Source organism: Janthinobacterium sp. 344, assembly GCF_900112025.1.
Classification (GTDB): Bacteria; Pseudomonadota; Gammaproteobacteria; order Burkholderiales; family Burkholderiaceae_D; genus Janthinobacterium.
Window position 1 is genome coordinate 169,993 of sequence record NZ_FOKL01000006.1, and the last position, 56,239, is coordinate 226,231.

The 56,239-nt window shown below is 64.1% G+C and carries 54 protein-coding genes (1 of these 54 cut by a window edge); 30 read left to right on the forward strand and 24 right to left on the reverse strand.

Annotated elements, in window-relative coordinates:
- Both BM193_RS17260 and ybaL read left to right on the forward strand, forming a co-directional pair.
- A protein-coding gene (locus BM193_RS17260; RefSeq protein ID WP_092798738.1) for a beta-ketoacyl-ACP synthase III crosses the window boundary here: on the forward strand, positions 1 to 945 show its 3' portion. Its footprint begins 177 nt before the window's first position; only the last 945 of its 1,122 coding nucleotides appear in the window; its start codon lies beyond the left edge, outside the window; its stop codon occupies positions 943 to 945.
- A 211-nt stretch (positions 946 to 1,156) separates the two neighbouring features.
- On the forward strand, positions 1,157 to 2,866 hold the full coding sequence (ybaL, locus tag BM193_RS17265; protein WP_092798739.1) for a cation:proton antiporter domain-containing protein: 1,710 nt from the start codon (positions 1,157 to 1,159) through the stop codon (positions 2,864 to 2,866).
- 68 nt (positions 2,867 to 2,934) lie between these two features.
- Here ybaL and BM193_RS17270 read toward each other — a convergent pair whose 3' ends face one another.
- A complete protein-coding gene (locus BM193_RS17270) occupies positions 2,935 to 4,980 on the reverse strand; it encodes an NADPH-dependent 2,4-dienoyl-CoA reductase (RefSeq protein WP_092798740.1) in 2,046 nt (681 codons plus the stop codon).
- Between the two features lie 173 nt (positions 4,981 to 5,153).
- Between BM193_RS17270 and BM193_RS17275 the strand changes: the two genes are divergently transcribed.
- Entirely contained in the window at positions 5,154 to 5,741 is a 588-nt protein-coding gene (locus BM193_RS17275) for an SRPBCC family protein (RefSeq protein WP_368087091.1), read from the forward strand.
- A gap of 1 nt (position 5,742) precedes the next feature.
- On the opposite strand, the gene BM193_RS17280 is transcribed toward BM193_RS17275, so the two are convergent.
- The 4 genes from BM193_RS17280 to BM193_RS17295 all read right to left on the reverse strand — a co-directional run bounded on the left by BM193_RS17280 (position 5,743) and on the right by BM193_RS17295 (position 8,314).
- Entirely contained in the window at positions 5,743 to 6,198 is a 456-nt protein-coding gene (locus tag BM193_RS17280; RefSeq protein WP_092798744.1) for a hypothetical protein, read from the reverse strand.
- Positions 6,199 to 6,243: 45 nt separating this feature from the next.
- Positions 6,244 to 6,684, reverse strand: coding sequence for a DUF2721 domain-containing protein (locus BM193_RS17285; protein WP_092713338.1), 441 nt, complete (start codon positions 6,682 to 6,684; stop codon positions 6,244 to 6,246).
- A 112-nt stretch (positions 6,685 to 6,796) separates the two neighbouring features.
- Positions 6,797 to 7,753 (reverse strand): prolyl aminopeptidase, encoded by a 957-nt coding sequence (gene pip, locus BM193_RS17290; protein ID WP_092798751.1) that lies wholly within the window; start codon positions 7,751 to 7,753, stop codon positions 6,797 to 6,799.
- 78 nt (positions 7,754 to 7,831) lie between these two features.
- A complete protein-coding gene (locus tag BM193_RS17295; RefSeq protein ID WP_034752896.1) occupies positions 7,832 to 8,314 on the reverse strand; it encodes an Lrp/AsnC family transcriptional regulator in 483 nt (160 codons plus the stop codon).
- A 153-nt stretch (positions 8,315 to 8,467) separates the two neighbouring features.
- On the opposite strand from BM193_RS17295, the gene BM193_RS17300 reads away from it, so the two are divergent.
- The gene (locus BM193_RS17300; protein WP_254786299.1) at positions 8,468 to 9,088 is read left to right on the forward strand and encodes a LysE family translocator; all 621 of its coding nucleotides are present in this window, start codon (positions 8,468 to 8,470) and stop codon (positions 9,086 to 9,088) included.
- Here BM193_RS17300 and BM193_RS17305 read toward each other — a convergent pair.
- The 5 genes from BM193_RS17305 to BM193_RS17325 all read right to left on the reverse strand — a co-directional run bounded on the left by BM193_RS17305 (position 9,025) and on the right by BM193_RS17325 (position 14,453).
- Entirely contained in the window at positions 9,025 to 10,461 is a 1,437-nt protein-coding gene (locus BM193_RS17305; RefSeq protein WP_092798755.1) for a tetratricopeptide repeat protein, read from the reverse strand. The two genes, BM193_RS17300 and BM193_RS17305, sit on opposite strands and share 64 nt — an antisense overlap.
- A gap of 119 nt (positions 10,462 to 10,580) precedes the next feature.
- A complete protein-coding gene (gene phbB, locus BM193_RS17310) occupies positions 10,581 to 11,321 on the reverse strand; it encodes an acetoacetyl-CoA reductase (protein ID WP_035823615.1) in 741 nt (246 codons plus the stop codon).
- 211 nt (positions 11,322 to 11,532) lie between these two features.
- Positions 11,533 to 12,711 (reverse strand): acetyl-CoA C-acetyltransferase, encoded by a 1,179-nt coding sequence (locus tag BM193_RS17315; protein WP_092798756.1) that lies wholly within the window; start codon positions 12,709 to 12,711, stop codon positions 11,533 to 11,535.
- A 218-nt stretch (positions 12,712 to 12,929) separates the two neighbouring features.
- Positions 12,930 to 13,415, reverse strand: a complete 486-nt coding sequence (locus BM193_RS17320) for a phasin family protein (protein ID WP_092798757.1) — start codon at positions 13,413 to 13,415, stop codon at positions 12,930 to 12,932.
- A gap of 129 nt (positions 13,416 to 13,544) precedes the next feature.
- On the reverse strand, positions 13,545 to 14,453 hold the full coding sequence (locus tag BM193_RS17325; RefSeq protein ID WP_092798758.1) for a LysR family transcriptional regulator: 909 nt from the start codon (positions 14,451 to 14,453) through the stop codon (positions 13,545 to 13,547).
- Positions 14,454 to 14,571: 118 nt separating this feature from the next.
- On the opposite strand from BM193_RS17325, the gene metE reads away from it, so the two are divergent.
- From metE to minE, 4 genes are all read left to right on the forward strand, one after another.
- Positions 14,572 to 16,893, forward strand: coding sequence for a 5-methyltetrahydropteroyltriglutamate--homocysteine S-methyltransferase (gene metE, locus BM193_RS17330; RefSeq protein WP_092798759.1), 2,322 nt, complete (start codon positions 14,572 to 14,574; stop codon positions 16,891 to 16,893).
- A gap of 228 nt (positions 16,894 to 17,121) precedes the next feature.
- Positions 17,122 to 17,871, forward strand: coding sequence for a septum site-determining protein MinC (minC, locus tag BM193_RS17335; protein ID WP_092799191.1), 750 nt, complete (start codon positions 17,122 to 17,124; stop codon positions 17,869 to 17,871).
- A 37-nt stretch (positions 17,872 to 17,908) separates the two neighbouring features.
- On the forward strand, positions 17,909 to 18,724 hold the full coding sequence (gene minD / locus BM193_RS17340) for a septum site-determining protein MinD (RefSeq protein WP_071325832.1): 816 nt from the start codon (positions 17,909 to 17,911) through the stop codon (positions 18,722 to 18,724).
- A gap of 1 nt (position 18,725) precedes the next feature.
- Positions 18,726 to 18,977 (forward strand): cell division topological specificity factor MinE, encoded by a 252-nt coding sequence (gene minE, locus BM193_RS17345; RefSeq protein ID WP_034752886.1) that lies wholly within the window; start codon positions 18,726 to 18,728, stop codon positions 18,975 to 18,977.
- A gap of 44 nt (positions 18,978 to 19,021) precedes the next feature.
- Here minE and BM193_RS17350 read toward each other — a convergent pair whose 3' ends face one another.
- Complete coding sequence (locus tag BM193_RS17350; protein ID WP_092798760.1) at positions 19,022 to 19,525, reverse strand: hypothetical protein; 504 nt, start codon at positions 19,523 to 19,525, stop codon at positions 19,022 to 19,024.
- A 168-nt stretch (positions 19,526 to 19,693) separates the two neighbouring features.
- Here BM193_RS17350 and BM193_RS17355 point away from each other — a divergent pair, with 168 nt between their 5' ends.
- The 7 genes from BM193_RS17355 (at position 19,694) to BM193_RS17385 (ending at position 27,253) form a co-directional block, all read left to right on the forward strand.
- Positions 19,694 to 20,383 carry a response regulator transcription factor gene (locus BM193_RS17355; RefSeq protein WP_092798761.1) on the forward strand — a complete coding sequence of 230 codons (690 nt, stop codon included), beginning with the start codon at positions 19,694 to 19,696 and terminating at the stop codon, positions 20,381 to 20,383.
- 92 nt (positions 20,384 to 20,475) lie between these two features.
- Positions 20,476 to 21,750, forward strand: coding sequence for a glutamyl-tRNA reductase (gene hemA / locus BM193_RS17360; protein ID WP_092798762.1), 1,275 nt, complete (start codon positions 20,476 to 20,478; stop codon positions 21,748 to 21,750).
- An 87-nt stretch (positions 21,751 to 21,837) separates the two neighbouring features.
- Positions 21,838 to 22,914, forward strand: coding sequence for a peptide chain release factor 1 (prfA, locus tag BM193_RS17365; protein ID WP_092798763.1), 1,077 nt, complete (start codon positions 21,838 to 21,840; stop codon positions 22,912 to 22,914).
- A gap of 142 nt (positions 22,915 to 23,056) precedes the next feature.
- Positions 23,057 to 23,530, forward strand: a complete 474-nt coding sequence (locus tag BM193_RS17370) for a disulfide bond formation protein B (RefSeq protein ID WP_092799193.1) — start codon at positions 23,057 to 23,059, stop codon at positions 23,528 to 23,530.
- 6 nt (positions 23,531 to 23,536) lie between these two features.
- Positions 23,537 to 24,367 (forward strand): peptide chain release factor N(5)-glutamine methyltransferase, encoded by an 831-nt coding sequence (gene prmC, locus BM193_RS17375; RefSeq protein WP_092798765.1) that lies wholly within the window; start codon positions 23,537 to 23,539, stop codon positions 24,365 to 24,367.
- Positions 24,368 to 24,582: 215 nt separating this feature from the next.
- Entirely contained in the window at positions 24,583 to 26,184 is a 1,602-nt protein-coding gene (gene gshA / locus BM193_RS17380) for a glutamate--cysteine ligase (protein ID WP_092798766.1), read from the forward strand.
- Positions 26,185 to 26,209: 25 nt separating this feature from the next.
- Positions 26,210 to 27,253, forward strand: coding sequence for a histone deacetylase family protein (locus BM193_RS17385; protein ID WP_092798767.1), 1,044 nt, complete (start codon positions 26,210 to 26,212; stop codon positions 27,251 to 27,253).
- An 85-nt stretch (positions 27,254 to 27,338) separates the two neighbouring features.
- Here BM193_RS17385 and BM193_RS17390 read toward each other — a convergent pair whose 3' ends face one another.
- Positions 27,339 to 28,121 carry a LytR/AlgR family response regulator transcription factor gene (locus BM193_RS17390; RefSeq protein WP_092798768.1) on the reverse strand — a complete coding sequence of 261 codons (783 nt, stop codon included), beginning with the start codon at positions 28,119 to 28,121 and terminating at the stop codon, positions 27,339 to 27,341.
- Positions 28,108 to 29,373: a histidine kinase gene (locus tag BM193_RS17395; protein WP_092798769.1), complete on the reverse strand. Its 1,266-nt coding sequence runs from the start codon at positions 29,371 to 29,373 to the stop codon at positions 28,108 to 28,110. The genes BM193_RS17390 and BM193_RS17395 overlap by 14 nt, the downstream gene beginning before the upstream one ends.
- A gap of 389 nt (positions 29,374 to 29,762) precedes the next feature.
- On the opposite strand from BM193_RS17395, the gene BM193_RS17400 reads away from it, so the two are divergent.
- Complete coding sequence (locus BM193_RS17400; protein WP_092798770.1) at positions 29,763 to 30,188, forward strand: organic hydroperoxide resistance protein; 426 nt, start codon at positions 29,763 to 29,765, stop codon at positions 30,186 to 30,188.
- 71 nt (positions 30,189 to 30,259) lie between these two features.
- Here the strand turns inward: BM193_RS17400 and BM193_RS17405 are convergent, their stop codons facing one another.
- A complete protein-coding gene (locus BM193_RS17405) occupies positions 30,260 to 31,093 on the reverse strand; it encodes a type 1 glutamine amidotransferase domain-containing protein (RefSeq protein WP_092798771.1) in 834 nt (277 codons plus the stop codon).
- Between the two features lie 120 nt (positions 31,094 to 31,213).
- On the opposite strand from BM193_RS17405, the gene BM193_RS17410 reads away from it, so the two are divergent.
- Genes BM193_RS17410 through BM193_RS17420 form a run of 3 tightly spaced genes read left to right on the forward strand, consistent with a single transcriptional unit; the run spans position 31,214 to position 33,298 of the window.
- Complete coding sequence (locus BM193_RS17410) at positions 31,214 to 32,122, forward strand: LysR family transcriptional regulator (RefSeq protein WP_175533328.1); 909 nt, start codon at positions 31,214 to 31,216, stop codon at positions 32,120 to 32,122.
- 40 nt (positions 32,123 to 32,162) lie between these two features.
- The gene (locus BM193_RS17415; protein ID WP_092798773.1) at positions 32,163 to 32,630 is read left to right on the forward strand and encodes a GNAT family N-acetyltransferase; all 468 of its coding nucleotides are present in this window, start codon (positions 32,163 to 32,165) and stop codon (positions 32,628 to 32,630) included.
- Positions 32,627 to 33,298, forward strand: coding sequence for a Dph6-related ATP pyrophosphatase (locus BM193_RS17420; RefSeq protein ID WP_092798783.1), 672 nt, complete (start codon positions 32,627 to 32,629; stop codon positions 33,296 to 33,298). The genes BM193_RS17415 and BM193_RS17420 overlap by 4 nt, the downstream gene beginning before the upstream one ends.
- A 64-nt stretch (positions 33,299 to 33,362) precedes the next feature.
- Here BM193_RS17420 and BM193_RS17425 read toward each other — a convergent pair whose 3' ends face one another.
- Both BM193_RS17425 and BM193_RS17430 read right to left on the reverse strand, forming a co-directional pair.
- Positions 33,363 to 33,824: an FKBP-type peptidyl-prolyl cis-trans isomerase gene (locus BM193_RS17425; protein ID WP_092798784.1), complete on the reverse strand. Its 462-nt coding sequence runs from the start codon at positions 33,822 to 33,824 to the stop codon at positions 33,363 to 33,365.
- A gap of 156 nt (positions 33,825 to 33,980) precedes the next feature.
- Positions 33,981 to 35,858: a potassium transporter Kup gene (locus tag BM193_RS17430; protein ID WP_092798785.1), complete on the reverse strand. Its 1,878-nt coding sequence runs from the start codon at positions 35,856 to 35,858 to the stop codon at positions 33,981 to 33,983.
- A gap of 238 nt (positions 35,859 to 36,096) precedes the next feature.
- Between BM193_RS17430 and rarD the strand changes: the two genes are divergently transcribed.
- Both rarD and ettA read left to right on the forward strand, forming a co-directional pair.
- Positions 36,097 to 36,981: an EamA family transporter RarD gene (gene rarD, locus BM193_RS17435; RefSeq protein WP_092798786.1), complete on the forward strand. Its 885-nt coding sequence runs from the start codon at positions 36,097 to 36,099 to the stop codon at positions 36,979 to 36,981.
- Positions 36,982 to 37,075: 94 nt separating this feature from the next.
- A complete protein-coding gene (gene ettA, locus BM193_RS17440) occupies positions 37,076 to 38,743 on the forward strand; it encodes an energy-dependent translational throttle protein EttA (protein ID WP_092798787.1) in 1,668 nt (555 codons plus the stop codon).
- Between the two features lie 186 nt (positions 38,744 to 38,929).
- On the opposite strand, the gene BM193_RS17445 is transcribed toward ettA, so the two are convergent.
- Entirely contained in the window at positions 38,930 to 39,511 is a 582-nt protein-coding gene (locus tag BM193_RS17445; protein ID WP_092798821.1) for a porin family protein, read from the reverse strand.
- A 226-nt stretch (positions 39,512 to 39,737) separates the two neighbouring features.
- Between BM193_RS17445 and BM193_RS17450 the strand changes: the two genes are divergently transcribed.
- Complete coding sequence (locus BM193_RS17450; RefSeq protein ID WP_092798823.1) at positions 39,738 to 40,319, forward strand: putative pterin-binding protein; 582 nt, start codon at positions 39,738 to 39,740, stop codon at positions 40,317 to 40,319.
- 102 nt (positions 40,320 to 40,421) lie between these two features.
- Here the strand turns inward: BM193_RS17450 and BM193_RS17455 are convergent, their stop codons facing one another.
- Complete coding sequence (locus tag BM193_RS17455) at positions 40,422 to 40,784, reverse strand: hypothetical protein (RefSeq protein ID WP_092798825.1); 363 nt, start codon at positions 40,782 to 40,784, stop codon at positions 40,422 to 40,424.
- A gap of 233 nt (positions 40,785 to 41,017) precedes the next feature.
- Between BM193_RS17455 and BM193_RS17460 the strand changes: the two genes are divergently transcribed.
- Positions 41,018 to 42,502 carry a sensor domain-containing diguanylate cyclase gene (locus tag BM193_RS17460; RefSeq protein WP_254786300.1) on the forward strand — a complete coding sequence of 495 codons (1,485 nt, stop codon included), beginning with the start codon at positions 41,018 to 41,020 and terminating at the stop codon, positions 42,500 to 42,502.
- Between the two features lies 1 nt (position 42,503).
- On the opposite strand, the gene BM193_RS17465 is transcribed toward BM193_RS17460, so the two are convergent.
- The 6 genes from BM193_RS17465 to BM193_RS17490 all read right to left on the reverse strand — a co-directional run bounded on the left by BM193_RS17465 (position 42,504) and on the right by BM193_RS17490 (position 47,540).
- Entirely contained in the window at positions 42,504 to 43,331 is an 828-nt protein-coding gene (locus BM193_RS17465) for a Rossmann-like and DUF2520 domain-containing protein (protein ID WP_092798827.1), read from the reverse strand.
- A gap of 9 nt (positions 43,332 to 43,340) precedes the next feature.
- Positions 43,341 to 43,922: a DUF924 family protein gene (locus BM193_RS17470; RefSeq protein ID WP_175533329.1), complete on the reverse strand. Its 582-nt coding sequence runs from the start codon at positions 43,920 to 43,922 to the stop codon at positions 43,341 to 43,343.
- Positions 43,923 to 43,957: 35 nt separating this feature from the next.
- Entirely contained in the window at positions 43,958 to 44,698 is a 741-nt protein-coding gene (locus BM193_RS17475) for an MgtC/SapB family protein (RefSeq protein ID WP_092798829.1), read from the reverse strand.
- Positions 44,699 to 44,947, reverse strand: coding sequence for a hypothetical protein (locus BM193_RS17480; protein ID WP_034752831.1), 249 nt, complete (start codon positions 44,945 to 44,947; stop codon positions 44,699 to 44,701).
- A complete protein-coding gene (locus tag BM193_RS17485) occupies positions 44,947 to 46,758 on the reverse strand; it encodes an aminopeptidase P family protein (RefSeq protein ID WP_092798831.1) in 1,812 nt (603 codons plus the stop codon). The genes BM193_RS17480 and BM193_RS17485 overlap by 1 nt, the downstream gene beginning before the upstream one ends.
- An 83-nt stretch (positions 46,759 to 46,841) precedes the next feature.
- Positions 46,842 to 47,540: a Crp/Fnr family transcriptional regulator gene (locus BM193_RS17490; RefSeq protein WP_092798833.1), complete on the reverse strand. Its 699-nt coding sequence runs from the start codon at positions 47,538 to 47,540 to the stop codon at positions 46,842 to 46,844.
- A 180-nt stretch (positions 47,541 to 47,720) separates the two neighbouring features.
- On the opposite strand from BM193_RS17490, the gene BM193_RS17495 reads away from it, so the two are divergent.
- The 7 genes from BM193_RS17495 to BM193_RS17525 all read left to right on the forward strand — a co-directional run bounded on the left by BM193_RS17495 (position 47,721) and on the right by BM193_RS17525 (position 56,211).
- Entirely contained in the window at positions 47,721 to 49,652 is a 1,932-nt protein-coding gene (locus BM193_RS17495; protein WP_092798835.1) for an AMP-binding protein, read from the forward strand.
- A gap of 14 nt (positions 49,653 to 49,666) precedes the next feature.
- The gene (locus BM193_RS17500; RefSeq protein WP_254786301.1) at positions 49,667 to 50,482 is read left to right on the forward strand and encodes an ABC transporter ATP-binding protein; all 816 of its coding nucleotides are present in this window, start codon (positions 49,667 to 49,669) and stop codon (positions 50,480 to 50,482) included.
- A gap of 20 nt (positions 50,483 to 50,502) precedes the next feature.
- Complete coding sequence (locus tag BM193_RS17505; RefSeq protein ID WP_175533342.1) at positions 50,503 to 51,399, forward strand: branched-chain amino acid ABC transporter permease; 897 nt, start codon at positions 50,503 to 50,505, stop codon at positions 51,397 to 51,399.
- 112 nt (positions 51,400 to 51,511) lie between these two features.
- A complete protein-coding gene (locus tag BM193_RS17510) occupies positions 51,512 to 52,570 on the forward strand; it encodes a branched-chain amino acid ABC transporter permease (RefSeq protein ID WP_092798841.1) in 1,059 nt (352 codons plus the stop codon).
- A 65-nt stretch (positions 52,571 to 52,635) separates the two neighbouring features.
- Positions 52,636 to 53,955, forward strand: a complete 1,320-nt coding sequence (locus BM193_RS17515) for an ABC transporter substrate-binding protein (RefSeq protein ID WP_092798843.1) — start codon at positions 52,636 to 52,638, stop codon at positions 53,953 to 53,955.
- Positions 53,956 to 54,018: 63 nt separating this feature from the next.
- Positions 54,019 to 54,864 carry an ABC transporter ATP-binding protein gene (locus BM193_RS17520; RefSeq protein ID WP_092798845.1) on the forward strand — a complete coding sequence of 282 codons (846 nt, stop codon included), beginning with the start codon at positions 54,019 to 54,021 and terminating at the stop codon, positions 54,862 to 54,864.
- Positions 54,865 to 54,954: 90 nt separating this feature from the next.
- Entirely contained in the window at positions 54,955 to 56,211 is a 1,257-nt protein-coding gene (locus BM193_RS17525) for a phenylacetate--CoA ligase family protein (protein ID WP_092798847.1), read from the forward strand.
- Positions 56,212 to 56,239 lie beyond the last annotated feature (28 nt).

Consider the following 56,239-nt stretch of genomic DNA (forward strand, 5'->3'; position numbering starts at 1 on the left):
AAGGCCTCCGGCATCAAGTCGCGCTTCGTGATGGAAAAGGAAGGCATCCTCGATCCGGCGCGCATGGTGTCGCGCATTCCGGAACGGGGCGATGACGAACTGTCGCTGCAGGCTGAAATGGCCGTGGCCGCCGCGCGCGATGCGCTGGCACGCGCCGGCCGCACGCCAGCCGATATCGACATGGTGCTGGTGGCCTGCAGCAACATGCAGCGCGCCTACCCGGCCATGGCCGTGGAAGTGCAGGATGCGCTGGGCATCGACGGTTATGGCTTCGACATGAACGTGGCGTGCTCGTCGGCCACCTTCGGCATCCAGCAAGCCGTCGCCGCCGTGCAAAGCGGCCAGGCGCGCGCCGTGCTGGTCTTGAATCCCGAAATCACCAGCGGCCACCTGAACTGGCGCGACCGCGACAGCCATTTTATTTTCGGCGACGCCTGCACCGCCATCATCGTCGAAGCGAAGGACACGGCCGTTTCCAGCCACCAGTTCGAGATCATCGGCACGGAACTCAAGACGCGCTTCTCGAACGCCATCCGCAACAATTTCGGCTTCCTCAACCGTTTTGACGAGTCCGGCGTGGGCAAGGCCGACAAACTGTTCCGCCAGCAAGGCCGCAAGGTCTTCAAGGAAGTGTGCCCGATGGCCGCCGAGATGATCAAGGCGACCCTGGCCAAGGCCGGCGTGGAAGTGGCGCAAGTCTCCCGCTACTGGCTGCACCAGGCCAACCTGAACATGAATTTGCTGATCGCGCGCCTGATCCTGGGCCGCGACGCGGAAGCGAACGAGGCGCCCGTGATCCTCGATACCTATGCCAACACCTCGTCGGCCGGTTCCATCATCGCCTTCCACAAATATCAGGATGACATGGCGGCAGGGGCCATGGGCGTGATCTGCTCGTTCGGCGCCGGCTATTCCATCGGCTGCGTAGTCGTGCGCAAGGTGTGAGCGCATCGGAGTAACATCGCCTGATTCCTTGAATTAGGCGCAGTTCATGGCGGATTGCAGTGCGTTCGCAGCCACCTGCACGAAGATGGCGCGCAAGTTTTTTACAAAAAAGCGGCAGGAAAAATTCCAGCCGCAGCTTTGTTGCGTTTATACTTAGCCCCTGAGCAACATCTTTTTCCATCCGCACGCCGCCATAAGGAACCCACCCCGCATGCCCCATGACATCAGTCTGATCACCACCATCGCCGCCGCCCTCGGGTTCGGCCTCATCTTCGGCTTTATCGCCGCGCGCCTGAAATTGCCGGCCTTGGTCGGCTATCTGGCTGCCGGCATCATCATCGGACCGGCCACGCCCGGTTTTGTGGCGGATGCGGAAATAGCCGGGCAATTGGCGGAAATCGGGGTGATGCTGATGATGTTCGGCGTCGGTCTGCACTTTTCCATCGAGGATTTATGGGATGTGCGCAAGATCGCGCTGCCTGGCGCCATCCTGCAGATCGCCGTCGCCACGGCGATGGGCATGGGCTTGGCGCACTGGTGGGGCTGGACCCTCGGCGGCGGACTGATCTTCGGCCTGGCCCTGTCGGTGGCCAGCACCGTGGTGCTGCTGCGCGCCCTGGAGGAACGGGGCATCCTCGATTCCCTGAATGGCCGCATCGCCGTCGGCTGGCTGGTGGTGGAAGATCTCGTCACCGTGCTGGTGCTGGTGCTGCTGCCGGCCTTCGCCAGTGTGCTGGGCGGCAAGGCCGCGCCCGATGCCGAGGCCGTCAGCCTGTGGCACACCCTGGCCGTGACCCTGGGACAAGTGGCCGGTTTCATCATCTTCATGCTGGTCGTCGGGCGCAAGCTGTTCCCGTGGATCCTGTGGCAAGTGGCGCGCACCGGTTCGCGCGAACTGTTTACCCTGTGCGTGATCGCCGCCGCCGTCGGCATCGCCTATGCGTCGACCAAGCTGTTCGGCGTGTCCTTCGCGCTGGGCGCCTTCTTTGCCGGCATGGTGCTGCGCGAATCCGAGCTGAGCCACCGCGCCGCGGAAGAGTCGCTGCCCCTGCGCGACGCGTTCGCCGTGCTGTTCTTCGTTTCCGTCGGCATGCTGTTCGAACCCAACATCCTCATCGACAAGCCCCTGCAAGTGCTGGCCGTGTGCGCCATCATTATCTTCGGCAAGTCGATCGCCGCCTTCTTGCTGGTGATGGCCCTGCGCTATCCACCGAAAACAGCCATCATCGTCTCGGCCAGCCTGGCGCAGATCGGTGAATTCTCGTTCATTTTGGCCGCGCTGGGCCTGTCGCTGGGCCTGATGCCGCAGGAAGGGCAAAGCCTGATCCTGGCCGGCGCCATCCTGTCGATCGCCCTCAACCCGCTCGTGTTCAGCATGGCCAAGCCGCTGCTGCGCGTGATCGGCAACAGCGATTTCGCGCGCAAGTTCGAGCGCACCACCGACCCGCTGGCCGAACTGCCGATGACGGTGCCGCAGGAAAAACTTTCGGGCCAGATCGTGCTGGTCGGCTATGGCCGCGTGGGCCGGCGCATCGCCGCCGCCCTGATGGAGCGGGGCATCCACTTCGTCGTGGCCGAGGAAAACCGCGAAATCGTCGACCAGTTGCGCAAGCAGGGCATTCCCGCCGTGGCCGGCAATGCGGGCGAACCGGCCGTGCTGATCCAGGCGCACATCACGCACGCCACCATGCTCGTCATCGCCACGCCCGATACCTTCCACGTGCGCGCCATGATCGAGACGGCGCGCGCGCTGAATCCGAACATCATGACGGTGGTGCGCACGCACAGCGAGGAAGAGGCGGAATTGCTGCGCGCGGAAAACGCCGGCAAGGTATTCATCGGCGAGCACGAGCTGGCCAATGGCATGGCCGAGCACGTGCTGCAGAGTTTTGATGCGGCGAAGAAGGGGCATGGCCATTAAGGCTCTTTGATGCCGAACCTCTTGCCGGGGTCGGATCCTGAGGGTCCGACCCCCGTTTTTTTTCAGGGTTACAAACGTGCCGCCAGCTCCGCCCCTTCGCGTATCGCCCGCTTGGCATCGAGTTCCGCCGCCAGCGCGGCGCCGCCGATCTTATGGAAGCGCGGGCCGCCCGGCAGCAAAGGCTTGCCCTCCTTGTCCGTTTCCGGCATGAGTTCCGTCAGGCTGTCCTGGCCCGCGCAGATGACCACGTTGTCCACGGCCAGCAGGCGCTGCTCGCCGCCCACCGTGATGTGCAGCCCTTGGTCGTCGATCTTGTCATAGGTGACGCCGGCCAGCATGGCCACGCCGTTGCGCGCCAGCGCCGCGCGATGCACCCAGCCCGAGGTCTTGCCCAGTCCCGCGCCCACCTTCGAGGTCTTGCGCTGCAACAGGAAAATCTGCCGCACGGGATCGGGCGCCACGGGCGCTACCAGGCCGCCGCCGGTGGCCGCATTCAAGTCCACGCCCCACTCGCCCGCCCAGGCAGATACGGGCTGGGGCAGCGGGTGCGCCGGGTCATGCAGCAGATATTCTCCCACGTCGAAACCGATGCCGCCCGCGCCGATGATGGCCACGCGCGCGCCGACAGGCTTCTTCGCTTGCAGCACGTCCAGGTAGGACAGCACCGTCGGGTGGTCGATGCCGGGAATGGCCGGCAGGCGCACCTTGATGCCGGTGGCGACGATGACGTCGTCGTAACCGCCGGCCAGCAATTGCTCGCGCGTCACGCGCTGGCCCAGGCGCAGCTTGACGTCCAGCAGCGCCAGCCGGCGACTGAAGTAGCGGATGGTTTCCGTGAATTCTTCCTTGCCCGGTATCTGCATGGCCACCTTGAACTGGCCGCCCACGCTGTCGCTGCTGTCGAACAGGGTCACGTGGTGCCCGCATTCGGCCGCCACGGTCGCGGCCGACAAGCCGGCCGGCCCGGCGCCGACGACGGCCACGCGGCGCGGCACGGCCTTTTTTGCATAGACCAGTTCCGTTTCATGGCAGGCGCGCGGGTTGACCAGGCAGCTGGCGCGCTTGTTGGCAAACGTGTGGTCCAGGCAGGCCTGGTTGCAGCCGATGCAGGTGTTGATCTCGTCCGTGCGGCCCGATGCGGCCTTGGCGACAAAGTCAGGGTCGGCGAGAAACGGCCGCGCCATTGACACCAGGTCGCAGTCGCCGCGTTCCAGGATGGCGTTCGCTTCGTGCGGCATGTTGATGCGGTTCGAGGCCACCACGGGAATGCTCACCTCGCGGCGCAGCCGGCCCGCCACCGAGGCGAACGCGGCGCGCGGCACCGAGGTGACGATGGTGGGGACTCTTGCCTCATGCCAGCCGAAGCCCGTGTTCAAAATGGTCACGCCCGCCTGTTCCAGCGCCCTGGCCACCGTCACCACATCGTCCCAGGTATTGCCGCCCTCGACCAGGTCGAGCAGCGAGTGGCGGTACATGATGATGAAGTTGGGGCCGACGGCGGCGCGGATGCGGCGCACGATCTCCACGGGCAGGCGCATGCGGTTTTCGATGCTGCCGCCCCAGCGGTCCTGGCGCAGATTGGTGCGCGCGCACAGGAACTGGTTCAGCAAATAGCCTTCGCTGCCCATCACTTCGATGCCGTCGTAGCCGGCCTGTTGCGCCAGGCGCGCGCAGCGCACGTAGTCGCAGATGGTGCGCTCGATACCCCGCTCGCTCAGGGCACGGGGGCGGAACGGCGAGATCGGCGATTTTTTCGCCGAGGCCGAGACGACGAACGGTTGATAGCCGTAGCGGCCCGCATGCAGGATCTGCATGACGATCTTGCCGCCCTCCTCGTGCACGGCGCGCGTCACCTTGCGGTGGTTCGGCACGTCACCGAGGAAATTCAAGGTGCCGCCGAACGGCAGCAGCCAGCCCTGGCGGTTCGGCGAGATGCCGCCCGTGACGATCAGTCCCACGCCGCCGCGCGCGCGTTCGCGGTAAAACGCGGCCAGCTTGCCATAATGATAAAACCTGTCTTCCAGTCCCGTATGCATGGAGCCCATGATGACGCGGTTGCGCAAAGAGGTAAAACCCAGGTCGAGCGGGGCCAGCAGGTGGGGATAGGCAGTCATGGTCGGTCCGATAAAAGGTGGTATGCAGGCCGTACGGTAACAAGCATTGCGGGCCGCCGCAGCGACTTTCTCTAGACCGGGAGTTCTAAATCGGCACTCGCGCGGGGACGCTGGCACACACAGCCGGCGCGCGCAGCTTGTGCCGGGCGCAACTTTCCCGTAGGCTAGGTAACATGACGCGACTCTTCCTCTGCCTGCTGATGCTGTGTGCCGTCCCCGCTACCGCGCCGGCACAGGCGCAAGCGCCACGCCTGGACAAGCTGAAGGTGGACGTCAAGCGCATCGAGGTCGATGGACAGCGCATGTATGAAGTCGATGCCAGCGGCAGCGTGCTGGCGCCGCCGGCGTCCGTGTGGAAGACCCTGACGACCTACGAGCGCATGAGTGAATTCGTGCCCGACCTGACGTCCTGCCGCGTGCTGTCGCGCAACGGCAATGAAGTCATCATCGAACAGCAGGGCATGGCGCGCTTCCTGTTCATGAACCACCCGATCCACCTGGTGGTGCGGGCGCTGGAATCGCCGCCGTCGGCGATCGACATCGCCCTCATTTCCGGCGACATGCGCCACTATGAATCGCGCTGGAACCTGTATCCCGTGCCCGAGACGGGCGGCACGCGCATCGTCTTTTCCAGCCGGCTGATGCCGGGCTTCTATGTGCCAGGCATGCTGGGCACGACCATGATACGCGGCGATATCGAGCGCATGATGGCGGCCGTGCTCACCCGCATCGACAGCCAATACGCGGACAAATCGAGCTGAATTACGCCAGATAGGTATCGCGGTCGCGGATCTCGGCGAAGTTTTCCAGGCTGCCCAGTTTCACGGTGACGGGATTCAGGCTGGCCTGCGGCTGCATCGAGCGCCAGGCGAACAGCCATTCCTGTTCCGCCGCTTCGGCGCGCGTCTTGGTGAAGGCGGCGCCCAGCGCGGCGCGCTGGCCATACTCGACGATGCCGTCGATGCCTGCCCAGCTGGGCAGGGTGCGCTGTACGGCACGGTGCAGGCGCTCGCCGAATTCTTCCGTATTATGGATGATCAGGCAGGCATCGGCCGGCGCGAACAGGTCGAACAGCTGCTTGTCCCATACCTGGGAAAAGCTCAGGGTCAGGCAGTTGCCCGCCGGCGTCAGGCGGAACTGGCCCAGGCTCAGCGCCAGTTCGAGTTCGCTGCGCTGGCCGTAGCGGTGCAGGGTGGGGGGACGTTTGTAATCGTGCATGCGGGACTCGTTCTTCAATAGGAGGTAAGCCGGCGCCACCGCCGCCTAGCGTGGCGGGCGGATATGGCGCCGGATGCGCTGGGCCGTCGCGGCCAGGTAAATTTCGCGCAATAAATAAATAAAACAACCGATCAGGCACAGCACGGCCAGCACAAAGAAGGCGGCGATGTACTTGTCCAGGGTCAGGTTCAGAATATCGCCCAAAAACAGCATGGCGATGATGACGCAGACGAAGAAACCACAGGCCGTGCTGAGCGAAATCGAATAATTGATCAGATGGGTGCGCCGGTACAAGGTATCGAGCTCATCCATATAGAAATCGTTGTAGCCGATGTCGAGCCGGTCTTCCAGCACGCGCGTGCGGTCGATGATGCGGCCCAGGCGATTGGTCAGCACCACCAGCATGGTGCCGATACCGGTCAGCAGGAAAACCGGCGCGATCGCCAGCTGGATGATATGGCCGATGTCGCCGATCTGTATGTTCATGGATAAAAAGTCGTGGGTTCACACCGGCGCCCGACCGTGGCGCCAGCACAGGCCATAGTGTAGCAGGTGGCGCAGGCCGGCTGGCGACTTTGCCGCCAAGCACGTTTCACCATCATGCGAAGCCGCGCCCTGGCACGAAACGCTCGGTGGCACGCACCAGCGCCGAAGCGATGCCGTGTTCCAGCGCGCCATGGCCCGCATCGGGAATCATCTCCAGCTGCGCGCCGGGCCAGGCCTGCTGCAGGCGGTAGGCCGACAGCGGCGGGCAGATGGCGTCGTAGCGGCCCTGCACGATGACGGCCGGCAAATGCGCGATGCGCCCCATGTTGCGGATCAGCTGGTCTTCCTCGAAGAAACCGAGATTGGCCATGTAATGCGATTCGAGCCGGCCCACGCCCAGGTCGAGCGCGTCGTTCGGCGCATCTTCGGGCTGCGGCATCAGGTACACGCGGCGGCCTTCGAAACGGCTCCAGGCGCGCGCGGCCGGCCAGTACACGGCGGGGTCGCTGCTGAGGATGCGTTGCACGTAGGCCGCCAGCAAATCGCCCCGCTCCTCCGCTGGAATCGGCGCGGCAAATTCTTCGTACAACTCCGGATAGAACCAGCGCACGCCCTCGATGAACCAGTCGATTTCCGCCTGCGTGCACAAAAAGATGCCGCGCAAGACGAAACCGAGGCAGGCGGCAGGATGCGCCTGGCCATACGCCAGCGCCAGGGTCGAGCCCCACGAGCCGCCAAACACCAGCCATTGGGCGATGCCGAACTGGGCGCGCAAGCGTTCGATATCGGCGATCAGCAGCTGCGTCGTGTTGTTGCGCCACTCGCCCAGCGGCGTGGACTTGCCGGCGCCGCGCTGGTCGAACAGGATCACGCGGTAGCGCTGCGGATCGAAGAAGCGGCGGTGCTGCGGCGACAGGCCCGCGCCGGGGCCGCCATGCAGGAACAGCACGGGAATGCCGTCGGGGTTGCCGCACTCTTCCCAATAAATGGTGTGGATGTCATCGACCGCCAGCATGCCGTGCCGGTTCGGCGTCAGGGAGGGAAACAGGGGCGACAGGGAATCGGGCATGGCGGTCCTTGTAAACAGTCAGGGGGCCAGGCAGCAGGTGCCGGGCAACTGTTCCAATTATAGTGCGCCCCCGGCGCCTCAGGCCAGCAGCAGGGGCAGGCGGTTCGACGACTTGATTTCGCGCATCGACAGGCTGGACTGGATTTCCGCCACGCCAGGCAGGCGGCGCAGCACGGTCGAGACGAATTCGCCATACGCTTCCAGGTCGCGCGCCACCACTTGCAGGAAATAATCAGCTTCGCCCGCCACGTTGTGGCACGACAGGATTTCGGGAATCGTGGCGATGGCTTGCTCGAACTGCGATGGCTGCTCGCCGCCGTGGTTGGCAAACACCACGCGCACGAACGCGACCAGGCCGATGCCCAGCTTCTTGCGGTTCAGCAAAGCCTGGTAGCCGGTAATAAAACCTTCCTCTTCCAGGCGACGCAGGCGGCGCCAGACGGGGGTTTCACTGAGCTTCAAGCGCTCGGCCAGGCGCGCGTTGGACAGCCGCCCTTCATCCTGCAACAGCCTGAGTATCTGCAAATCGGTGGCGTCGAGGCTGACTTCTGAAATTTTCATCTAATTTTTATTCTTATGCGAGTGGAATCTACCCGAATACTAGGACATACCAGGCAGGAAAAGCAAGCACATTTCATCTCAGCAAGAAGATAATGGGGCCCGGCGAGCAAGCTGCACTGTGCGCTTGCTCCCGCTTTCCTTGGCGACTGGCGCATGTCCGATTCTACCTTCCTGATGTACCTGCTGGCACTGGCCGGCGCCTTTTTATTGCCGGGCCCCGACATGGCGCTGGTGCTGGCGACGGGCGCCGCGCGCGGCGTGGCCACGGCGCTGGTGACGGCGCTGGGCATCGCCGGCGCGCGCGCCGTGCACGTGGCGCTGTCGGGCGCCGGCCTGGCGGCGCTGATGGTGACGCATCCGCAAGCCTTGCGCTGGGTCAAATGGGCGGGCGCCGCCTACCTGCTGTACCTGGCGGCCCGCCTGCTGCAGTCGGCCCTGTCGAAAACCGCCACGCCCGAGGCGCAGGCGCCCGCCACGGCGCACAGCGCGCGCGCCAGCTTCGTGCGCGGCTTCCTGACGAATCTGCTCAATCCGAAGGCACTGCTGTTTTGCAGCATGTTCCTGCCGCAATTCGTCGTCGGCAGCGAGAGCGTCGGCCTGCAATACTTGCGCCTGGGCACCGTCCTGGTGCTGGTGGGCCTGCTGTTCGACGCCGTCTACGCCATCGCCGCAGCGCGCCTGGCGCGCCGCCTGCGCGGCAAGCCTTCCCCTTACGGCAAGTTCGTGCTGCCCACCGTCTTCGTCTTGCTGGCGGGACGGCTGGTGCTGGGCTGAACTTCCGGCGCAAGCGGCGACCCGCCGGCAAAGAAGTCGGGGTAGTCGTTCAACAGGCTGCGCTCCAACTCATTGACCTTGCGAAATTGCCGCAGCGACGGCGCCATGGCCCGGCCCGCATCCCAGCTGCGCCAGGCGTTCGGCGCATCGAATTGCGCGTAGAGCGCGTCGCCCAGGTCCTGGTAGGCGGCCGCCATGTGCGGCTTGGCGTGCAGCACTTGCAGATACAGGGCCATCGCTGCCTGCCGTTGCCCCAGCTGGGCGCGCAGTTGTCCCTCGAACAAAGCCAGTACGGGCTGTGCCAGTCCATATTCCTGGCGCAAGTCCTGCACGGTGGCCAGCGCGGCCTGCATGCCTTCCTTGTCCTTGGCCAGCAGCGCCCGCGTCAAGTCATGGATGGGCTGGCATGCCTGCATGGCCAGCTGCTGCTGCGGCGTGAGCTTTTCCACCAGCGCGCCCGTGGAGAAATGGTCTTCCAGCATGGTCAAAAAAGCCTCGAAGGGCTGGTCTGCGGCAAAAAGCCTTTCCGCTTCGGCCCGCAGCGCCGGATGCGCCCCGGGTTCCAGCGGCGGCAGCAGCGCCGCCTGCGCCAGCACGCGTTCGAGTACGGGCGCATCGGCCGCCAGCGGGCGGGGCCGGTACACGGACAAGGCATACGTGGCCGGTACGCCCGCCGTCATGGCGCTGATGCGGAAATGGCGCGCGACTTTGCCGGCCATCTGCTGATGATGCAAGGTGAATGCGGCGGGAATGCGCTTGCCGTCGGCCAGCATCTTCAGCACCGCCGGGTGGCCGCCCCACGTGTAGCGCAACCACTGGGCAAACGCCGCGGCATCGTCGCCGCTGACGGGGCTTCCAGCAATATCCAGGCGCAGCAGGGGCTGCCCATCGAGCGACCACAGTACGGCGCCGTCGAGCACTTGCGGCAGCAAGGGTCCGCGCCGCTTGTTGTCCAGCACCGACAAAGCTTGCTCCTCATACACGGGCGGCGTCGCGTGCTGGCCAAGGCCGCCCGCCTTCAACATGCCGACGATGCCCTGCCGGTGGCCCAGCTCAGCGGCGCGCGAACCCGCCACGTCGAACAGCGAATACGTGTCGTAGGTGGACGCCGCCGTATCGATCCTGTAGCGGCGGCGCGTGGCAAAGTCAAACACGGACAAGGTGTGGCCGTCGCGGACGCTGATGAAATGTTCGCCCAGCACCACGTCGCTGTCCTGCCTTTCCCGCGCGGGCAGACTGGTTTTCACGCCGGGCTGGTTGACGCGCTCGGTCGTCACCGTGACGTGGAACGCGACGCTGGCCTGGGCCGCGCTGGCGCCCAGGAAAAGGAAGGCAAGCACGCTGGCGCGGCGCAAGGCGGGAACAAGGAACATGGCGGATGATGCGGTGAAGAAATGCTGATTCTAAGGCAAAGCACGCGCTTGTCCCGTTTTGCTGACAAGCATAAAAAAAGACAGCCGCAGCTGTCTTTTCTGGTTTACCGCAACAACGATTACGACATGTGCTGGCCGCCGTTGATCGAGATATTCGCGCCCGTGACGAACGCCGCCTCATCGGAAGCCAGGTAGGCCACCAGGCCCGCCACTTCTTCCGGCTTGCCCAGGCGCGCCATCGGAATTTGCGGAATGATTTTGCTGTCGAGCACTTCCTGCGGAATCGCCATGACCATCTTGGTGCCGATGTAGCCGGGCGAGATGGTGTTGACGGTGACGTTCTTGCGCGCCACTTCCAGCGCCAGCGACTTGGTGAAGCCGTGCATGCCCGCCTTTGCGGCGGAATAGTTGGTCTGGCCGAAGGCGCCCTTCTGGCCGTTCACGGACGAGATATTGATGATGCGGCCCCAGCCGCGTTCCACCATGCCGTCGCAGACGGGCTTGGTCATGTTGAAGACGGAATCGAGGTTGGTGCCCATCACGGCGTCCCAGTTCGGCTTGTCCATCTTCTTGAAGGTCATGTCGCGCGTGATGCCGGCATTGTTCACCAGCACGTCGACGGGACCGATTTCCGCTTCCACGGCCGCCACGCAGGCCGCCGCCGAATCGTAGTCGGCCACGTCGCACGGATACGCCTTGAAATCGTAGCCCATGTCCTTCGTCGTCGCCAGCCATTCCGCGACCTTCGGATTACCCGGGGAATAGGTCGTCACCACGCGATAGCCGAGCGCCGCCAGCTTGAAACACACCGCTTCGCCCAGACCACCCATGCCACCAGTTACCAATGCAACTCTTGCCATTTTCATCCCCTCAGTGTCGTTCTATTGCTAAAAAGTTAATAATCTAATCAAAGCAATCCGTGCCGCCAATCCATCCAGCGGCGGATTACATCGAACCTGACCGTAGCGAGCGGCAGCGAGTTGTGGCTAAGAAGCGCAACCGTGCTCTAGCACGGTGAGCATCGCAGGCCGCAAATCGCGACGCGCAGTAGGTCAGGTTCGATGTTCACCATTAGTCGCGTTCGATGGCCAGGGCCACGCCCATGCCACCGCCGATGCACAGCGCGGCCAGGCCTTTCTTGGCGTCGCGGCGTATCATTTCGTGGATCAGCGTCACCAGGATGCGCGCACCGGAGGCGCCGATCGGGTGGCCGATGGCAATCGCGCCGCCGTTCACGTTGATCTTGCTGGTATCCCAGCCCATTTCCTTGTTGACGGCAATCGCTTGCGCGGCAAACGCTTCGTTGATTTCCATCAGGTCCAGCTCTTCATGCGTCCAGCCGGCTTTTTTCAGGCACAAACGCGACGCGGAGACGGGGCCCATGCCCATGACGGCCGGGTCCAGGCCCGACGAGGCGTAAGCCTTGATGCGTGCCAGCGGTTTCAGGCCCAGTTCCTTCGCTTGCGAGGCGGACATCATGATGACGGCGGCGGCGCCGTCGTTCAGGCCCGAGGCATTGCCGGCCGTGACGGTGCCGTCCTTGGCGAACGCGGGACGCAGGCCGGCCAGCGATTCCAGGGTCGAGCCCGGCTTGATGTATTCGTCGCTGTCGAAGACCACGCTGCCCTTCTTGCTGGTGATTTCCAGCGGCAGGATTTCATCCTTGAACTTGCCGGCCTTGTGCGCCGCTTCCGCCTTCAGCTGCGACTGCAGCGCGAATTCATCCTGCTCGGCGCGCGTCACTTCGTATTTCTTGGCGACGTTTTCCGCCGTGATGCCCATGTGGTACTGGTTGTACACGTCCCACAGGCCGTCGACGATCATGGTGTCGATCATCTTGAAGTCGCCCATGCGGAAACCGTCGCGCGAGCCGTTCATCGCGTGCGGCGAGGCGCTCATGTTTTCCTGGCCGCCGGCGATGATGATGTTGGCGTCGCCGCACTTGATCGCCTGTGCCGCCAGGTGCGTGGCCTTCAGGCCGCTGCCGCAGACTTTATTGATGGTGAAAGCGGGTATGCTGCTCGGCAAGCCGGCCTTGATGACGGCCTGGCGCGCGGCGTTCTGGCCGACGGCGGCCGTCAATACCTGGCCCAGGATGGCTTCGCCGATCAGGTTCGGGTCGATGCCGGTCTGTGCCAGCAAACCCTTGATTACATGCGCGCCCAGTTCGGACGCAGGAATCTTGGCCAGACTGCCACCGAATTTGCCGACTGCGGTACGGCCGGCGGCCACGATTACGACATCATCCATTTATTTCTCCGATATGCAGGCCACGAAGGCCAAGGTCAAGGTGCTAATAGAATCCAATCCAATGAATCCGGGAAGACACAGCAGGCTGTGTTTCATTCTAGCGCGGCATAGGCCACAGTTCCAGCGCCGCACGGCAGGCGGCAACGATGTCTGCCGGCCCGGCGGTGGCGACGGGCGGCCTGGCGCGGCGGATAGCCGCTGCCCGGGCCGCGACGCGCTTACGCCCGACTTGCGGGACGCGTGTTTTTATTTTTATCATACCCTTCATCCGCCCCGCCGAAAGGGGTTTTTAGAAAATTATTGAAGGGAATAATCAGGGGCACGGGGGTTTGCTTTACCACCTGCAACAGCTCGCCAAATTTTTGACGCGATGCAGCAAACTCACCCTTTGTCACGGTATCGAATTTCTCCTGCGTTTCTTGGGCAACATCCTTTGCCTGGCGACCATATGCACCGATGCGCTCGATGGCCAGTTGCGACTGCGTGCGCGACAACTGCAGCAGCGTCTGCGGATCTTTTGCCGACAGCAGCTGATTGCCCGCCACCGCAGCGGCGGCCAGCGCCGTGCGGGCCGCATCGAGTTGCAAGTCGAGCACGCTGGCGCCACTGTCAAAGGCGGCCTGGGCATACGCTTGCGCGCTGATCAATTGCGCTTCCACCACAGCCTTGCCGGCCAGTGTCCATTGCTCGGAAAATGAAAACATAGTGTTCCTCTCCAATGTGAAGGCGGTGCCATGTTGCGCCGCACAGTGCTCAACTGTAAGCGGTGGTTCATTGCTGAACCTTGATATAGCTCAAGCTTTTCTGTTGGTTTGTTTCCAATTCAACGTTGATCAAGACAACAACTTGATACCGTCCAGCGACGCCGCGCACTGCTCGCGTATCACGCTGACGAAGTCGCGCACATACGCCTTGTCCTGCAGCGGCTCCGGCACGGAGACATACAGGTCGCTCCACAAGCCATGTTCGCCCACCGGGCGCGCCACCACATAATCGTAATCGACATAATTCTTGATGGCCCAGTTCGGCAAGGCGGCGATGCCGCGCCGGCTGGCCACCAGCTGCAGCACGGCGACCGTCAATTCCGCCGTGCGGCGTTCAAACTGGATACCGGCGGGCCGCAGCACTTCGCGGATCAGGTCGATGCGCTCTTCCGGCACGGGATAGGTAATCAATGTTTCGCCCGTAAAGTCGCTCGCCGCCAGCCGGCGCTGCGCCTGCAGCCGGTGCTTCTGCGCCATCACCACCAGCATTTCAAAGCGGAACAGGGGAAACACGGTGAAATCGGGGCCGTACGGCGAGCCGATCACCAGATCCGCCTCGCCCGAGCGCAGCAGGTCGGCCGGTTCGCTGTGAAAGCCGGAGACAAGATCGATCTCCACTTCCGGCCAGCGCTGGCGGAACGCATCCATCACCGGCATGAGCCAGTCGAAACAGGTATGGCATTCGAGCGCCACGCGCAGCTGCCCCTTGTCGCCCTGCGACAGGCGCGCCACGTCGCGCTCGGCCAGCTCGATCTCGGGCAGCAGCTTGTCGGCCAGCGCCAGCAAGCGGCTGCCCGTGGCCGTAAACGCGATCGGCATCGACTTGCGCTCGAACAAAGGCGCGTTGTAGCGCTCTTCCAGCAAGCGGATCTGGTGCGACAGCGCCGACTGGGTCAGGTTGAGCAGCTGCGCCGCGCGCACCAGGCTGCCGGATGAACGCAGGGCACTCAGGGTGCGCAGGTGGCGAATTTCTAGCATCGGGAAAATGAATGATCGACGTGAATTATTTTCATGTTATTCGGCAAAATGTTTCGTTTTGATTATAAATCAGATTGCCGCACACTCTAGCGCATCCACATTAAATCTCGATGACATCATGACCGTCCACACGCATATTCTTGGCTTTCCCCGTATCGGCGCCGCGCGCGAACTGAAAGTGGCGCTGGAAAGCCACTGGCGCGGCGAACTCTCCGCGGCGGCCTTGGAAGCCACGGGGCAACAATTGCGCGCGCGCCACTGGGCGCAGCAAAGGGAGGCGGGCCTCGATTACGTCACCGTGGGCGACTTCGCCTGGTATGACCAGATGGCCAACCATATCCAGCTGCTGGGCTGCGAACCGGCGCGTTTCGACTTTGACGCGCAGCAATCGCCGCTGTCGCGCTATTTCACCATGGCGCGCGGCGACGACAGCCAGGCGGATCGCGCCGCATGCGGCCACGGCCACCAGGAACACGGAGCCGGCCGGCACGCGCTGGAAATGCGCAAGTGGTTTGACACGAATTACCATTACCTGGTGCCCGAATTGTCGCCGCTGACGCGCTTTGCGCTGGCCGGTGAGCGCCTGTTCGATGAAGTGGCCGAGGCGCAGGCGCTGGGCCACCAGGTCAAGGCGGCCCTCATCGGCCCCCTCACCTTCCTGTGGCTGGGCAAGGAAAAGACGCCCGCCGGGTCAAGCTTTGACCGCCTGGCCCTACTGGAACAATTGCTGCCCGTCTACGGCGCCCTGCTCGACCGCCTGAAACGGCAAGGCGTGGCCTGGGTGCAGGTCGACGAACCGATCCTGGGCCTGGACTTGCCCCACGCGTGGCGCAGCGCGTTTGAAAGCAGCTACTGGCAACTGAACCAGGTGGGCGTGAATATCCTGCTGGCGACGTATTTCTCGCCGCTGGAAGAAAACCTCAGCCTGGCTTGCCGCCTGCCCGTGGCCGGCCTGCACGTCGATGGCATCCGCGCGCCGCATGAACTGACCAGCATCACGGACTGGCTGCCCGCGCACAAGGTGCTGTCGATCGGCATCGTCGATGGGCGCAATATCTGGCGCACCGACCTCGACGCGGCCCTGGCCGTGCTGCAGCCGCTGGCGGCCAGGCGCAACGGCCAGCTGTGGCTGGCGCCATCGTGCTCCCTGCTGCACGTGCCGTTCAGCCTGGAAGGCGAGACGGAGCTGGAGAGCGACATCCAGCCCTGGCTGGCGTTCGCCACGGAAAAGCTGGCGGAATTGGCCGTGCTCAAAGGTGCGCTGGCAGGCCATCCCGATGACGCCGCGCTGGCAAGGTCCCGTCTGGCCATCGCCAGCCGCCGCGCCAGCGCCCGCGTGCATCGCCCGCCGGTGGCACAGCGGCTGCAGGCGCTCACGCCCACCGTCGACCGGCGCGATTCCAGCTTCCCGCAGCGCCAGGCCATGCAGCGCGCGCGCTTCCAGCTGCCCGACTTCCCCACGACGACCATCGGTTCCTTCCCGCAAACGACGGCCATCCGCGCCGCCCGCGCGCGTTTCAAGCGGGGCGAGCTGGCGGCGGCCGACTATGAACGGCAGATGCGCGCCGAAATCGCCCACGCCGTGCGCCGCCAGGAAGCGCTGGGCCTGGACGTGCTCGTGCATGGCGAAGCGGAACGCAACGACATGGTGGAATACTTCGGCGAGCAGCTCGACGGCTTCGCCTTCACGCGCCACGGCTGGGTGCAGTCCTACGGTTCGCGCTGCGTCAAGCCGCCCATCCTCTATGGCGACGTGCAGCGCCCCGCCGCCATGACGGTGGCCTGGACCGTGCACGCGCAAAGCCTGACGCGCAAACCCATGAAAGGCATGCTGACGGGCCCCGTAACGATGCTGCAATGGTCGTTCGTGCGCGACGACCAGCCGCGCGCGACGACGGCGCTGCAGCTGGCCCTGGCCATCCGCGATGAAGTGCAAGACCTGGAAACGGCCGGCATCGGCATCATCCAGATCGACGAGCCGGCCCTCCGCGAAGGCTTGCCGCTGCGCCGCGGCCAGTGGGACGCCTACCTGGACTGGGCCACGCGCGCCTTCCGCATCGCCGCCTCGGTGGTCGGCGACGCGACGCAGATCCACACGCACATGTGCTACGCGCAGTTCAACGACATCCTGCCGCAGATCGCCGCCATGGATGCGGACGTCGTCACGATCGAGACGAGCCGCTCGGACATGGAACTGCTGGCGGGTTTTGGCCACTTCCAGTACCCGAACGAGATCGGCCCCGGCGTGTACGACATCCACTCGCCGCGCATCCCCAGCACCGTCGACATGGTGACATTGCTGCAAAAAGCCAGCGCCGTCATTCCGCCAGCCCATTTATGGGTGAATCCGGACTGCGGCCTGAAGACGCGGGGCTGGGCGGAAACGGAGGTGGCCTTGAAAAACATGGTCGCGGCGGCGCGGCAGATGCGCGCAGCCTGAGCAGCCTTGGCGCCTGAGGGCGCATGCAGGGCCGCTTCGGGGGCAGCGCAGCGGTTTTCCGGGGCGCCGCCCGTTTTTTTTGCCATGAAGTAGGTGTTGCCCTGCGGAATAGCACGCGCCAGGTCCCTGAGGCCGATTTTTTTGCAGTAGAATGCAAGAAATTTACTGCTCCCTATTGTTGCCGTACAGCACAGTTGGCCTGCCGCAGTTTCACCTTGATAAATGTTTATGTCCAAAAGCCCGTCGCAGAAGCCTATCGAAATCAAGATTTCCACCGTCGTCGCCGTTTCCGCCATCGTGCATAGCGCCGATACGCAGGCACTCGATGCCGCCTTGCACGACATGACGGGAGGCGTGGCGGACTTTTTCGAGGACGACCTGGCCGTGCTGGACGTGGCCGCCCTGCCGCCTGGCAGCGTGCCCGTCGACTGGGCGGCCCTGGTGGCCCTGCTGAAAAAATACCGTTTGAATGCCGTGGCCGTGCGCAATGCGCCAGCCGAGATGCACGCGGCCATCCTGGCGCAGGGCCTGAGCCTGGACAGCGGCAAGACGCGCGACGACGCGCCGCCCAAGGATGGCCCCAAGGATACCCCCACGGCGGCCGCCCAGTCGGGCGCCGACGCACAGGTGATGGTGGTCGACACGCCCGTGCGGGCCGGCCAGCGCATTTATGCGCGCGGCTGCGACCTGATCATCACGGCCGTCGTCAACAATGGCGCGGAAATCATCGCCGACGGCAGCATCCACGTGTATTCCTCGCTGTACGGCCGCGCGCTGGCGGGCGCCTCGGGCAATGCCCAGGCGCGCATCTTCGCGCTGGCCATGGAACCGGAACTGGTCTCGATCGCGGGCGTGTACCGCACCTTCGAGGATGGTTTCCCTCCGGAAATGGCGCGCGGACCCGCGCAAATTCGTTTGGCTGGGGACAGAATCGATATACACTCTGTCAATCCGGTCACTCCCGTGAACCGCTCTTAAGCTGCACAATTCAAGAGATATCTGAAAAGGATTATTTGTGGCAAGAATTATTGTTGTGACGTCCGGCAAGGGCGGTGTCGGCAAGACGACCTCTAGCGCCAGTTTTTCCACTGGCCTGGCCATGCGCGGCCACAAGACAGCCGTGCTCGACTTCGACGTGGGCCTGCGCAACCTCGACCTGATCATGGGTTGCGAGCGCCGCGTGGTCTACGACCTGATCAATGTGATCAATAAAGAGGCCACCCTGAACCAGGCCCTGATCAAGGACAAGCACTGCGACAACCTGTTCATCCTGCCCGCCTCGCAGACGCGCGACAAGGATGCCTTGTCGGAAGAAGGCGTGGAACGCGTGTTGAACGACCTGATCAACATGGGCTTCGAATTCATCATCTGCGATTCGCCGGCCGGCATCGAGCATGGCGCGCTGATGGCGCTGACGTTTGCCGACGAAGCCATCATCGTCACCAATCCGGAAGTATCGTCGGTGCGCGATTCGGACCGCATCCTCGGCATCCTGCAAGCCAAGTCGCGCCGCGCGCAGACGGGCGGCGAACCCGTCAAGGAACATCTCTTGATCACCCGCTACTCGCCGAAACGCGTGGAATCGGACGAGATGCTGTCCTACCAGGACGTGCAGGAAATCCTGCGCATCCCGCTGGTGGGCATCATCCCGGAATCGGAGCAGGTGCTGGCCGCCTCGAACCAGGGCAATCCGGCCATCCATTTCAAGGGCACGGACGTGGCGCAAGCCTATGAAGACGTGGTGTCGCGTTTCCTCGGCGAAGATGTCGAGCTGCGCTTTACCAACTATGAAAAGCCTGGATTACTCCAGCGCATTTTTGGGGCGAAGTGATATGGCCTTGCTTTCTTTCCTGTTCCCCCCCAAGCCGAAGACGGCCACCGCGGCCAAGGAACGCCTGCAGATCATCATCGCCCGCGAACGCAGCGGACGCGATGGTCCGGACTTCCTGCCCGCCCTGCACAAGGAATTGATCGCCGTCATTTCCAAGTACACCAAGGTCAACGCGGACGACATCAAGATCTCGCTGGACCGCCAGGGCAACCTGGAAGTGCTCGACGTCAACGTGGTGCTGCCGGACGCCTGATGCTTCACGCCCCTCCTGGCCACGCCCGGGTGGGGCGCTCCAGGTCAATCCGGCCGTACCGCAAGCAACTCCTGCGCCACCGCGGCGCAGGCATTCACGTGCTGGTTGCCGATCTGGCGGAACACGGCATAGCCGATCGCCGCCGCCACCGCCTGTCCCGCAAACGGCACGAAGCGCGCCACCTGCTTGGTGGCGATCTTGACGCCACTGCGCTTGAGCAGCTGGAGGATCAGCTCGCGCGACACCAACTTTCCCACCAACATGCCTCCCATGCCCACCGCCGCGCGGTAAGCCATCAGCTTGAATTGCGGGTTGAGGCGTTCGATCTGCTCGGGCGTGAGGCCGAATTCGTGATTGATATCATTGATCAGCATGGAAAACAGGCCCACGTCGGACATCAGGTCGATGCCGGGAATGGGGATGGCCGAGGCGCCGGCCGACATCATGGCGCGCCGCTGCACCAGGCGCCGGCAACGCTCGCGCACTTGCTCGATTTCGGCATGACTGGCCGGTATCAGGGTCCAATCGGTGGTGCTCTTGTCTGCCATTGCCGTTTCTCCGCGAGTAGGGGTAGATGAACAAGTGTAACGTAAAGGGGCTCCCCTCCGATTTCACTGGACACAATTGCAATCTCTGTTATATTTCACTAGAGCATTCCTTAACATTACGATAAGCAGAGCGGACCGTCTGTTTGTTGCTACACATTCCAGCCAATTATGCGAATTGCCGTACTCGATAGCGACCATACTCAGGCAGAACTGATCTGCCAGGTGCTCACCGCCGCCGGCCATGCTTGCCATGAGTTTCAGAGCGGCAAGGAAATGCTGGGGCAGCTGCGCAAGGACAGTTGCGACATGCTCATCCTCGACTGGCATGTGAGCGACCTGGACGCCGCCGAAGTGCTGCGCCGTGCACGCGAAAAACTGGCGCCCAAGGCGCCGGTGTTGTTTATGACCAACAGCTCCGGCGAGGACGACGTGGTGGCGGGCATGACGGCCGGCGCCGACGACTACATGATCAAGCCCTTGCGGCGCAGTGAACTGACCCTGCGCACCCAGGCGCTGCTGCGCGTGGCGTATCCGGCCCAGAATGGCGCCGAGCAATTGCAATTTGGGCATTACACCTTTGAAACCCGTCCCGGCCGCCTGCTGATGGATGGCGAAGTGCTGGACGTGACGCACAAGGAATTCGCCCTGGCGCTGCTGTTTTTCCGCAACCTGGGCCGCCCCCTGTCGCGCGCCTACATCCATGAAGCCGTGTGGCAGCGCGACACGGCCCTGCCCTCGCGCACCATGGATACCCACGTTTCGCGCGTGCGCAACAAGCTGCAGCTGAAACCGGAACATGGCTACCGGCTGGTGCCCGTCTACAGTTATGGTTATCGCCTGGAAAAACTGGGGGGGTGACGCCCGCGCATCCGGGCGAAAACAGGCGGGCTGCTCAAAGAGCGGGCACAAAGCGCTATAATGTCGGCATAAGAATTCCCAACAGTCCTGAAATGCAACTGCTCGCCGTCGGCCTCAACCACACCACCGCACCAGTGTCGCTCCGCGAACAGCTGGCGTTTGCGCCTGAGCATCTGGGCCAGGCGGTGATGGCGGCGCGCACCTGGTTCCAGCGCATCGACCTGCGCGACAACGACGAAGCGGCCATCCTCTCGACTTGCAACCGCACCGAGCTGTATGCGGCCAGCCACGTGCCCAATCCGCTCGACGCGGGCGCGCATTTCCTGGCCGACTATCACCAGCTCAATTACAGCGAGCTGCGCCCCCACTTGTATATGCTGCCGCAGCACGATGCCGTGCGCCACACCTTCCGCGTCGCCTCCGGGCTCGACTCGATGGTGCTGGGCGAAACCCAGATCCTGGGGCAGATCAAGGACGCCATCCGCACGGCCGACGAGGCAGGCGGCCTGGGCACGTATCTGCACCAGTTGTTCCAGCGCAGCTTTTCGGTGGCCAAGGAAGTGCGCAGCAGCACGGAAATCGGCGCCCACAGCGTGTCCATGGCGGCCGCCGCCGTACGCCTGTCGCAGCGCATCTTCGACAAGATCGCCGAGCAGAACGTGCTGTTCATCGGCGCCGGCGAAATGATTGAATTGTGCGCCACGCACTTCGCGGCGCAGAATCCGAAAAGCATCACCATTGCCAACCGCACCATGGAACGGGGCGAGGAGCTGGCGCACCGCTTTTCCGGCACGGCCATCCGCCTGGCCGACTTGCCGGAGCAGCTGCACCAGTTCGACATCGTCATCTCGTGCACGGCGTCGTCCTTGCCGCTGCTGGGCCTGGGCCTGGTCGAGCGCGCCATCAAGGCACGCCGCCACAAGCCCATGTTCATGGTCGACCTGGCCGTGCCGCGCGACATCGAAGCGGAAGTGGGACGCCTGAACGACGTCTTCCTGTACACGGTCGACGACCTGGGCAAGGTCGTGCAGACGGGCCTGGAAAGCCGGCAAGCGGCCGTGGCGCAAGCCGAGTCCATTATCGAGACGCGCGTGCAATCGTTCATGAGCTGGGTCGATGACCGCGCCATGGTGCCCGTCATCCAGCATCTGCATGAAAACAGCGAGGCGCTGCGCCTGCTGGAAGTGGAACGGGCGCGCAAGATGCTGGCCAAGGGCGCCGACATCGACGCCGTGCTCGAAGCGCTGTCGAAAGGCTTGACGGCCAAGTTCCTGCACGGTCCGCAGCAGGCGCTGCACCACGCGCAAGGTGACGAGCGCAAGCAGCTGGCCACCCTGCTGCCGAAACTGTTCCGTCACCGTCGTTAGCGCTGCCCCGCGGGCCGCCCGCGCGCGGCCACCCCTGTCCGCCTGCCGGGCCCGTACTATCCCTACACTCTTTTACCGCGAATCGCTATGAAACCATCCATGCTGGCCAAACTCGATCAACTGGCGAACCGCCTGGTCGAACTCGACGAACTGCTGATGCACCCGGACGCCACGTCGAACATGGACAGCTACCGCAAGATGACGCGCGAGCATGCCGAACTGGGCCCCTTGGTGGCCCTGTACCGTTCCTACCAGGAAGCGGGCAACGACATCGCCACGGCGCAGGACATGCTGGCCGACCCGGACATGAAGGACTTCGCCCAGGAAGAGATCGAAACGGCCAAGGCCACCATGGCGCAGCTGGAACGCGAATTGCAGACCATGCTGCTGCCGAAGGACGTCAATGACGAGCGCAATATTTTCCTGGAAATTCGCGCCGGCACGGGCGGCGACGAATCCGCCCTGTTCGCCGGCGATTTACTGCGCATGTACACGCGCTTTGCCGAACGCAACCGCTGGCAGGTGGAACTGGTGTCCTCGTCCGATTCGGATCTGGGCGGCTACCGCGAAGTGATCGTGCGCGTGGTCGGCAATGGCGCCTATTCCAAGCTGAAATTCGAGTCGGGCGGCCACCGCGTGCAGCGCGTGCCCGCCACGGAAACCCAGGGCCGCATCCACACCTCGGCCTGCACGGTGGCCGTGATGCCGGAAGCGGACGAAGTGGAAGACGTCAACATCAACCCGGCCGACCTGCGCATCGACACCTACCGCGCCTCGGGTGCGGGCGGACAGCACATCAACAAGACGGATTCGGCCGTGCGCATCACCCACTTGCCGACCGGTATCGTGGTGGAATGCCAGGATGACCGCAGCCAGCACAAGAACAAGGCGCAGGCCATGAAGGTGCTGGCCGCGCGCATCAAGGACGTGCAGCTGCGCGAACAGCAGTCGAAGGAAGCGGCCACGCGCAAGAGCCTGATCGGCTCGGGCGACCGCAGCGAGCGCATCCGCACCTATAACTTCCCGCAAGGGCGCCTGACGGACCACCGCATCAACCTGACGTTATATAAACTGGACTTCATCATGGATGGGGATTTGACGGAACTGACGAATGCGCTGGCGGCGGAGCACCAGGCGGAACTTTTAGCAGCGCTGGGGGATTAACCCCCTGAAGCAAGGGCCGGGGTCGGACCCTGAGGGTCCGACCCCGGATTCTGCCTTTGGGTTTAAGTAGCGGCTAAGCAATAAAAATCCGGCCTTGTGCGAAAATGACCAGCTCGATTCCATCCACCTCACCGTGTCGCCCATGAAAAATTCACGCACCGTCCTCCTGTTGATCGCCGCCCTGTGTTTCCTGATGCTGGGCGTGGCCATGTATTTGCAGCATGCCATGAACATGGCGCCGTGCCCGCTGTGCGTGATCCAGCGCTACCTGTTCCTCGCCATCGCCATCGCCTGCCTGGGCGGCGCGGCCGCCAACCGGCCGAGCATCGGCGCCGGCATCGGCCTGCTGGCGGCCCTGGGCGGCCTGGGCGTGGGCGCCAAGCATCTGTACGTGCTGGCCAATCCCGGCTTCTCGTGCGGCATCGACCCTGTGGAAACGGCGCTGAACAAGGTCTTCACGGCTGAGCTCATGCCTTTCATGTTTGAATCGTATGGCGCCTGCGAAAACGCCGGCGAGCCATTTTTCGGCCTGTCGATCCCGCAATGGGCATTTGCCTGGTTTGCCATTTTTGCCATCGGCCTGCTGTGGACCATGCTGCGCCGCAAACAACACTAGACATTTATGCCAGAAACACTGATTCCCGCCGGCAGCACTGTCGGCGCCCTGCAAATGCGCCCGCTGCTCGACCCGCTCGACAACCGCATCCTGCTGGGCCACGCGCTGGGCCTGTCGCGCGTGAGCCTGATCACGCAATCGGAGCGCGTGCTCACTGCCGATGAAGCGCAGCGACTGTCCGGCTTGCTGGCGCGCCGCCTGCAGGGCGAGCCGATCGCCTACATCGTCGGCCAGCGCGAATTCTTCGGCTTGCCGTTTGCCGTCAGCGACGCCGTGCTGATCCCCCGCCCCGATACGGAAGTGCTGGTGGAGCTGGCGCTCGAACGCCTGCCGCCCGGCGGGCGGGTGCTCGACATGGGCACGGGCAGCGGCGCCATCGCCGTCGCGCTGGCGCATACGCGGCCCGACGCCGTCGTCACGGCCCTGGACGTCAGCAGCGCGGCGCTGGCCATGGCGCGCCGCAACGCCAGCGCCAATGGCGTCAACATCACCTTCATGGCCAGCGACTGGTTCGAAGCGCTGGGCACGGAAAAATTCGACCTGATCGTCTCGAACCCGCCCTACATCGCCAGCGGCGACCGCCACCTGGCCGAAGGCGATTTGCGCTTCGAGCCGGCCGGCGCGCTGACCGACCATGCGGACGGCCTGTCGGCCCTGCGCACCATCGTCTCCGGCGCCGCGCGCCACCTGGCGTCCGGCGCCTGGCTGCTGATGGAGCACGGCTATGATCAGGCGGCCCAGGTGCGCGGCTTGCTGGCCGAAGCCGGCTACGGCAAGGTGCAGAGCTGGCGCGACCTGGCCGGCATCGAACGGGTCAGCGGCGCCCGCCTGGGCTGACCGCCTTGCCGTGCGCGGCGCTTGACCCAGCGATGCGCCAGATCCTCTTCAGTTTGTTAAAATATCAAGCGAATTCCTGACCGAAGCGCCGCTCCCGTGCCGTGGGGCGGCCGCTGGCGATGCGGCGTTTTTTGGGCCGGCGCCGACGCATTTGCCAATTTTCGGTTAATCTCAGCACAAATTATTTATATGCTGCACAAGAAAGGAAGCTCAAATTGCCCAACCTGTTGACTCGCCGCCTGGCATTGCTGACCGAAGATGCCAACCGCGCGCTGCTGGGCGGCTTGCGCGGCATCGAGCGTGAAACCCTGCGCGTCGACGCCGCCGGCCATCTGGCTTCCACGCCCCATCCCGTCGCCCTGGGCTCGGCGCTGACGCACCCTGAGATCACCACCGACTACGCCGAAGCGCTGCTCGAATTCATCACGCCGGCCGAAGCCGACATTGCCATCACCCTGGACAAGCTCGACACCGTGCACCGCCATGCCTACAGCCGCCTCGGCGACGAGCTGCTGTGGAGCCAGTCGATGCCGTGCCAGCTGCCGCCCGAGGAGGAGATCGCCATCGCCAACTACGGCAGCTCGAACATGGGCATGCTCAAGCACGTCTACCGGCGCGGCCTGGCCCTGCGCTACGGCAAGGCCATGCAATGCATCGCCGGCATCCACTACAACTACTCGCTCGACGAACAGCTGTGGCAAGTGCTGGCCAGCCAGGCAGACACCAGCGCCAGCCCCGCGCACGCGACGGCCTCGGCCAAGGATGTGCAGTCGGAAAGCTACCTGGCGACGATCCGCAATTTCCGCCGCTACAGCTGGCTGCTGATGTACCTGTTCGGCGCCTCGCCGGCCTTATCCAGCGGTTTCCTGCGCGGCCGCGCGCACAAGCTCGACACCTTGTCCGACGACACCCTGTTCCTGCCGTACGCCACCAGCCTGCGCATGAGCGACCTGGGCTACCAGAACGATGCCCAGTCGGGCCTGCGTCCGCACGAAAACAGCCTGGACGACTACGTCAACGCGCTGACGCACGCCGTCAACGATCCATATGCGCCGTACGAGGCACTGGGCACGAAAAAGGATGGCGAGTGGATCCAGCTCTCCACCAATGTGCTGCAGATCGAAAATGAATACTATTCGACCATCCGTCCGAAGCGCGTGATCCGCACGGGCGAGCGGCCGATCCAGGCCCTGTGCCTGCGCGGCGTGCAATACATCGAGGTGCGCTGCATGGACGTCGATCCGTTCGAGCCGGTGGGCATCAGCCTGGAGACGGGCCGCTTCCTCGACGCCTTCCTGCTGTTCTGCGCGCTCGACGACAGCGGTCCCATCTCGGCCGAGCAAAGCGCCTGCTACACCAGCAATTTTGCCCGCACGGTGAAGGAAGGCCGCACGCCGGGCCTGACCCTGCGCCGCGATGGCGAAGAGATCGGCTTGCAAGCGTGGGGCGAGGAATTGCTGGCGCGCATCGCCCCCGTGGCGGCCTTGCTCGACGCGCGCCAAGGCGGCACGGCGCATGCGGACAGCCTGGCGGCGCAAGCCGTCAAACTGGCCGATCCGGACGCGACGCCGTCGGCCAAGGTGCTGGCCGAACTGCGCGCCAACGGCGGCTCGTTTGCCGCCTTCGGCCTGCGCCAGAGCGAGCGCCACGCCGCCTACTTCCGCGCGCACCCGCCCACGCCCGAGCAAAGCGCGTACTTCGATCAGCTGGCGGAAAGCTCGCTGGCCGAGCAGCGCGCCATGGAAGCGGCGCCCGCCGGCAGCTTCGACGATTTCGTCGCCGCCTACCGCGCCAGCACCCTGTGCTCGCACACCTGATCCCGCCAGGACTGCCGCGCGCCCCATGCTGACCTTCTACAATGAATTGCACAGCCAGCACCGGGGCCGCTTCGAATGGTTTCGCGGCGAGATGGTGCCCTGCTTCGAGACGCCGGAACGGGCCGACATGGTGGTGGCCGAACTGGGACGGCGCAACCTGGGCCGCATCGTCACGCCGCACGGCGTGCCGCTGACGTCACTGGAACGCATCCACACGCCGCGCTACCTGCATTTTTTGCGCCACGCCTGGCACGAGTGGCTGGCGCTCGATCCCGACAACGCCGGCAAGGATGCGCTGCCATCCGTGTGGCCCGTGCGCACCTTGCGCAGCGATATCGAGCCAGACAACTTCGCGGCCAGGCTGGGCCTGTACTCGATGGACAATGGCACGCCGCTGACGGCCGGCACGTGGACGGCGGCCAAGACGGGCGCCGACTGCGCCGTCAACGCGGCGCACGCGCTGCGCCTGGGAGAACGGGCCACGTTCGCCCTGACACGGCCCCCGGGCCACCATGCGGGCAGCGATTTCTTTGGCGGCTACTGCTACCTGAACAACGCGGCCCTGGCCGCGCAGCACCTGCTCGACGACGGCGCGCGCAAGGTCGCCATCCTCGACATCGACTACCACCACGGCAACGGCACGCAGAGCATTTTCTATGCGCGCGATGACGTGCTGTTCGCCTCCATCCACGCCGACCCGCGCAGCGAATATCCGTTTTACCTGGGCCACGCCGACGAGACGGGCAGCGGCGCCGGCACCGGCTACAACCTCAACCTGCCGCTGCCGGCCGGCAGCAGCACGCCCAGCTGGTTCGCCGCGCTGGAAACGGCCTGCCTGCGCATCAGCATGTACGCGCCCGACGCGCTGGTCGTCTCGCTGGGCGTCGACACCTTCGTCGGCGATCCCCTCTCGCACTTCGCCCTGCAAAGCGGCGACTACCTGCGCGTGGGCGAACGCCTGGCGCACCTGAACCTGCCCACCGCCTTCATCCTCGAAGGGGGCTATGCGGTGAAGGAACTGGGCATCAATGTCGTCAATGTGCTTGAAGGTTTTGAAACCGCGGAGTAATGCTGGGGTCAGACGGGGACGCCGAGTCCCTCAACACCGCTAACGTCAAGCTCAGTGCCAACACAAACGGAGGTTTGCCCCGGCTTTACATGTTCCGGAACAAACTCATGAACGGCTGGCTCACGGCCAGGGTTTCCGGCCGCGTCTTCAGGCGCAGGACGCCGCGTCCCACCTCGTCGCGCGTGACGGCGGCCACCATCTTCATGTTGACGATGGTGGAGCGGTGGATCTGCTTGAAGATGGCCGGATCGAGCACGTCGAGCAGTTCGCGGATCGGCTTGCGCAGCAGCGCCTCGCCCTCCGCCGTCATGACGGCCGTGTACTTGGTGTCGGACTGAAAATAGGCGATGTCTTCCACCATGATCAGCCGCGTATCCTTGCCGCTGCTGGCCGTCAGCCACACCAGCGGCGGCGACTTGGCGGCCGCCGGCAAGGCGCTGTTCAATTGCTGCAGCAGGCCGGCCAGCGCGCTGTCGTGCCCCTTCGCCTTGCCGGCGCGCGCCTGCAGGCGCTGCAAGGTGGCCTGCAGGCGCTCGTGCGAGATCGGTTTCAGCAGGTAATCGACGGCGCCCTTGTCGAACGCGTCGATCGCATACTGGTCGTAGGCCGTGACGAACACCACCTGCGTGGCGGGACTCGCCACCAGCGCGCCGGCCGCCACTTCCAGGCCCGTCAGGCCCGGCATGCGGATGTCCAGAAATGCCACGTCGGGACGCAGGGTGGCGATGGCGTCGAGCGCCGTGCCGCCATCATCGCAGGCGGCGACGATGCGCAAGGCTGGCCACAGTTCGCCCAGCATTGCGACCAGCGCATCGCGCAGCAGGGTTTCATCTTCGGCGATGACGCAGGTCAGTTCAAGCGGATGCATACGACACTCCTTGCGCCGTGCTGTCGGGTACCGTGATGGTGGCCGTCACGCCATCGGGAAAATTGGCCAGAATGGAAAACGCGGCGGCATTGCCGTAGGTCAGGCGCAGGCGCTCGCGCACGTTGCGTAAACCAATACCCGTGCCGGCGCCATCGTCGCTGAAGCCCTTGCCATCGTCGGCCACCGTGACGATCACCGTGCCGTTGCCGCTGCGCGCCATGATCCAGATGGTGCCGCCGCCGCTCTTCGGCTCCAGTCCATGCTTGATGGCGTTTTCCACCAGCGTTTGCAGCATCATCGGCGGCAGTTCCACCTGGCGCAGGTATGCCGGCACCTCGATCTGCAGGTTCAGGCGCGCGCCCATGCGGATCTTCAAGATATCGAGATAGGCGCGCGCCCGTTCCAGTTCCGTGCCCAGGGTCGACATGGCTTGCTCGGTGCGCGGCAGCGAGTGGCGCAGGTACAGGATCAGGTTGCCCAGCATCTCGTCGGCGCGCGCCGGGTCGCTGCGCGTGAGCAGCTGCGCGCTGGCCAGGGTGTTGTACAGGAAGTGCGGCTCCACCTGCGCATGCAGCAGGCTCAGTTTGGCCACCGTCAGTTCCTTTTCCGTCACCGTCTGGCGCGCCTCGGCCTGCTCGCCGCGGCGGCGCTGCGCCACCCGGCGCGTGAGCGCCCGCGTCACCGCTTCCGCATTTTCCAGGTTGCTGCCATGGTCGACGAGGAACCAGTCCGTCCACGCATTGCGCGCCGGTTCGCAGATCAGGGTCACGCTGCCCGCCTCGCCGTTCGGCGTGACGGTGGCGAGGATCTGGTTCGGCCGCGGTTCCAGGAAACCCAAAAAACGCATGCGCGGCAAGCCCGTGTGCGTGTACGGCGCCGCGCGGCGCACGCGCGCCTGCACCTGCAGGCTGTCGCGCGCGCTCTCGACCACTTCGCTGCCCGGCAGTTCGCGGATGGCCGCATCGATCATGTCGAACGCTTCGCCCGCCTCGAACGGAATCTCGATCTGGCGCCGCTGGCGGCTCGACAGGGTGCCGGCGTTGACGGCACCGGCGATCAGGCGCACGCGCCGCACATGCGAAAACGCATTCGTGATGACGGCGCTGGCCAGCAGCGCGCCGACGATGACAAAAAAGCCTTCCGTCTGCCCGAAGATATAGCGCAGGAAATTCTCGACCAGGATGGCGGTGGCGATGATGTACGTGAGCATCGTCGCCAAGGTGATGCGCAGGATAAAGAAGAGACTGGTCATGATTTTTTCCTCGGCTATTGATATGGGCCCAGCATAACCATCGGCCCCGGCGGCGGTGGCCATTATGCGATGGAAGCCCGGTAATGGCGACAAAGGCATCAAAATAAAGGTTCAAGACACCTGACCAGACCTACTGCGCGTCGGTATCGGTGGCCTGCGATGCTCACCGTCCTGAAAGGACGGTTGCGCGTCTCCCTTCCGCGCGCAACGGTTGTGTCCGGTGTCATGACTGCATGAATAAAATCGCTTGCAATTAAATAGCGCACGATATATATTGCACACATGGACGCCGGATTACTTCTTCAGACGGGCATCCTGGGGCCACGGCCCGCGAAACAAGTAGCACACTATTTAGTAGTCACCTATTTATCTACCTAAAGGAAACCATCATGTCGATCAAACAAGTCCTGTACCGCGCCCAAGCCACCGCCACCGGAGGCCGCGAAGGCCGTGCCGTGTCGTCCGACAAGGTGCTCGACGTGAAACTGACCACGCCGAAGGAACTGGGCGGCAATGGCGCCGTCGGCACCAATCCGGAACAACTGTTCGCCGCCGGCTACTCGGCCTGCTTCATCGGCGCCATGAAATTCGTCGGCGGCCGCGACAAGATCGCCGTGCCGGCGGACCTGTCGATCGAAGGCAACGTCGGCATCGGCGCCATCGAGACGGGCTTCGGCATCGAAGTGGAACTGAAGATCTCGCTGCCGGGCATGGAGCGCGCCGCCGCCGAAGCGCTGGTCGCCGCCGCCCACATCGTCTGCCCGTATTCGAACGCCACGCGCGGCAACATCGACGTGACCCTGACGATCGTGTAATCGCAGGACGAAAAGCAGCGCCGCACGCCCTGCACCTCCCCGGCCGCGCCTTGGCGCCGCCGGGGATTTTTTTAGCGCAGCGCGCGCAGCAACTGCTCCGCCAGGGCCGGCGCCGAGGCGGGATTCTGTCCCGTGATCAGTTCGCGGTCGACCACCACGTTGCTGGTCCACGGCGCCTGGTTCCGCACATACTGCGCGCCGGCCGCCTGCAAGCCCGATTGCGGATAGAACTTCATCAATCCGCCCTTCAGCGCGCCCTGCGCCGCCAGCTCTTCCTGGTTGCTGATCACCGTCATGCGGTAGCCGCTGTAGATCCAGCCGGCCGGCTTGGCCGGCGTCCGGCCCGCCTCCAGCGCGGCCGTAAACTGGGCCGCCTGCGGCAGGGCCGACAGCAGGGCGATGGGGCCATGGCACAGCAGCGCCGTCGGCTTGCCGTCCGCGTGGAACTGGCGCAGCAGCGCGCCCAGGCTGGCGTCCTTCAACAGATCCTGCATGGGCGCGTGGCCGCCCGGCACCAGCACGGCCGCATAGTGGCCATAGCCGATCTGCGCCACCCGCTGCAGGCTGATCACGGGCGAGCGGCCCGGCACCGTCAGCGCCAGCTGCTCCAGCAAGGCCTTGTGCGCCGCATGGGCGGCCGCGTCGCCGCCAAAATAGGCGTCCGTATCGGAGCTGGCGTCCAGGGTCGGCGCCTGGCCCTGCGGCGTGGCGAACGTCACCGTGTGGCCCGCGTCGAGCAGTCGTTTCACGGGCTGCATGAGTTCATTCAGGTAAAAGCCCGTCTGGAAAACCTTGCCGTCGCGCAGGTCGAGGTGGTTCGCATCCGACAGCACGACGAGGACCTCGGCCGCCTGGGCGCTGGAAAGGGCGGCGAGCAGCAGGCTGCTGATGACTAATTTTTTCATGGTGTGGCCTTTCTGTAGAGAGGACACCAGCATATTGCGAATCAAAATGTGGAAAAATGATGAATAATGCATGGCACTGATGCGTAATAGGTCTGAATGCAGACGCGGAAGGGAACCGACATGGATAAATTGCAGGCGATGCAGCTGTTTCGCCGCGTGGCCGAGCTGGGCAGCTTTCGCCGCGCGGCCGATGAACTGGACTTGTCCGCCTCGTATGTGAGCCGGCGCATCGGCCAGCTGGAGCAGGAACTGGGCGGGCGCCTGATGACGCGCACCACGCGCCAGCTGGCCCTGACGGAAACGGGCGCCGCCTACCTCGAGCACTGCCGCAAATTGCTCGACGAACTGGCGCAGGCCGAGGACATGGTGGCCCACTCCACGGCGCACGTGACGGGCCGCCTGCGCATCAACGCGCCGCTGTCGCTGGGCGTGGGCGAGCTGGCCGAGGGCCTGGCCGACTTCATGGCCGAGTGGCCCGCGCTGCGCCTCGATGTCGACCTGAAGGATGAATACGTGGACCTGGCGGCCGCCAACTACGACCTGGGCTTTCGCGTCACCACGGCGCTGACCGATTCGAGCTACGTGGCGCGCCACATCCACGACTACCGCCTGCACATCTGCTGCGCGCCCGCCTACCTGGCGCGCCACGGCCCCTTGCTGGCACCGACGGACCTGACGCGCCAGCGCTGCTTCATCTACAGCCACGCCCTGTTCGGCAACCGCTGGCCGCTGCGCCACGCGGGGCCGCACAGCGACATCGAAGTGCCGAACTGGGTGCGCACCAACAACACGCTGTTCATGCGCGGCCTGATCCTGCGCGGCCTCGGGATCGGCATCCTGCCCACCTTTGTCTGCCGCGAGGAACTGGCCAGCGGCGCCCTGGTCGAGCTGTTCCCCGACGTCGAGCGCCCCAGCCTGGCGCTGTTCGCCATCTACCCGTCGCGCCAGCTGGTGGCGCCGCGCGTGACGCGCTGCATCGAGCACCTGAAGCAGTGGTATGCGCAGCGCTATCCCACGCCGGCGGCGTGAAGCCGGTAAAATCACGACCACTCTCAATCAAGGATGACCCATGATCAGCTGGCAATGGAACACGTTCGACGAACTCGGCCCCCACGATTTGTACCAGGTGCTGGCCTTGCGCCAGCGCGTGTTCGTCATCGAACAGCAGTGCATTTACCCGGACCTCGATGGCCATGACCAGCAAGCCATGCATCTGCTGGGCTGGCAGACGGCCGATGGCCAGCGCCGGCTGGCCGCCTACCTGCGCGTGCTGGCGCCGGGCGCCAAGTATGTGGAAATGTCGCTGGGCCGCGTGCTGACGGCGCCCGAGGCGCGCAGCAGCGGCGCCGGCAAGCAGCTGCTGCTCGAAGGCATCGCGCGCGCCGAGCGCCAGCATCCGGGCCACGCCATCCGCATCGGCGCGCAGCACTACCTGGAACGCTTCTACCAGTCCTTCGGCTTTGTCACCGTCAGCGCCCCGTACGACGAAGACGGCATCCAGCATGTCGACATGCTGCGCGCGGAGCAAGCGGCATGACGACGGCACTGATTTCCTGGAGCGGCGGCAAGGATTCCTGCCTGGCGCTGTGGCGCGCGCGCGCCGCCGGCATGGCCGTGCCGCTGCTGATCACGGCCATGGATGAAGATGGCCGCAAGTCGCGCTCGCACGGCGTGCCGCCGGAATTGCTCGAAGCGCAGGCGGCCAGCCTGGGCGCGCGCCTGCAGCGCTATCACGCCAGCTGGGCCAGTTATGAAGAGAAATTCATCGCCATGCTGCGCGCGGCGAAAGCAGAAGGCATCGCCCACGCCATCTTTGGCGACATCGACCTGCAGCCGCACCGCGACTGGGAAGAAAAGGTCTGCGCCAGTGCCGGCCTGACGGCGCACCTGCCCCTGTGGGGCGAAGCGCGGCGCGCGCTGGTCGATGAATTTCTCGCCGCCGGCTTCAAGGCCATCGTCGTGTGCATCAATGGCCAGCATCTGCCGCGCGAATTTTGCGGGCGCGAGTTCGATGCCGCCTTTTTGGCCGACCTGCCGCCCGGCGTCGACGCCTGCGGCGAAAATGGCGAATTCCACACCTTCGTCTATGACGGTCCCGCCTTCCGCGCCCCCGTCGCGCTGCGCCGCACGCAGGTGCTGCAATACGATGCGCCGGCCAATCTGGGTGGCGCCACGTATTACTTCCAGGAACTGGCACCGGCCTGAGGGCCCTCAAAGCAAAAAGGGCGATTCCGTGGAATCGCCCTTTTTTCTGCCACCGTGCGCGTGCTTACTTTTTCGTCACGGCCACCAGCTTGACTTCAAACAGCAAGCCCGCATAGCCAGGAATCTTCGGCGGGCTGCCTGCCTTGCCATAGCCCAGGTCATACGGAATGGACAGGATGCGCGTGCCGCCCTCCTTCATGCCGACCAGGCCGCGGTCCCAGCCCAGGATGACCTGGCCGATGCCCAGGGTGAGCTTGAAACCGGCAGCCGTCGGCGTCGCATCGAATTGCGCGCCCTTGTTGTCCGGCTTGCTCGCGTCATACAGCCAGCCAGTGTAGGTCACCAGCAAATTATCGCCCGCCGCCGCCGCCGCGCCGGTTCCTACGACCGGGTCGGTGAAGCTGAGCTCCTTCACTTGCGTATTCGGGTCGAGCACCACCGGCTTCTCGGTGTTTGCGGCGGCGCCGCAGGCAGTCAGGGCCACTGCGCAAGCGAGCGTGGCGATCAATTGAAATACCGATTTCATGGTTTCCCTTTAAATATTGGAGTGTGACTGAGGCCCGTACGGTGCGGACCGGTACGGGCTGGAGTTTAACAGGAGTCGTGTACCCCATTTGTAAGCAGACGTAAGCACGGCGGTAATTGGTGTGCCAATACAACATTGGCACAACAACCACATTGGCTAGATTTCCACCTGCGTGCCCAGTTCGATCACCCGGTTGCTGGGGATCTGGTAGTAGTCGGCCGCCGTGCGCGCATTGCGCGACATGGTGACGAACAAATGCTCGCGCCACGGCATCATGCCGGCGCCCGGCGTCGAAATGATGGTCTGGCGGGCGATGAAGAACGAGGTTTCCATCATCTCGAAATCGAGTCCCTGCTGCGCGCATTGCGCCAGCGCATCGGGAATATCCGGCTCATCCTTGAAGCCGTAATGCACGTTGACCTGGTAGCACTGGTGGCCCAGGTCCACCACGCGCACGCGCTCGGACGGTGCCACCCACGGTTCTTCATGCATGAAGACGGTGAGGAAGATGACGCGTTCATGCAACACTTTGTTGTGCAGCAAGTTATGCAACAGCGCATGCGGCACGCCATCCGTTTCGCCGCGCAGGAAGATGGCCGTGCCCGGTACGCGCAGCGGCGGCGCGATGAACAGCGACGACAGGAAATCGTCGAGCGGAATCGCATGCTTTTCCAGGTTCTGGAATACCAGCTGGCGGCCCCGCTTCCAGGTCAGCATGACGATGAACAGAATCGAACCCAGCAGCAGCGGGAACCAGCCGCCGTGGAACAGCTTCAGCGCCGTGGCCGACACCAGGTTGACGTCGATGATCAGGAAGAAGCCCGTGGCGGCCCAGCACAGGGCCAAATTCATCTTCCAGCGGTAGCGGATGACGAAGAAGGTCAGGATGGTGGTGCACAGCATGGTGGCCGTGACGGCGATGCCGTAGGCGGCGGCCAGGTTTTCCGAGGAGCCGAAGCCGACGACGGCCAGCAGCACCACGCACAGCTGCAGCCAGTTCACGGCGGGAATGTAGATCTGGCCGATCTCGCTTTCCGACGTGTGGCGCACGCGCATGCGCGGCAAGAAGCCCAGCGCGATGGCTTGCTTGGTCATCGAGAAGGTGCCGGAAATGGTCGCCTGCGAAGCGATCACGGTGGCCATGGTCGACAGGATCACCAGCGGATACACGCTCCACGCGCCCAGTTGCTGGTAAAACGGATTCGACACGGCTTCCGGATGGGCCAGCAGCAGACCGCCCTGCCCCAGGTAATTCAGGGCCAGCGCGGGGAAGGCGATCAGGAACCACGCCATGCGGATCGGCTTCTTGCCGAAGTGGCCCATGTCCGCATACAGCGCCTCGGCGCCCGTCAGCGCCAGCACCACGGCGCCCAGCGCGACGAAGGCGACAAAGCCGTTATGCATCAGGAAGGTGGCCGCGTGGATGGGGTTGAGGGCGGCCAGGATATGCGGCGACTTGATGATGTTGACCACGCCCATGGCGGCCAGCGAGGCAAACCACAGCACCATGATGGGCGCGAAATAGCGGCCGATGCCGGCCGTGCCGTGCGCCTGCACCGAGTACAGGGCCACCAGCACCACCATCGTCAGCGGCACCACGTAGGCGCTCAGGGCGGGCGTGGCCACTTCCAGGCCCTCGATGGCCGACAGCACGGAAATGGCCGGCGTGATCACGCTGTCGCCATAGAACAGGGTGGCGCCGAAGACGCCGATCACCATCAGCGGGAAATGCCAGCGCGACAAACGGCTGACGGACGACAGCACCAGCGCCATCAGGGCCATGATGCCGCCCTCGCCGCGGTTGTCGGCGCGCAGCACCAGGGTTACGTACTTGAGCGAAACGATCAGGGTCAGGCCCCAGAAGATCAGTGAAACGATGCCCAGCAGATTCTCGTGCGACAGCGCCAGGCCATGGGCAGGATCAAAAACCGTCTTCAGGGTGTACAGCGGACTGGTGCCGATATCGCCGTAAACGATGCCGACGGCCGCCAGGGTCATGCCGGCCAGGCCGCTTTTTTTGTGTTCCGACGTCAAGGTTGCACCCGTTTTTGTTTTGTTGCATCGCACAATATGATAGGTATTAGCAAATAGCAAGAGTATTTTTGCATGGTTCCGCAGCTGCCCCAAGGTCGTTGTTTTCTACCGTCGCACCCCCATCGGGCGGGCGGGCGGCCGTTGATTTGTTGCCATTCTACGCCTCGCCAGCGGCGCCGGGCAGCCCCCGGTGTTTTCAGCGATAATGACAGACTGACCACTCTCCAGCCCCGCCACCATGAATCCAGGCATGTTGTACGCTTCCCTCGCCTTCCTGTGCTGGGGCCTGTTCCCACTCTACTTCCACGCCATAGACGAGGTCGCACCGCAGGAAATCCTCGCACACCGCATGGTCTGGTCGCTGCTATTCCTGGGGATCGTGCTGACCATCCGCCGCCAATGGAGCTGGCTGGGCACCTTGCGCGGCCAGCCGAAAGTGGTGGCCAGCTTCGTCGCCAGCGCGTTTTTACTCTCCGCCAACTGGTTCATCTATATCTGGGCCGTCAACAACGGCCACGTGGTCGATGCCAGCCTCGGCTATTTCATCACGCCGCTGGTCAACGTCATGCTGGGCTTTTTGCTGCTGCACGAGCGCCTGCGCCGGCCGCAATGGCTGGCCATCGGCCTGGCCGCCTGCGGCGTCGCCTGGCTGACGTGGCAGGCGGGACAAGTGCCGTGGATCGCCCTGCTGCTGGCGGCCACCTTTGGCGGCTATGGCTTGCTGCGCAAGACGGCCGCGCTGGGCGCGCTGGAAGGGCTGTCGTTTGAAACCCTGATCCTGTTTCCGCTGGCGCTGGCCTACATGCTGTGGCTGGGCTGGCAGGGGCAAAGCGGCTTCGTCAATACAGACTCGTCCGCCACGCGCGCCTTGCTGCTGGCGTCCGGCCCCATCACGGCGATCCCCCTGCTGCTGTTCGCCGCCGGCGCGCGCCGCCTGCCGCTGGCCGTGCTGGGCTTGCTGCAATACATCGCCCCCACGGGCCAGCTGCTGATCGGCGTGTGGGTCTTCCACGAATCGTTTACGCCCGAGCGCATGCTGGGCTTCCTCGTCATCTGGACGGCGCTGGCCCTGTATGCGGCCGAAGGCCTGTGGCACAGCCGCCGCGCGCGCCTCGCCGCGTAATCGCCTCGCTGCGCGCCCCGGCAGCGCGCAGCGCTGGCCGGAAGCGGGCGTTTACCGTATCCTGTCCGTCTTTGTATATCACCCGAGATTTCTAATGGCAAATTACGTCTACACCATGAATCGCGTGGGCAAAATCGTTCCGCCCAAGCGCCAGATTCTGAAAGATATTTCCCTCTCCTTCTTCCCAGGCGCGAAGATCGGCGTGCTGGGCCTGAACGGCTCCGGTAAATCGACCCTGCTGAAAATCATGGCCGGCATCGACACCGACATCCAGGGCGAAGCCGTGCCGATGCCGGGCCTGAACATCGGCTACCTGCCGCAGGAACCGCAGCTCGACGCGGACAAGACCGTGCGCCAGGAAGTCGAATCGGGCCTGGGCGAAGTGTTTGAAGCGCAAGCCAAGCTGGAAGCCGTGTACGCCGCCTACGCCGAGGAAGACGCCGATTTCGACGCCCTGGCCACGGAACAGGCACGCCTGGAGGCGATCATCTCGACCTCCGACGGCGGCAATCTGAACTTGCAGCTGGAAATGGCCGCCGACGCGCTGCGCCTGCCGCCATGGGATGCCAAGATCGGCGTGCTGTCCGGCGGTGAAAAGCGCCGCGTGGCGCTGTGCAAGCTGCTGCTGTCCAAGCCCGACATGCTGCTGCTCGACGAACCGACCAACCATCTGGATGCGGAATCGGTCGACTGGCTGGAGCAATTCCTGCTGCGCTTCCCCGGCACCGTGGTGGCCATCACCCATGACCGCTACTTCCTCGACAACGCGGCGGAGTGGATTTTGGAACTGGACCGCGGCCACGGCATTCCATGGAAGGGCAATTACTCGACCTGGCTGGACCAGAAGCAAGCGCGCCTGAAGCAGGAAGAAGCGACGGAATCGGCACGCCAGAAAGCGCTGCAGAAGGAATTGGAATGGTCGCGCCAGAACCCGAAAGCGCGCCAGGCCAAGTCGAAGGCCCGCCTGGCCCGTTTCAACGAGCTGTCCGAGCACGAATACCAGAAGCGCAACGAAACGCAGGAGATCTTCATTCCCGTGGCCGAACGCCTGGGCAATGAAGTCATCGAGTTCAAGAACGTGTCGAAAGCGTTCGGCGACCGCCTGCTGATCGATAACCTGAGCTTTACCGTGCCGCCAGGCGCCATCGTCGGCATCATCGGCCCCAACGGCGCCGGTAAATCGACCCTGTTCAAGATGATCACCGGCAAGGAAACACCGGACAGCGGCGAAGTGGCCATCGGCCAGACGGCGCGCGTCTCCATCGTCGACCAGAACCGCGATAGTCTGGCCGACAACAAATCCGTCTTCGAAGATGTGTCCGGCGGCGCCGACATGCTGACGGTGGGCCGTTTCGAAATGCCGTCGCGCGCCTACCTGGGCCGCTTCAACTTCAAGGGTTCGGACCAGCAAAAGCAAGTGGGCAACCTGTCCGGTGGTGAACGGGGCCGCTTGCACCTGGCGAAAACCTTGCTGATGGGCGGCAACGTCCTGCTGCTCGATGAACCGTCGAACGATCTGGACGTGGAAACCTTGCGCGCGCTGGAAGACGCCCTGCTGGAATTTGCCGGCAGCGTCATGGTCATCTCGCATGATCGCTGGTTCCTCGACCGTATCGCCACGCACATCCTGGCATTCGAAGGCAACTCGCAAGTCACCTTCTTTGACGGCAACTATCAGGAATACGAAGCCGACAAGAAGAAACGCCTGGGCGAAGAAGGCGCCAAGCCGAAGCGCATCCGCTACAAGCCGCTGACCACGTAATATAGGTCCGGCAATGCAAAAAGGCAGTCACCTCGCGGTGACTGCCTTTTTTTTCAGCACACTTCCAGTCTTTAAAACCGTAGCGAGCGGCAACGAATTGTGGCTGAGAAGCGGAGCTGTGCTATAGCACGGGGCCGCCGAGGCAGTGAGCATCGGAGGCCGCAAAGCGTGCCGGGCAGTAGGTTTTTAGAAGTTGTAGCGTGCGCCCAGGGCGATGCCGGTGGCCTTGTGGCCCTGGTCGGCGCTCTTGCCGAAGTGTTCCACTTCCGCCGTCAGCGAGACTTTCTCGTTAATCGCGTACTGGGCGCCGACGGAGGCATACACGCCCGTCTTGTTCTCGCCCGACACGCCGCTCGACAGGCCGGTGCCGCTCAGGCTATTGTCGACGCGGGCCACGCCCAGCTTGCCGAACACGCCGACTTTATCCGTCACGGGCATGGTGGCCTTGCCGGCCAGGTAATAGCCGTGCGAATCGCTCTTCACGGAACCGTTGCCGGCGCCCGTGACATAGCTGTAATCCTTGCTGCCGAAATCAGCGTAGCCGCCCTCGACCGCCCAGGTCTTGTCGAAGTCATAGCCGGCGAACACTTTCCCGCCAGCCTTGTAACCGCTGTGGTTATCGGCGCTGGTGGCGCCAGGAACATCAAAATTGTAGCGGTTGCCCGTGATGCCGGCACCCACGTAGGCGCCTTCGGCGTGCGCGGCGCTCATGCCGGAGAATGCGGTAACGGAAGCGATCATTGCAAACAGGATTTTCTTTTTCATCATGTTCTCTCTCTCAATTAGTGAATGGTGCCTGGATTCGCAGTTCAGCGAAGTGCGATGACTACACAATAACAGCCGCAAAAAGCTACGTCTTTCTCCATTCCGTAAGAACTGTGACAAGATGTAAGCTAACATTCCAAACTGACAATAACAGCAAAATGCGCACTGTTGCCAGAACTTAAGCTAGACTTAAGAACATTAGCGATTTCCTGTCAAAGAGGAGAAGTGCATGCACAAACGCCAGTTTCTCGCCGCCGCGCTGGCGGCCGGCGCCCTGCCCGCCAGCGCGCGCGCCGCGTCCGCAGCCCTGCGCGGTCCGGCCCTGCTGACCGTCACGGGCAGCATAGCCAAGCCCAACCGGGGTCCATTCGACGCCGTGCGCGACCAGATGATGCACAAGCAAAAGATCAGTTTTGAGCGGGCGCGCGCGTTCGACTACGCGGCATTGACGAATTTGCCGGCACACACAATCCGCCCCACGCTGGAATACGATGGCAAGGCGCATGCGCTGCGCGGGCCGCTGCTGGAAGAGCTGTTGAAGGCGGCCGGCACGCCGCAGGACGATGCCGTGCGCCTGCTGCTGCGCGCCGTCGATGGCTATGCGGCGGCGCTGACCCTGGCGCAAGTGCGCGCCCGGCGTGTGATTGTCGCCACCCACCTGGACGGGCAGCCGATGGCGCTGGGCGGCCTCGGTCCCCTATGGGCGATCCACGATGCCGACCGCATCGCGGAGATGGCGGCCTTGCCCCTGGCCGAACGTTTCGCCAGCTGCCCGTGGGCGCTGTATCACATCGGGGTGGAGACGGGCTAAGGCGGGGCGAAGGTGGCTTGCAACGCCGGACAACACCGTCGCCAGCGGCACAGATATGCGCCGCGGCGCGCAGCCGGTCTTGACAGGCGCGTTGACGCGTCCTTACGCGTAGGCTTCCGCCATCGACATGACGCGCGGCGCGATGACAATGCCGTGCTCCTCGAACAGGGCCGTGATGGCCGCCAGGTTCTGCGTGCACTCGTCCGTCTTCCAGCCCTTGAAGATATCGGTGCCGTCTTTCTGGAAATGCAAGTCCAGCACCTTGCCCTGGTCCTTGTGCAGATACGGCGAGCTGTAGGTATTCTCGAAGCCGAGCGCCTTCAACTGGCCCAGCAAGGCATGCGGTGGATGGTCGGGATCGGTGGCGAGAAACACGCCGAAGGTCTTGCCGGGCGGCTTGGCGGCGATATCGACCTCGTAGATACCGGGGGCTTTGCTGACGGACGTACTCTTTAAAAATAACATGCAACACTCCTTGCGCGTGGCGCCCTGCGCCGGAAACGGGCGGCAAGACAGGGTGATGCGCGATGCTTCCCCTCATCAAATATTATTGCTTATTTGCATCTTTGTCGACAAATCGGCACTTTTATTTGGTAAGTCGTGGTTATCTTGTCGCGTCTACCCGCATAAATTGCCAATAAAGCTAGTTATCATTGCATCAATACGGGGCCTGCTGCATACTTTTGGCTTGCGTAAAGATGGCCGCCAGCCGGCCGCCCCCCGTCTCCATGCGTCTTCTGTCGATCAAATACCGCCTGCTCATCCTCCTGACGCTGATCCTGGGCGCGGGCTTCCTGGCCACCACCCTGGCCAGCTACCTGGCGTCGCGCACGGCCATCGAGCACGGCATCGCCGACCAGACCTTGCCTTTGACGGGCGACAATATCTATTCCGAGATCCAGAAGGACATGCTGCGCCCCGTCTTCATTTCCTCGCTGATGGCGCACGACACCTTCGTGCGCGACTGGATCCTCGCTGGCGAACGCGATCCGGCGCAGATCGTGCGCTACCTGGCCGAGGTCAAGAAGAAATACGGCGCCATCACCAGCTTTCTCGTCTCCGACAAGAGCAGCCGCTACTATTACGCGGAAGGCACCCTGAAATCCGTCAGCCCGGAAGCCACGCGCGACATCTGGTATTACCGCGTGCGCGCCATGGAAAACAGCGATTACGAAACGAATGTCGACGTGGACATGGCCAACCGCGACAGCATGACCATCTTCATCAACCACCGCGTCTATGACTACGACGGCCAGTTCATCGGCGCCACGGGCATCGGCCTGACCCTGGCCACCATGAGCCACATCATCGACCGCTACCAGGCGCGCTTCCACCGCAACATTTATTTTGTCGATGGCGCCGGCACCTTGGTGCTGTCGGGCAAGAGCATGCGTGAAGGCCATGCCAACATCCGCAGCCTGCCGGGCGTGCACGCCATCGCCGACCGGATCATCAACCGGCGGAGCGAGCCGACGCACCTGTCCTACCAGCTGGGCCACGCGCAAATCCTCGTCAACTCGCGTTTCATTCCCGAACTGGGCTGGTACCTGGTGGTCGAACAGAACGTCAGCGACGAGGTCAAGTCGCTGCAGGGCGTGTTCATCCTGAACCTGGCCATCAGCTTTGGCGTGACCTTGCTGGTCCTCGTCCTGACCCTGCTGACGGTGAACCGCTACCAGCGCCGCATCGAGCGCATCGCGTCGACGGATGCGCTGACCGGCCTCTTGAACCGCCAGTCGCTGGAACTGCTGTTCCAGCGCGCCATGCTGCTGTCGCGGCGCACGGCGCAGCCGATGTCGGCCATCCTGTTCGACATCGATTTCTTCAAGCGCGTCAACGATACGCACGGCCACCTGTGGGGCGACAAGGTCATCCGCGGCGTGGCCGACGTGGCGCGCGCCAGCGTGCGCGAAAGCGACGTCGTCACGCGCTGGGGCGGCGAGGAATACCTGGTACTGCTCAACGATTGCAGCCTGGCGCAGGCGATGGAGGTGGCGGAAAACCTGCGCGCCGCCGTCGAACGGCACGACTTCGGCATGCCCGAGCCGCACGTGCGCGTGACGATCAGCCTGGGCGTGGCCGAATACCGGCCGGACGAGAGCGAATCGAGCTTCTTTTCACGCGCCGACAGCGCCCTGTATCAGGCCAAGCATCACGGCCGCAACCGCCTGCACGCCGCCTGACTCACCGCTGCGACTTGCGCCTGGCCAGGTCCTGGGTGGGCGCCACCAGGGCCCGGTACAACTCGCCCGTGGCGGCGTCCCACTGCTGCACCGCCTGCTGCTGGCGCTGCACGGTGGCCGAGTCGCCGCGCGCGATGGGGCCGGACAGCGCCGGCGCCGCGCCCAGGCGGAACACGTTCGCCACCGCTTCCGTCACCAGCGGCTGCGCCAGTTCGCGCGCCACCGGCTCGGCAATGCCGGCCGCCTGGTAGGCGCGCAGGGCCGCATCGAGCACCGTCACCAGGTAGTTGCTGGCGAAGACGGCGGCCGCGTGATACAGGGTCTTGGCGGCCGGGTCGATGGGCACGGGACGCGCGCCGATGGCGATCAGGGCCGGCGTGAGGAAAGCCAGCGCCAGCGCATCGCCCTCGACGCCGCAAAAGGTGCCGTCAAACGTGGCCGCCACCTGCGCCGGGTCGGCAAAGCTGCGGATCGGGTGCGCGCTGGCCACCGAGGCGCCCGCCTGCGTGGCGGCCAGCAGCACGTTCGACGCCAGGGCGCCGCTGCAATGGAACACGATGGCGCCCGCCTGGCGCCCCTCGGCCACCAGCGCCGCGCAGGCGGGGCCGATCTGGTCGTCGGAGACGGCCAGCAGGGTGACGTCGGCGTGGCGCAAGGCCGCATAGCGGTCGACGGGCGTGCCGGTGCCGATGAAGGCCACGGCCGCTTGCGCCGACGCCATCGAACGCGTCAGCACGTCCTGCACCGCGATGCCCTCGGCCTGCGCAAACAGCCGGCCCAGCACCTTGCCCACGTGGCCGGCGCCGATGATATTCAATGTCACGTTCATGATGATTGTCTAAAAACTCGATCCCGGCTGGCGCAAAAATGCCACTTCTTGCGGCGTGGAAGGGCGACCGAGGATAGCGTTACGGTGCGGGAAGCGGCCAAAGCGGGCAATGACTTCCTGGTGGCGCTGCGCATAATCGAGCATGCTCTCGAACCCGGGCTGCGCCTGCGACAGCAGCTGGAACAGTTCGACGGCGCGCGCCTGCATGGCCAGGTCTTCCGCGTGTTCGAACGGCAGGTAGGCAAAAGCGCGCAACATGGGCGGCAGCTGCTGGTCAAGACCTTGTTCGGTCAAGGATTGTGCCAGCGCCAGCGCCTGGGCATCGCCGGCAAACGCGCGCGGCGTGCCGCGGTGGACATTGCGCGTCAACTGGTCGAGCACGATGAGGCGCGCCAGCGCGCCGTGCGGCGTGGCTTCCCACGCGCGCAAGCCGCCGGCAAGGGCGTCATCGATCAGCGCGCCAAAGCGTTCGGCGATGCGCGCATCGAAGGCCTCATCCTTGCGGAACCATTCCGCACGCGACTGGCCATAGCCGGGGTTATCCGGCGGCAAAAACCAGAAATCGAGTACTGCCTGCGCCTGTGCATCCATGTTTATCCTTGTCAGCGTGCTGCCTGGTGTCCAGGCTAGTTGCGGGCATGCGACAGCTGGAAGCCGGCGATGCCGTCGAAGGCGGCCAGTTCGGCCGACATGGCCGACAGGCTGGCGCCCGTGTTCTTGCCATGCGCGATGGCGACGAAACGCCATTCCTGCATGCCATCCGAGCTGCCGATGGTCAGCGAGCCGCCGGCGATGTCGTAGCCGCGCTTGGCCGCCATGCGCCGCAGCGCATCTTCGCGGGGAAGGAAACCCTGCCGGAAGCGCATGGTGATGGCCACCGCGTGGCGCGACGGCAGCCAGTTCTCCAATTTTGACAGAAAAATCATCGCCATCGCGCACAGGAAGGCCAGGCCCATGGCCGACAGATAAAAGCCGATGCCCACCATGATGCCGATCACGGACGAAGCCCAGATCGAGGCGGCCGTCGTCAGGCCGCTGATATTGAAACCTTCGCGCATGATGACGCCGGCGCCGAGGAAACCCACGCCCGTGACGATGCCCTGCACGATGCGCGTGGGATCGCCGCCGACCACGGCGCCATGGCCGCCGTACCAGAACTCGGGATAGCCGCCCAGCACCGTCAGCGCGGCCGAGGCCATGCACACCAGGCTGTAGGTGCGCATGCCCGCCGCGCGCCCGTGGTACGAGCGCTCGTAGCCGACCAATAGCCCCAGCAGCAGCGCGCCCAGCATGTTCAGCAGGATCACGCCATTCGTCGCCAGCTCGGCCGGCGACCAGTAGGCGCGCAGGAAGTCGATGGTCGGCATCTAGGGCTTTTTCGTCAGCTGCTTTTCAAACGCCACATCGAGCTTGCTGACGCGGCGCGCCTTTTGCGGCCCCAGGCCATTGACGAAGGCCACAAAGGCGTCCAGTTCCAGCGGCGGGCACAGCGGCGGCAAGCCGGGGCCCTCGGTGAGGAAGAACAGCTCGTCGCCCGTGCGCGCCATCGTGTACAGGCGGTTGCCGGTGCGTTCCTTGAGCCGCTCGATGGCGGAGGTGGCGCGGGTCGAGCGCATCAGATGGCTCCCGTGCGCTGTTCCAGCCACGCCAGCGCGTCGCCGGAGAGCAGCGGCGCCAGGCGCGCGCGCACGGTGGCGTGGTAGTCGTTCAGCCAGGCCGCCTCGTCGTCGCGCAATAGCGTGCGTTCCACGCAGCGCGTGTCGATCGGGCACAGGGTCAATGTCTCGAAGCGTAAAAATTCACCAAACTGCGTCGTCTGCGCCGGCACGTTCAGCACCAGGTTCTCGATGCGGATGCCCCATTGTCCCGGGCGGTAGATGCCCGGCTCGACGGAAGTGATCATGCCTATCTCCATGGCCGTCTGCGGTTCCGGCATGGCGGACTGCGAAATCGACTGGGGACCTTCGTGGACGTTGAGGAAGAAGCCCACGCCGTGGCCCGTGCCGTGGCCGAAGTCGATGCCCTCGGCCCATAGCGGCGCGCGCGCAATCGAGTCCAGCATGGGCGACTTCACGCCGCGCGGGAACTGCGCGCGCGACAGGGCGATCATGCTGCGCAAGACCAGGGTGAAGTCGCGCCGGTGCGCCGCCGTGATCGTGCCGACGGGGACCACGCGCGTGATGTCCGTGGTGCCGCCCAGGTACTGGCCGCCCGAGTCGATCAGCAGCAAGCCGTCGCCCTCGATGGTGGCGGCCGAATCCGCATGCGCGTGGTAATGCATGATGGCGCCATGCGCATTGAAGCCGGCGATGGTGCCGAAACTGGGGCTGACAAAGCCGCTGCGGCGCGCGCGCGCCGCCGTCAGGTGCTCGTCGACGCCGATTTCCGTCAGCGGTGCGCGCTGCGGGTCGGCCAGGGTGGCGTCCAGCCAGCTGAAGAATTCGCACAGGGCCGCGCCATCCTGCTCCATGGCGGCGCGCACGTGCGCCGCTTCGCTGTCCGTCTTGCGCGACTTGGCAAACGTGGTGGGATTGATGGCTTCCACCACGCGCACGCCGTCGGCCACGGCCTGGCGCGTGCCAAAGGTGATGCGGCGCGGGTCGAGCAGCAGGGTGGCGCCGGCCGGCAAGGCGGCCAGCGCGGCGGCCGCGCGGTCATACGCGGCCACGTCCACGCCCTGTTCTTCCAGGGTGGCGCGCAGGGCCGCCGGCACTTTGCCGTCGGCGACGAATAAAGTGGCACGCTCGGGCCCCACCAGCGCATGCGCGAGGAAAACGGGGTTGTAGTGCACGTCGGCGCCGCGCAGGTTGAACAGGTAGGCGATATCGTCGAGCGTGGAAATGACGTGGTGGCTGGCGCCGTGCGCCGCCATGCCGGCGCGCAGGGCCGCCAGTTTCTCACTGCGCGACAGGGATGGATACGCGGCCGCATGCTCGACCACGGGCGCCGCCGGCATGGCCGGGCGTTCGGGCCAGACGGCGTGCAGCACGTCGAGGTCCGTGCGCAGTGTCACGTGCGCGCCCAGCGCCTGTTGCAACAGGCGCGCATTGGCCAGGCCCAGCACGGCGCCGTCGACGGCCACCGTCTGCCCCGGCTGCATGGTCTCGCCCAGCCAGTCGATATACAGCACGCTGGCGCCGGACGGGATTTTCTTCAGGACGATGCCGCTGCCCGCCAGCTCCGTTTCCGCCTGCTCCCAGTAGCGGCCATCGGTCCATACGCCGGCAAAATCCTGCGTGACGACCAGGGTGCCGACGGAACCCGTGAAGCCGGACAGCCACTCGCGGCCCTGCCAGCGCGGCGGCAGGTATTCGGACAGGTGCGGGTCGGCCGAAGGCACGATCAGCGCATCGATCCGCTGCGCGCGCATGGCGGCGCGCAGCTCGGTCAAACGGGAGGCGGGGTTACTCTGAGCGGATGTCTGCATGGCGGCGAAAAGGAGCGGTGCTGGGAAGCGCCTATGATACCGCGATTAGCCAGGCGCTTGCAGGGCGTTCCGGCAACGCGGCCTCATTCGGCATCATCGGCCTCGTAGCGGCGCAAGCCATCGAGATCGAGCACGCGGATGCCGCCGTAATCGAGGCGCAACAAACCCTTTTTTTCCAGCACCTGCAAGGCCTGGTTGGCGCGCTGGCGCGAAGAGCCGGACAGCAGGCCGATCTCCTCCTGCGACAGCTGCACCAGCGTATCGACGCCCGGGTATAAATGTGAGTTGAACATCGACGCCAGGCAGCGCGCCACGCGCGTGTTCAGGTCCAGCAGGCGCTCGTTTTCCACCATGCCGATGAACTGGCCCAGGCGCTCGTTGAGCTGCATCAGCAGGAAGCGCGTAAACGGCAGGCTCGTCTCCAGCAGCCAATGAAAGGTGGTGCCGGGCAGGCGCGCCACGCGCGTGTCGCGCAGGGCCATGGTGTCGTATTTGCGGATCTCGTTCTTCAGCAGCGACCCTTCGCCGAACCAGCTGCCGGGCGGCACGCCGATGAAGGTCATGGCCTTGCCGGAGGCGGAAAAATTATTCATTTTCACCATGCCGCTGATGACGCCGATCCAGTTGTCCACCGGTTCGCCCTTGCGGCAGACAAAACCGCCTTTCGGCACGAAGGTTTCAAACACATCCGCCTCGACCCGCGCCAGTTGAGCGGGGTCGAGCAGCTGCGCCCAGTGGGCCGCGCGCACGGCATCCTTGAGGCTGATATCAGGGTTCGTCATTGTGCGATGCACCATCGAAAAGTGGGTAAATGTCCCCGAAAAGACAACTCGGCAAACTAACGCAAGCTACTATCATTGCACAAACGTGTGACACATAAAAAACACAGAGCGCCATCCAACGAGGTGGGGCCTGAGACAAGCAACAGGGAGACACTGGTGCAAACGCATACCACAGCAGCAATGCCGACTTTTCCGCGGCGCTTATTGCAACACGGGACAGCACGATCCGACAAGCCCGCCTTTCGCGAAAAATATCTGGGCATCTGGCAGACCTGGACCTGGCGCGAGGTCAACGACGAAGTGCGCGCGCTGGCCTGCGGCCTGGCCGCCATCGGCTTCCAGCGCGGCATGAACCTGGCCATCATCGGCGACAACCGCCCCCGCCTGTACTGGGCCATGCTGGCCGCGCAAAGCCTGGGCGGCGTGCCCGTGCCGCTGTACCAGGACGCGCCGGCCGCCGACATGGCCTACGTGCTGCAGGATGCGCAGATCCGCTACGCCATCGTCGAAGACCAGGAGCAGGTCGACAAGCTGCTCGAACTGAAAAGCCTCTACCCGCACGTGGCCCACATCGCCTATGACGACGAGCGGGGCATGCGCCACTACCGCCAGCCGGAGCTGCTGTCCTTCGCCGCGCTACAGGCGCTGGGCAGAACCTACGACCGCGAACATCCGGGCTTCTTCGACGCCGCCGTGGCAGCGGGCCAGGGCAGCGACTCGGCCGTCATCCTGTACACCTCGGGCACCACGGGCAAGCCGAAGGGCGTGTGCCAGAGCCACACGGCGCTGTTGGCCGCAGGCGAAGGCTGCGTCGCCTTCGACAAGCTCACCGACAATGAAGACATCCTCTCCTACCTGCCGATGGCGTGGGTGGGCGACTGCCTGTTCTCGCTGGCGCAGGCCATGGTCGCGGGCTTCACCGTCAACTGCCCCGAGTCGGGCGACACGGTGATGATCGACATGCGCGAAATCGGCCCCACTTGCTACTTCGCGCCGCCGCGCGTGTTCGAAAACATGCTCACCAGCGTGATGATACGCATGGAAGACGCGAGCAGCATCAAGCGCCGCATGTTCAGCCATTTCATGGACGTGGCCAAGCGCTGCGGCGCGCAGATTTTGGATGGCAAGCCAGTCTCGCTGGCGGACCGCCTCAGCTACAAGCTGGGCGATCTCCTCGTGTATGGCCCCCTGAAAAACGTGCTGGGACTGACGCGCGTGCGCGTCGCTTATACCGCCGGCGCGGCCATCGGTCCCGACCTGTTCCGCTTCTACCGCTCCATCGGCGTCAACCTCAAGCAGCTGTACGGCTCCACCGAAACCTGCGCCTATGTCTGCCTGCAGCCAGACGGCAATATCAAGTTCGACAGCGTAGGCTTGCCCGCGCCGGGCGTGGAAGTCAAGCTGGCGCACAACGGCGAAGTGCTGGTCAAGTCGCCCGCCACCATGAGCGGCTACTTCCAGCGTCCGGACGCCACCGCCGAAGTGATCGACAGCGACGGCTACTTCCATACGGGCGACGCGGGCGTGTTCGATGGCGAAGGCCATTTGAAAATCATCGACCGCGCGGCCGACGTGGGCAAGATGAACTGCGGCGCCATGTTCGCGCCCAACTACATCGAAAACAAGCTCAAGTTCTTCCCCTTCATCAAGGAGGTGGTGGCCTTTGGCCATGCGCGCGACCAGGTCTGCGCCTTCATCAATATCGACATCGAAGCCGTGGGCAACTGGTCCGAGCGGCGCGGTATCGCCTACTCCGGCTATACGGACCTGGCGGCGCGCGCCGAAACCTATGGCTTGATCCGCGACTGCATCGAGCAGGTCAACGCGGAACTGGCGGCCGATCCGCTGATGGACCGCACGCAGGTGCACCGCTTCCTCGTGCTGCACAAGGAACTCGACCCGGACGACGATGAACTGACGCGCACGCGCAAGGTGCGGCGCAAGTTCATCGCCGAAAAATACGCGGTGCTGATCTCTGCCCTGTACGACGGCAAGGCAACGCAGTACATCGAGACGCAGGTGAAATTCGAGGATGGCCGCCTTGGCTCGACCAGCGCCGACCTGCAGATCTGGGACAGCAAAACATACCGGCCACAGGGCCTGGCCGCATGATGGAGCACAGCACGATGCAAATGAACGAACCTGACACCCATTTCGGCACGGCGCGCAAGACCGGCCCCGTGATCCTCGACCTGAAGAACATCTCGCTGTCGTTCGGCGGCGTGAAGGCGCTGACCGACATCTCGTTCGACGTGAAACAGCATGAAATCCGCGCCATCATCGGCCCGAACGGCGCCGGCAAAAGCTCGATGCTCAACGTGATCAATGGCGTGTACCGCCCGCAGCAGGGCGAGATCATCTACCGTGGCGAACACCGGCGCGGCATGGATTGCTACCAGGCCGCCAAGTCCGGCATCGCCCGCACTTTCCAGAACATCGCCCTGTTCAAGGGCATGACGGTGCTGGACAACATCATGACGGGGCGCAATCTCAAAATGAAGTCGAATTTCCTGCTGCAGGCCCTGTACTGGGGCCCGGCGCGGCGCGAGGAAATCGAGCACCGCAAGAAGGCCGAGGAAATCATCGACTTCCTGGAAATCCAGGCCATCCGCAAGACGCCCGTGGGCCGCCTGCCCTACGGCTTGCAAAAGCGCGTGGAACTGGGCCGCGCGCTGGTCGCCGAACCGGAGATTTTGCTGCTGGACGAACCGATGGCCGGCATGAACGTGGAAGAAAAACAGGACATGTGCCGCTTCATCCTCGACGTCAACGACCAGCTGGGCACGACCATCGTGCTGATCGAGCACGACATGGGCGTGGTGATGGATATCTCCGACCGCGTGGTGGTGCTCGACTACGGCAAGAAGATCGGCGACGGCACGCCCGACGAGGTGCGCAGCAACCAGGATGTCATCAACGCCTACCTTGGCACGAGCCATTAATTCCCGGGACCCGTATGAATATCAATTTTTTCTTTGAAGTGCTGATCGGCGGCCTGCTGTCGGGCGTCATGTACGCGCTGGTGGCCATCGGTTTTGTATTGATCTACAAGGCCTCGGGCGTGTTCAACTTCGCGCAGGGCGCGATGGTGTTCTTCGCCGCCCTCACCTGCGTCGGTTTCATGGACAAGTTCGGCCTGTCGCTGTGGCTGGCCATCCCGCTGACGATGGTGACGATGATCGTATTGGGCATGGCGATCGAAAGGGTGGTCTTGCGCCCGCTCGTCAACCAGCCGGAAATCACGCTCTTCATGGCCACCATCGGCCTGACCTTCTTCATCGAGGGCCTGGCGCAGCTGATGTGGGGCTCGCAGGTGCACAAGCTGGACCTGCCCATCGAAGACGTGCCGATGCCCTTCCTGATGGACCATTTCAATATCATCGTCTCGCAGTTCGACGTGGTGGCGGCCGGCATCTGCGCCCTGCTGGTGATTTGCCTGGCCCTGCTGTTCTCGAAGACCAAGGTGGGGCGCGCCCTGCGCGCCGTCGCCGACGACCACCAGGCGGCGCTGGCCGTGGGCATTCCGCTGCAGCGCATCTGGGCCGTCGTGTGGGGCGTGGCGGGCCTGGTGGCCATGGTGGCGGGCTTGCTGTGGGGCGCGCGCAACGGCGTGCAGTTCGCCCTCACCTTCATCGCCTTGAAGGCCTTGCCGGTGCTGATCCTCGGCGGCTTTACCTCCGTGCCGGGCGCCATCGTCGGCGGCCTGATCATCGGCGCGTCGGAAAAGCTGGCCGAAGTCTACCTGGGCCCCATGGTGGGGGGCGGCATCGAAGGCTGGTTCCCTTACGTGCTGGCCCTGCTGTTCCTGCTGGTGCGCCCGGAAGGCCTGTTCGGCGAAAAAATCATCCGGCGTATTTGATCTCGCATGATCTTTTTACCTCAAATGCAAACCCCGGGGGCGGACCCTGAGGGTCCGACCCCAGTATTTACGCCGTTGGGTTGCAGCCCGACAGCCAGCAAAGGACACACCCATGATCTACCGTGAAGCAGGACAATTCAAGACCAGCTACCAGGCGGACAACCAGATCTTCCCGATCCGGCAAGACCGCCTGGCCTTGACGGCGACATTGATCGCCGCCGTTTTCATCCTGCCGTATTTCGCCTCGCCGTACATGCTCTCGGCGATCCTGATTCCCTTCCTGATCTTCGCCCTGGCGGCATTGGGACTGAACATCCTGACGGGCTACGCGGGCCAGCTGTCGCTGGGCACGGCCGCCTTCATGGCCGTGGGCGCGTTTGCCTCGTATAACTTCATGGCGCGCCTGCCTGGCTTGCCGCTGCTGCTGTCATTCATCCTCGGCGGCCTGTGCGCGGCCATGGTGGGCATCGCCTTCGGCCTGCCGTCCCTGCGCATCCGCGGCTTTTACCTGGCCGCCTCCACCCTGGCGACGCAGTTCTTCGTCGTCTGGTGCCTGACCAAGATCCCGTACCTGACCAACTACAGTTCCTCGGGCGTGATCACGGTGCAGAAGATGACCATCCTCGGCTACCAGTTCGACACGCCGCAAAGCAAATACCTGCTGGTGCTGGCCATCGTCGCCGGCATGGCGCTGATGGCGAAAAACATGATCCGCTCGAACGTGGGCCGTTCGTGGATGGCCGTGCGCGACATGGACATGGCGGCCGAAGTCATCGGCTTCAGATTGATGCGCACCAAGCTGCTGGCGTTTGCCGTCAGCTCGTTCTACTGCGGCGTGGCCGGCGCCCTGTATGCATACGCCTACCTGGGCACGGTGGAGCCGGAAGCGTACAACCTGGACCTGTCCTTCCGCATCCTGTTCATGATCATCATCGGCGGCGTCGGTTCGATTCTCGGTTCCTTCCTCGGCGCGGCCTTCATCGTGCTGCTGCCCGTCTTCCTGAACACCATCGCGCACGGCCTGGCACTGCCCACCAGTGTGGCGTCGAACCTGGAACTGATGGTCTTCGGCGCGCTGATCATCTTCTTCCTGATCGTCGAGCCGCACGGCCTGGCCAGGCTGTGGCAGATCGCGAAAGAAAAACTGCGCCTGTGGCCTTTCCCGCACTAGGAATTTGTACCTTGCAGTCTGATGTCGGTTGACTTGAAATCAAATAAAACAAGAGGAGACACACAATGAAACACATCAAATCGCTCATGCTGGCCGCCGCCATCGCCAGTGCCGCACTCACCATGGCCGGCAGCGCCCAGGCGCAGGACAAGGAACAGTACATCGCCCTGCCCTCCTACCGCGTGGGGCCGTATGCGGCCGGCGGTTCCGGCTTCTACGGCGGCATCATCGACTACTTCAACCTGGTCAACCAGGCCGGCGGCGTGAACGGCGTCAAAATCAGCTGGGAAGAATGCGAGACGGAATACAACCCGTCGCGCGGCGTCGAGTGCTATGAGCGCCTGAAAACCAAGCAGGGCGGCGCCACCCTGGTGGAAACCCTGTCCACGGGCGTCGCCTACGGCATCCTCGACCGCGTGGCGCAGGACAAGATCCCCATGACCATGATCGGCTACGGCCGCTCGGACGCGGCCAACGGCAAGGTCTTCCCTTACGTGTATCCGCTGATCTCCAGCTACTGGAGCCAGGCCGCCGCCATGATCAAGTATTTGGGCGACAAGGATGGCGGCATGGACAAGCTGAAAGGGAAAAAAATCGTCCACCTGTACCACGATTCGGCCTTCGGCAAGGAGCCGCTGCCCGTGCTCGAAGCGCTGTCGAAACAGTACGGCTTCGAGCTGGTGAAAATTCCCGTCGCGCCGCCCGGCAGCGAACAGCAGTCGCAATGGCTGCAGATCCGCCAGGCCAAGCCGGACCACGTGATCCTGTGGGGCTGGGGCGTGATGAATTCCGTCGCCATCAAGACGGCGCAGCGCAACGGCTTCCCGCGCGACAAGATGCTGGGCGTCTGGTGGGCCGGTTCCGAGGAGGACACGATCCCGTCGGGCGACGCGGCCAAGGGCTACACGGCGATGACCTTCAATACGCCGGGCAACTACCCGGTACTGGACGACATCCGCAAGAAACTCTACGCGTCCGGCAAGGGCAACCTGGCCGACCAGTCGCGCATCGGTTCCGTGTACCACATGCGCGGCGTAACGGCGGGCATCCTGTGGGTGGAGGCGATCCGTACGGCGCAGGAAAAATTCGGCAAGGGCAAGCCGATCACGGGCGAGCAGATGCGCTGGGGCCTGGAAAACCTGAACGTCGACGATGCGCGCCAAAAAGCCGTGGGCGCGCTGGGCATGTTCCCCACCGTGAAAACCAGCTGCGACGACCATGAAGGCTCGGGCGCCGTCAAAGTGCAGCAATGGGATGGCAAGAAGTGGACCGCCATCACGCCGAAGTGGATCGTCGGCGACAAGGCCCTGGTGCGTAAGCTCGTCGAGGAATCCTCGAACAAGTACGCGGAAGAGAAGAAGATCACGCCGGCGTGCATGAAGTAAGCCACTGGAACCGGATCGGTGCCGACGCGCCGGTCCCGTGTTTAACATTTTAAAGAAGCAGCCATGACCTACACTGCCACGCAAGCCCCGATCCTGGCGGAAACGCCGCCGCCCTACCTGTCGGTGAACAATATCGAAGTCATTTACGACCACGTGATCCTGGTCCTGAAGGGCGTGTCGCTGCAAGTCCCGCAAGGCAAGATCGTGGCGCTGCTGGGCGCGAACGGCGCCGGCAAGTCGACCACCCTGAAAACCATCTCGACCCTGCTGCGCGGCGAGCGCGGCGACGTCACCAAGGGCGAAGTCCAGTTCAAGGGCGAACGCGTGGACCAGCTGACGCCGAATGAACTGGTCAAGCGGGGCCTGTCGCAGGTGATGGAAGGTCGCCACTGTTTCGGCCACCTGACCATCGAGGAAAATCTCTTGACGGGCGCCTACACGCGCAGCCTGTCGCGCGGCGACCTGAAGGACGCGCTGGAGAAGGTGTATCACTATTTCCCGCGCCTCAAAACGCGGCGCGCCAGCCAGGCCGGCTATACCTCGGGCGGCGAGCAGCAGATGTGCGCCATCGGCCGCGCGCTGATGGCCAAGCCGTCGATGATTTTGCTGGACGAACCGTCGATGGGCATCGCGCCGCAGATCGTCGAAGAGATCTTCGGCATCGTCAAGGACTTGAACCACAAGGAAAACGTGTCTTTCCTGCTGGCCGAGCAGAACACCAACGTGGCCCTGCGCTACGCCGATTTCGGCTACATCCTGGAAAACGGCCGGGTCGTGATGGAAGGGCAAGCCCAGGATCTGGCCAGCAACGAAGACGTCAAGGAGTTTTACCTGGGCGTGTCCAGCGCCGGGCGCAAGAGCTTCCGCGACATGAAGTTCTACCGCCGCCGCAAGCGCTGGCTGGCCTGATCCATCAAAACCCCTGGCGGCAACGCGCCCGGCGGTCCTGATGGCCGGGCGTGCGAATCAATATGCACTGACAATTGGAGAATGACTGACATGAACGATACGCTCGACAGTCTGGAAACGCGCGCCCCCGATGCACGCGAACGCGAATTGATGGCCGGCCTGCCGCAGCTGATCGCGCGCGCGCAACAGGCGCCGGGCTGGGCCCGCATCCTGGACGGCATCGATGCGGCCGGCATCACCAGCCGCGCCGCGCTGGCGCAGCTGCCCGTCACGCGCAAGTCCGACCTCAAGCAATTGCAGCACGCGCAACTGCCATTCGGCGGCCTGAATACGACACCGAAAAATGCCCTGTCGCGCGTCTTCGTTTCGCCCGGGCCCATCTTCGATCCGGAAGGCCGCGGCGCCGACTGGTGGCGCTTCGCGCGGCCCATGTATGCGGCCGGCGTGCGCGCCGGCGGCCTGCTGCAGAACTGTTTTTCGTATCACTTCACGCCCGCCGCCTTCATGGTCGAAGGGGGGGCCGCGCGCATCGGCTGCACCGTCATCCCGGCCGGCATCGGCCAGACGGAAATGCAGGTGCAGGCAATGATGGATCTGAAGCCGGACACCTACATCGGCACGCCATCCTTCTTAAAACTGATCATCGAGAAGGCGCGCGAAATGGGCGCCGACATCAGCAGCGTCACCAAGGCCGTGATGGGCGCCGAAGCCTTGCCCGAATCCCTGCGCAGCTGGTTTGCCGCGAACGGCGTGCCGCACGTGTTCCAGACCTATGCCTCGGCCGACATCGGCAGCATCGCCTATGAAACGGCGAGCAATGGCAAGCTCAATCCGGGCATGGTCATCGACGAGAACGTGCTGCTGGAAATCGTCCACCCGGGCAGCGGCACGCCCGTGGCGCCGGGCGAAGTGGGCGAAGTGGTCGTCACCGTCTTCAATGCCGACTACCCGCTGATCCGCTTCGCCACGGGCGATCTGTCGGCCGTGCTGACAGACGCGCCAGCCTCGCCATGCGGCCGCACGAATACGCGCATCCGGGGCTGGATGGGGCGCGCCGACCAGACCACCAAGGTGCGCGCCATGTTCGTGCATCCATCGCAGGTGCATGAAATCACGCGCCGCCACCCGCAAATCAAAAAAGCGCGGCTGGTGGTGTCCGGGCGCATGGCCAACGACGAGATGACTTTGCATTGCGAAGTCGACAATCCCCATGACGCCAGCGGCACGGAAGCCATCATCGGCTCGATCCGCGAGCTGACCAAGCTGCGGGGCGACGTGCTGCTGGTGGCCGTGGGTAGCCTGGCGCAGGATGGAAAAATCATCGACGACATGCGCGATTACAAATAAGGCCGATTTGCGGGATAATACCCGCATT

Coding starts and splice junctions, on each gene's coding strand:
- ybaL (WP_092798739.1), top strand. CDS start 1,157: ATGCCCCATGACATCAGTCTGATCACCACCATCGCCGCCGCCCTCGGG.
- BM193_RS17270 (WP_092798740.1), bottom strand. CDS start 4,980: ATGACTGCCTATCCCCACCTGCTGGCCCCGCTCGACCTGGGTTTTACC.
- BM193_RS17275 (WP_368087091.1), top strand. CDS start 5,154: ATGACGCGACTCTTCCTCTGCCTGCTGATGCTGTGTGCCGTCCCCGCT.
- BM193_RS17280 (WP_092798744.1), bottom strand. CDS start 6,198: ATGCACGATTACAAACGTCCCCCCACCCTGCACCGCTACGGCCAGCGC.
- BM193_RS17285 (WP_092713338.1), bottom strand. CDS start 6,684: ATGAACATACAGATCGGCGACATCGGCCATATCATCCAGCTGGCGATC.
- pip (WP_092798751.1), bottom strand. CDS start 7,753: ATGCCCGATTCCCTGTCGCCCCTGTTTCCCTCCCTGACGCCGAACCGG.
- BM193_RS17295 (WP_034752896.1), bottom strand. CDS start 8,314: ATGAAAATTTCAGAAGTCAGCCTCGACGCCACCGATTTGCAGATACTC.
- BM193_RS17300 (WP_254786299.1), top strand. CDS start 8,468: ATGTCCGATTCTACCTTCCTGATGTACCTGCTGGCACTGGCCGGCGCC.
- BM193_RS17305 (WP_092798755.1), bottom strand. CDS start 10,461: ATGTTCCTTGTTCCCGCCTTGCGCCGCGCCAGCGTGCTTGCCTTCCTT.
- phbB (WP_035823615.1), bottom strand. CDS start 11,321: ATGGCAAGAGTTGCATTGGTAACTGGTGGCATGGGTGGTCTGGGCGAA.
- BM193_RS17315 (WP_092798756.1), bottom strand. CDS start 12,711: ATGGATGATGTCGTAATCGTGGCCGCCGGCCGTACCGCAGTCGGCAAA.
- BM193_RS17320 (WP_092798757.1), bottom strand. CDS start 13,415: ATGTTTTCATTTTCCGAGCAATGGACACTGGCCGGCAAGGCTGTGGTG.
- BM193_RS17325 (WP_092798758.1), bottom strand. CDS start 14,453: ATGCTAGAAATTCGCCACCTGCGCACCCTGAGTGCCCTGCGTTCATCC.
- metE (WP_092798759.1), top strand. CDS start 14,572: ATGACCGTCCACACGCATATTCTTGGCTTTCCCCGTATCGGCGCCGCG.
- minC (WP_092799191.1), top strand. CDS start 17,122: ATGTCCAAAAGCCCGTCGCAGAAGCCTATCGAAATCAAGATTTCCACC.
- minE (WP_034752886.1), top strand. CDS start 18,726: ATGGCCTTGCTTTCTTTCCTGTTCCCCCCCAAGCCGAAGACGGCCACC.
- BM193_RS17350 (WP_092798760.1), bottom strand. CDS start 19,525: ATGGCAGACAAGAGCACCACCGATTGGACCCTGATACCGGCCAGTCAT.
- BM193_RS17355 (WP_092798761.1), top strand. CDS start 19,694: ATGCGAATTGCCGTACTCGATAGCGACCATACTCAGGCAGAACTGATC.
- hemA (WP_092798762.1), top strand. CDS start 20,476: ATGCAACTGCTCGCCGTCGGCCTCAACCACACCACCGCACCAGTGTCG.
- prfA (WP_092798763.1), top strand. CDS start 21,838: ATGAAACCATCCATGCTGGCCAAACTCGATCAACTGGCGAACCGCCTG.
- BM193_RS17370 (WP_092799193.1), top strand. CDS start 23,057: ATGAAAAATTCACGCACCGTCCTCCTGTTGATCGCCGCCCTGTGTTTC.
- prmC (WP_092798765.1), top strand. CDS start 23,537: ATGCCAGAAACACTGATTCCCGCCGGCAGCACTGTCGGCGCCCTGCAA.
- BM193_RS17385 (WP_092798767.1), top strand. CDS start 26,210: ATGCTGACCTTCTACAATGAATTGCACAGCCAGCACCGGGGCCGCTTC.
- BM193_RS17390 (WP_092798768.1), bottom strand. CDS start 28,121: ATGCATCCGCTTGAACTGACCTGCGTCATCGCCGAAGATGAAACCCTG.
- BM193_RS17395 (WP_092798769.1), bottom strand. CDS start 29,373: ATGACCAGTCTCTTCTTTATCCTGCGCATCACCTTGGCGACGATGCTC.
- BM193_RS17400 (WP_092798770.1), top strand. CDS start 29,763: ATGTCGATCAAACAAGTCCTGTACCGCGCCCAAGCCACCGCCACCGGA.
- BM193_RS17405 (WP_092798771.1), bottom strand. CDS start 31,093: ATGAAAAAATTAGTCATCAGCAGCCTGCTGCTCGCCGCCCTTTCCAGC.
- BM193_RS17410 (WP_175533328.1), top strand. CDS start 31,214: ATGGATAAATTGCAGGCGATGCAGCTGTTTCGCCGCGTGGCCGAGCTG.
- BM193_RS17415 (WP_092798773.1), top strand. CDS start 32,163: ATGATCAGCTGGCAATGGAACACGTTCGACGAACTCGGCCCCCACGAT.
- BM193_RS17420 (WP_092798783.1), top strand. CDS start 32,627: ATGACGACGGCACTGATTTCCTGGAGCGGCGGCAAGGATTCCTGCCTG.
- BM193_RS17425 (WP_092798784.1), bottom strand. CDS start 33,824: ATGAAATCGGTATTTCAATTGATCGCCACGCTCGCTTGCGCAGTGGCC.
- rarD (WP_092798786.1), top strand. CDS start 36,097: ATGAATCCAGGCATGTTGTACGCTTCCCTCGCCTTCCTGTGCTGGGGC.
- ettA (WP_092798787.1), top strand. CDS start 37,076: ATGGCAAATTACGTCTACACCATGAATCGCGTGGGCAAAATCGTTCCG.
- BM193_RS17445 (WP_092798821.1), bottom strand. CDS start 39,511: ATGATGAAAAAGAAAATCCTGTTTGCAATGATCGCTTCCGTTACCGCA.
- BM193_RS17450 (WP_092798823.1), top strand. CDS start 39,738: ATGCACAAACGCCAGTTTCTCGCCGCCGCGCTGGCGGCCGGCGCCCTG.
- BM193_RS17455 (WP_092798825.1), bottom strand. CDS start 40,784: ATGTTATTTTTAAAGAGTACGTCCGTCAGCAAAGCCCCCGGTATCTAC.
- BM193_RS17460 (WP_254786300.1), top strand. CDS start 41,018: ATGGCCGCCAGCCGGCCGCCCCCCGTCTCCATGCGTCTTCTGTCGATC.
- BM193_RS17465 (WP_092798827.1), bottom strand. CDS start 43,331: ATGAACGTGACATTGAATATCATCGGCGCCGGCCACGTGGGCAAGGTG.
- BM193_RS17470 (WP_175533329.1), bottom strand. CDS start 43,922: ATGGATGCACAGGCGCAGGCAGTACTCGATTTCTGGTTTTTGCCGCCG.
- BM193_RS17475 (WP_092798829.1), bottom strand. CDS start 44,698: ATGCCGACCATCGACTTCCTGCGCGCCTACTGGTCGCCGGCCGAGCTG.
- BM193_RS17480 (WP_034752831.1), bottom strand. CDS start 44,947: ATGCGCTCGACCCGCGCCACCTCCGCCATCGAGCGGCTCAAGGAACGC.
- BM193_RS17485 (WP_092798831.1), bottom strand. CDS start 46,758: ATGCAGACATCCGCTCAGAGTAACCCCGCCTCCCGTTTGACCGAGCTG.
- BM193_RS17490 (WP_092798833.1), bottom strand. CDS start 47,540: ATGACGAACCCTGATATCAGCCTCAAGGATGCCGTGCGCGCGGCCCAC.
- BM193_RS17495 (WP_092798835.1), top strand. CDS start 47,721: ATGCCGACTTTTCCGCGGCGCTTATTGCAACACGGGACAGCACGATCC.
- BM193_RS17500 (WP_254786301.1), top strand. CDS start 49,667: ATGCAAATGAACGAACCTGACACCCATTTCGGCACGGCGCGCAAGACC.
- BM193_RS17510 (WP_092798841.1), top strand. CDS start 51,512: ATGATCTACCGTGAAGCAGGACAATTCAAGACCAGCTACCAGGCGGAC.
- BM193_RS17515 (WP_092798843.1), top strand. CDS start 52,636: ATGAAACACATCAAATCGCTCATGCTGGCCGCCGCCATCGCCAGTGCC.
- BM193_RS17520 (WP_092798845.1), top strand. CDS start 54,019: ATGACCTACACTGCCACGCAAGCCCCGATCCTGGCGGAAACGCCGCCG.
- BM193_RS17525 (WP_092798847.1), top strand. CDS start 54,955: ATGAACGATACGCTCGACAGTCTGGAAACGCGCGCCCCCGATGCACGC.